General features: G+C 65.3%; 46 protein-coding genes, 4 tRNA genes and 2 pseudogenes (1 of these 52 cut by a window edge). 27 read left to right on the forward strand and 25 right to left on the reverse strand.

Annotated features, from left to right (window positions below; all coding sequences use genetic code 11):
* The 3 genes and pseudogenes from IB236_RS18990 to gudD all read left to right on the forward strand — a co-directional run.
* Window positions 1-272 (forward strand): annotated as a pseudogene (locus IB236_RS18990) (5-dehydro-4-deoxyglucarate dehydratase); the annotation flags it as partial.
* 85 nt (window positions 273-357) lie between these two features.
* Window positions 358-1344: a tripartite tricarboxylate transporter substrate binding protein gene (locus tag IB236_RS18995; protein ID WP_192421818.1), complete on the forward strand. Its 987-nt coding sequence runs from the start codon at window positions 358-360 to the stop codon at window positions 1342-1344.
* A 175-nt stretch (window positions 1345-1519) separates the two neighbouring features.
* Window positions 1520-2881, forward strand: coding sequence for a glucarate dehydratase (gene gudD, locus IB236_RS19000; protein ID WP_192421819.1), 1362 nt, complete (start codon window positions 1520-1522; stop codon window positions 2879-2881).
* 61 nt (window positions 2882-2942) lie between these two features.
* On the opposite strand, the gene IB236_RS19005 is transcribed toward gudD, so the two are convergent.
* Together IB236_RS19005 and ompR are read right to left on the reverse strand one after the other, a co-directional pair.
* Window positions 2943-4472 carry a sensor histidine kinase gene (locus IB236_RS19005; RefSeq protein ID WP_056064216.1) on the reverse strand — a complete coding sequence of 510 codons (1530 nt, stop codon included), beginning with the start codon at window positions 4470-4472 and terminating at the stop codon, window positions 2943-2945.
* 6 nt (window positions 4473-4478) lie between these two features.
* Window positions 4479-5210: a two-component system response regulator OmpR gene (gene ompR, locus IB236_RS19010; protein WP_015014739.1), complete on the reverse strand. Its 732-nt coding sequence runs from the start codon at window positions 5208-5210 to the stop codon at window positions 4479-4481.
* Between the two features lie 217 nt (window positions 5211-5427).
* On the opposite strand from ompR, the gene IB236_RS19015 reads away from it, so the two are divergent.
* The gene (locus IB236_RS19015; RefSeq protein ID WP_121944006.1) at window positions 5428-6141 is read left to right on the forward strand and encodes an SIMPL domain-containing protein; all 714 of its coding nucleotides are present in this window, start codon (window positions 5428-5430) and stop codon (window positions 6139-6141) included.
* Window positions 6142-6257: 116 nt separating this feature from the next.
* Here the strand turns inward: IB236_RS19015 and IB236_RS19020 are convergent, their stop codons facing one another.
* On the reverse strand, window positions 6258-7040 hold the full coding sequence (locus IB236_RS19020) for a 3-hydroxybutyrate dehydrogenase (RefSeq protein ID WP_056064213.1): 783 nt from the start codon (window positions 7038-7040) through the stop codon (window positions 6258-6260).
* Window positions 7041-7156: 116 nt separating this feature from the next.
* On the opposite strand from IB236_RS19020, the gene IB236_RS19025 reads away from it, so the two are divergent.
* The 5 genes from IB236_RS19025 (at window position 7157) to rimO (ending at window position 12943) form a co-directional block, all read left to right on the forward strand.
* The gene (locus tag IB236_RS19025; RefSeq protein ID WP_192421820.1) at window positions 7157-8125 is read left to right on the forward strand and encodes an alpha/beta fold hydrolase; all 969 of its coding nucleotides are present in this window, start codon (window positions 7157-7159) and stop codon (window positions 8123-8125) included.
* A complete protein-coding gene (locus tag IB236_RS19030) occupies window positions 8122-10335 on the forward strand; it encodes a bifunctional (p)ppGpp synthetase/guanosine-3',5'-bis(diphosphate) 3'-pyrophosphohydrolase (protein WP_056064207.1) in 2214 nt (737 codons plus the stop codon). Before IB236_RS19025 ends, IB236_RS19030 begins: the two co-directional genes overlap by 4 nt.
* Window positions 10336-10451: 116 nt before the next feature.
* A tRNA-Val gene (locus IB236_RS19035) sits at window positions 10452-10528 on the forward strand.
* 283 nt (window positions 10529-10811) lie between these two features.
* On the forward strand, window positions 10812-11372 hold the full coding sequence (gene phaR, locus IB236_RS19040) for a polyhydroxyalkanoate synthesis repressor PhaR (protein WP_056746647.1): 561 nt from the start codon (window positions 10812-10814) through the stop codon (window positions 11370-11372).
* Between the two features lie 179 nt (window positions 11373-11551).
* Window positions 11552-12943 (forward strand): 30S ribosomal protein S12 methylthiotransferase RimO, encoded by a 1392-nt coding sequence (gene rimO, locus IB236_RS19045; RefSeq protein ID WP_192421821.1) that lies wholly within the window; start codon window positions 11552-11554, stop codon window positions 12941-12943.
* Window positions 12944-13081: 138 nt separating this feature from the next.
* On the opposite strand, the gene efp is transcribed toward rimO, so the two are convergent.
* The 3 genes from efp to IB236_RS19060 form a co-directional block, all read right to left on the reverse strand.
* A complete protein-coding gene (gene efp, locus IB236_RS19050) occupies window positions 13082-13636 on the reverse strand; it encodes an elongation factor P (protein ID WP_008906801.1) in 555 nt (184 codons plus the stop codon).
* Between the two features lie 140 nt (window positions 13637-13776).
* A complete protein-coding gene (gene earP, locus IB236_RS19055; RefSeq protein ID WP_192421822.1) occupies window positions 13777-14919 on the reverse strand; it encodes an elongation factor P maturation arginine rhamnosyltransferase EarP in 1143 nt (380 codons plus the stop codon).
* Window positions 14916-15812 carry a LysR family transcriptional regulator gene (locus IB236_RS19060; protein ID WP_056064190.1) on the reverse strand — a complete coding sequence of 299 codons (897 nt, stop codon included), beginning with the start codon at window positions 15810-15812 and terminating at the stop codon, window positions 14916-14918. Before IB236_RS19060 ends, earP begins: the two co-directional genes overlap by 4 nt.
* 148 nt (window positions 15813-15960) lie before the next feature.
* Here IB236_RS19060 and IB236_RS19065 point away from each other — a divergent pair, with 148 nt between their 5' ends.
* The 12 genes from IB236_RS19065 (at window position 15961) to IB236_RS19120 (ending at window position 27293) form a co-directional block, all read left to right on the forward strand.
* The gene (locus tag IB236_RS19065) at window positions 15961-17166 is read left to right on the forward strand and encodes a CaiB/BaiF CoA-transferase family protein (RefSeq protein ID WP_192421823.1); all 1206 of its coding nucleotides are present in this window, start codon (window positions 15961-15963) and stop codon (window positions 17164-17166) included.
* Complete coding sequence (locus IB236_RS19070; RefSeq protein ID WP_192421824.1) at window positions 17163-18143, forward strand: hydroxymethylglutaryl-CoA lyase; 981 nt, start codon at window positions 17163-17165, stop codon at window positions 18141-18143. Before IB236_RS19065 ends, IB236_RS19070 begins: the two co-directional genes overlap by 4 nt.
* 46 nt (window positions 18144-18189) lie before the next feature.
* Entirely contained in the window at window positions 18190-19170 is a 981-nt protein-coding gene (locus tag IB236_RS19075; RefSeq protein WP_192421825.1) for a tripartite tricarboxylate transporter substrate binding protein, read from the forward strand.
* 79 nt (window positions 19171-19249) lie between these two features.
* On the forward strand, window positions 19250-20230 hold the full coding sequence (locus IB236_RS19080; protein WP_192421826.1) for a tripartite tricarboxylate transporter substrate binding protein: 981 nt from the start codon (window positions 19250-19252) through the stop codon (window positions 20228-20230).
* 108 nt (window positions 20231-20338) lie between these two features.
* Window positions 20339-22342, forward strand: a complete 2004-nt coding sequence (uvrC, locus tag IB236_RS19085) for an excinuclease ABC subunit UvrC (RefSeq protein WP_192421827.1) — start codon at window positions 20339-20341, stop codon at window positions 22340-22342.
* A gap of 45 nt (window positions 22343-22387) precedes the next feature.
* Entirely contained in the window at window positions 22388-22954 is a 567-nt protein-coding gene (pgsA, locus tag IB236_RS19090; RefSeq protein ID WP_026436902.1) for a CDP-diacylglycerol--glycerol-3-phosphate 3-phosphatidyltransferase, read from the forward strand.
* Between the two features lie 70 nt (window positions 22955-23024).
* A complete protein-coding gene (locus tag IB236_RS19095; RefSeq protein ID WP_192421828.1) occupies window positions 23025-24119 on the forward strand; it encodes a tartrate dehydrogenase in 1095 nt (364 codons plus the stop codon).
* Between the two features lie 301 nt (window positions 24120-24420).
* The gene (locus IB236_RS19100) at window positions 24421-24693 is read left to right on the forward strand and encodes an HU family DNA-binding protein (RefSeq protein ID WP_008906675.1); all 273 of its coding nucleotides are present in this window, start codon (window positions 24421-24423) and stop codon (window positions 24691-24693) included.
* Window positions 24694-24708: 15 nt separating this feature from the next.
* Window positions 24709-24784: transfer RNA gene (locus IB236_RS19105), tRNA-Val, on the forward strand.
* Between the two features lie 60 nt (window positions 24785-24844).
* Window positions 24845-26773 (forward strand): SurA N-terminal domain-containing protein, encoded by a 1929-nt coding sequence (locus tag IB236_RS19110; RefSeq protein ID WP_192421829.1) that lies wholly within the window; start codon window positions 24845-24847, stop codon window positions 26771-26773.
* A 49-nt stretch (window positions 26774-26822) separates the two neighbouring features.
* Window positions 26823-26898, forward strand: a tRNA-His gene (locus IB236_RS19115).
* A gap of 191 nt (window positions 26899-27089) precedes the next feature.
* Window positions 27090-27293: a hypothetical protein gene (locus tag IB236_RS19120; protein WP_056064167.1), complete on the forward strand. Its 204-nt coding sequence runs from the start codon at window positions 27090-27092 to the stop codon at window positions 27291-27293.
* Between the two features lie 137 nt (window positions 27294-27430).
* Here IB236_RS19120 and IB236_RS19125 read toward each other — a convergent pair.
* Window positions 27431-27507: transfer RNA gene (locus IB236_RS19125), tRNA-Arg, on the reverse strand.
* Window positions 27508-27699: 192 nt separating this feature from the next.
* Between IB236_RS19125 and ybaL the strand changes: the two genes are divergently transcribed.
* Window positions 27700-29439 (forward strand): YbaL family putative K(+) efflux transporter, encoded by a 1740-nt coding sequence (ybaL, locus tag IB236_RS19130; protein WP_192421830.1) that lies wholly within the window; start codon window positions 27700-27702, stop codon window positions 29437-29439.
* A 191-nt stretch (window positions 29440-29630) separates the two neighbouring features.
* Here ybaL and IB236_RS19135 read toward each other — a convergent pair whose 3' ends face one another.
* The 4 genes from IB236_RS19135 to IB236_RS19150 form a co-directional block, all read right to left on the reverse strand.
* Window positions 29631-31505, reverse strand: a complete 1875-nt coding sequence (locus IB236_RS19135; RefSeq protein ID WP_192421831.1) for a M14 family metallopeptidase — start codon at window positions 31503-31505, stop codon at window positions 29631-29633.
* Between the two features lie 138 nt (window positions 31506-31643).
* The gene (locus IB236_RS19140) at window positions 31644-32732 is read right to left on the reverse strand and encodes an endonuclease/exonuclease/phosphatase family protein (protein WP_192421832.1); all 1089 of its coding nucleotides are present in this window, start codon (window positions 32730-32732) and stop codon (window positions 31644-31646) included.
* A gap of 45 nt (window positions 32733-32777) precedes the next feature.
* Window positions 32778-33338, reverse strand: a complete 561-nt coding sequence (locus IB236_RS19145) for a nucleoside-diphosphate sugar epimerase (protein WP_370539932.1) — start codon at window positions 33336-33338, stop codon at window positions 32778-32780.
* 55 nt (window positions 33339-33393) lie between these two features.
* Window positions 33394-35184, reverse strand: a complete 1791-nt coding sequence (locus tag IB236_RS19150) for a DEAD/DEAH box helicase (RefSeq protein ID WP_192421834.1) — start codon at window positions 35182-35184, stop codon at window positions 33394-33396.
* A gap of 298 nt (window positions 35185-35482) precedes the next feature.
* Here IB236_RS19150 and ettA point away from each other — a divergent pair, with 298 nt between their 5' ends.
* Window positions 35483-37144 carry an energy-dependent translational throttle protein EttA gene (gene ettA / locus IB236_RS19155; protein ID WP_056064117.1) on the forward strand — a complete coding sequence of 554 codons (1662 nt, stop codon included), beginning with the start codon at window positions 35483-35485 and terminating at the stop codon, window positions 37142-37144.
* Window positions 37145-37203: 59 nt separating this feature from the next.
* Complete coding sequence (locus tag IB236_RS19160; protein WP_192421835.1) at window positions 37204-39732, forward strand: DUF1631 family protein; 2529 nt, start codon at window positions 37204-37206, stop codon at window positions 39730-39732.
* A gap of 67 nt (window positions 39733-39799) precedes the next feature.
* Here IB236_RS19160 and IB236_RS19165 read toward each other — a convergent pair whose 3' ends face one another.
* The 3 genes from IB236_RS19165 to IB236_RS19175 all read right to left on the reverse strand — a co-directional run bounded on the left by IB236_RS19165 (window position 39800) and on the right by IB236_RS19175 (window position 42742).
* Window positions 39800-41221, reverse strand: a complete 1422-nt coding sequence (locus tag IB236_RS19165; RefSeq protein ID WP_192421836.1) for a TAXI family TRAP transporter solute-binding subunit — start codon at window positions 41219-41221, stop codon at window positions 39800-39802.
* Between the two features lie 216 nt (window positions 41222-41437).
* Window positions 41438-41935, reverse strand: coding sequence for an EF-hand domain-containing protein (locus tag IB236_RS19170; protein ID WP_192421837.1), 498 nt, complete (start codon window positions 41933-41935; stop codon window positions 41438-41440).
* 9 nt (window positions 41936-41944) lie between these two features.
* Window positions 41945-42742, reverse strand: a complete 798-nt coding sequence (locus IB236_RS19175) for a lectin (RefSeq protein ID WP_192421838.1) — start codon at window positions 42740-42742, stop codon at window positions 41945-41947.
* 237 nt (window positions 42743-42979) lie between these two features.
* Here IB236_RS19175 and IB236_RS19180 point away from each other — a divergent pair, with 237 nt between their 5' ends.
* Entirely contained in the window at window positions 42980-44563 is a 1584-nt protein-coding gene (locus tag IB236_RS19180) for an EAL domain-containing protein (RefSeq protein ID WP_192421839.1), read from the forward strand.
* A 71-nt stretch (window positions 44564-44634) separates the two neighbouring features.
* Here the strand turns inward: IB236_RS19180 and IB236_RS19185 are convergent.
* The 3 genes and pseudogenes from IB236_RS19185 to IB236_RS19190 form a co-directional block, all read right to left on the reverse strand.
* Window positions 44635-45502: pseudogene (locus tag IB236_RS19185) on the reverse strand (methyl-accepting chemotaxis protein); the annotation flags it as partial.
* 115 nt (window positions 45503-45617) lie between these two features.
* Window positions 45618-46193, reverse strand: coding sequence for a hypothetical protein (locus IB236_RS24390; protein ID WP_225581264.1), 576 nt, complete (start codon window positions 46191-46193; stop codon window positions 45618-45620).
* A gap of 302 nt (window positions 46194-46495) precedes the next feature.
* Window positions 46496-47353 carry a LysR family transcriptional regulator gene (locus IB236_RS19190; RefSeq protein WP_192421926.1) on the reverse strand — a complete coding sequence of 286 codons (858 nt, stop codon included), beginning with the start codon at window positions 47351-47353 and terminating at the stop codon, window positions 46496-46498.
* An 84-nt stretch (window positions 47354-47437) separates the two neighbouring features.
* On the opposite strand from IB236_RS19190, the gene IB236_RS19195 reads away from it, so the two are divergent.
* Complete coding sequence (locus tag IB236_RS19195; protein ID WP_108499328.1) at window positions 47438-47818, forward strand: tautomerase family protein; 381 nt, start codon at window positions 47438-47440, stop codon at window positions 47816-47818.
* Between the two features lie 138 nt (window positions 47819-47956).
* Here IB236_RS19195 and IB236_RS19200 read toward each other — a convergent pair whose 3' ends face one another.
* From IB236_RS19200 to IB236_RS19235, 8 genes are all read right to left on the reverse strand, one after another.
* A complete protein-coding gene (locus tag IB236_RS19200; RefSeq protein ID WP_192421841.1) occupies window positions 47957-48964 on the reverse strand; it encodes a P1 family peptidase in 1008 nt (335 codons plus the stop codon).
* 77 nt (window positions 48965-49041) lie between these two features.
* Entirely contained in the window at window positions 49042-49413 is a 372-nt protein-coding gene (locus IB236_RS19205; RefSeq protein WP_192421842.1) for a copper-binding protein, read from the reverse strand.
* Window positions 49410-49958: a DUF411 domain-containing protein gene (locus IB236_RS19210; protein WP_225581266.1), complete on the reverse strand. Its 549-nt coding sequence runs from the start codon at window positions 49956-49958 to the stop codon at window positions 49410-49412. Before IB236_RS19210 ends, IB236_RS19205 begins: the two co-directional genes overlap by 4 nt.
* A gap of 16 nt (window positions 49959-49974) precedes the next feature.
* Window positions 49975-50400, reverse strand: a complete 426-nt coding sequence (locus IB236_RS19215) for a plastocyanin/azurin family copper-binding protein (RefSeq protein ID WP_370539933.1) — start codon at window positions 50398-50400, stop codon at window positions 49975-49977.
* Window positions 50401-50495: 95 nt separating this feature from the next.
* Entirely contained in the window at window positions 50496-51878 is a 1383-nt protein-coding gene (locus IB236_RS19220; protein ID WP_192421844.1) for a multicopper oxidase family protein, read from the reverse strand.
* Between the two features lies 1 nt (window position 51879).
* Window positions 51880-53307, reverse strand: coding sequence for a TolC family protein (locus IB236_RS19225; protein WP_192421845.1), 1428 nt, complete (start codon window positions 53305-53307; stop codon window positions 51880-51882).
* Complete coding sequence (locus tag IB236_RS19230; protein WP_192421846.1) at window positions 53304-53774, reverse strand: hypothetical protein; 471 nt, start codon at window positions 53772-53774, stop codon at window positions 53304-53306. Before IB236_RS19230 ends, IB236_RS19225 begins: the two co-directional genes overlap by 4 nt.
* A 104-nt stretch (window positions 53775-53878) precedes the next feature.
* Window positions 53879-54382, reverse strand: a complete 504-nt coding sequence (locus IB236_RS19235; protein WP_192421847.1) for a hypothetical protein — start codon at window positions 54380-54382, stop codon at window positions 53879-53881.
* Between the two features lie 195 nt (window positions 54383-54577).
* Between IB236_RS19235 and IB236_RS19240 the strand changes: the two genes are divergently transcribed.
* On the forward strand, window positions 54578-57166 hold the 5' portion of the coding sequence (locus IB236_RS19240; RefSeq protein ID WP_225581267.1) for an EAL domain-containing protein. It continues 969 nt past the right edge of the window; 2589 of the gene's 3558 nt are visible here — the first part of the coding sequence; the start codon lies at window positions 54578-54580; its stop codon lies beyond the right edge, outside the window.

The following is a 57166-nucleotide window of genomic DNA, read 5'->3' on the forward strand; positions in this document are numbered from 1 at the left end:
CGGTGTTCAACTTCATCCCCAAGACGGCGATGGAGTTCTACAAGGCGGTGGCCAGCGATGACACGGCCACGCAGCACCGGCTGCTCAAGTCGTTCTTCATGCCGTACCTGGCCATCCGCAACCGGGTCGAGGGCTATGGCGTGTCGATCATCAAGGCGGGGGCGCGCATCGTGGGCCATGACGGCGGGCCGGTGCGGGCGCCGCTGACGGACCTCAAGCCCCATGAGATGGAAGAGCTCAAGGCGCTGATTGACAAGCTCGGGCCGCAGTAAACGCGGCCTGCGGATTCATTCCTTTCCTCATCCACCCCCGAGGCCCCGCAGAGGGCCTGCCATCACTACTTTCGGAGACACCCTCATGTACGTTGCCAAGAAACTGCTGCTTGTTGCTGCCGCCTGTGGCCTTGCCTTTGCCGCATCTGCGCAGACCGCCGCGCCTGCTGCCACCTGGCCCGATAAACCCGTGACCATCGTCGTGCCGTTCCCGGCCGGCGGTTCCACCGACATGGTGGCCCGCGCCATGGCCCTGCACATGGGCGACAAGTTGGGCCAGAACTTCGTGGTGGACAACCGCCCGGGTGCCACGGGCACACTGGGCGCGGGCATGGTCAAGCGCGCGCCAGCCGATGGCTACACGCTGCTGGTGTCGTCGCTGGGTGCCTTTGTCGTGGCGCCGCATTTGCTCAAGAGCGTGCCGTACGACGCCCTCAAGGACTTTGACTACATCACCGTGCCGGTACAGGCGCCCAACGTGCTGGTCGCAGCCCCCGGACAGAAGGCGCGCACCGTGAAGGAGGTGATCGCCCAGCTCAAGGCCAACCCGGGCAAGGTGAGTTTTGCCAGCTCGGGCAACGGCTCGTCAGACCACCTTTCTGCCGAAGTGTTCTGGCAGCAGAGTGGCACCGAAGGCCTGCACATTCCCTACAAGGGTGGCGCACCGGCCATCAACGACCTGCTGGGCGGGCAGGTGGAGTTCTCGTTCCAGAACGTGAACGCCGTGTTGCAGCACATCCGTGCGGGCAAACTGCACGCCATCGCTGTGACGGGCGACAAGCGCAGCCCTGTGCTGCCGGATGTACCCACGCTGGCCGAAGCGGGCGTGACCGGTGCTGAGGTGTACTCCTGGCAGGGCATGGCCGCACCCAAGGGCCTGCCGCCTGCACTCAAGAAGAAGCTCGCGGACGCCGCCATCGCAGCCATCAACGACCCTGCCGTGAAAAAGCGCATGCTGGACCAGGGCCTGGAGATTGTCGGCAGCACGCCCGAAGCCTTCACCGCCTACCAAGCGCGCGAATTTGCCCGTTGGAAGACCGTGATCGAGACCCGAAAAATCACCGCTGATTAATTCGTTACAACCCCCTGAGTCGCTTCGCGCCTTCCCCCTTCTCTCGAACTACTGCGTAGTTCGGGAAGGGGGACACCGCCAGCGCGGCGGGGCGGCCCTTGCGCGGCGGTTCTGGCATCGGCCGCGCGCTTTCGACCGGATCGCCTGACTCCCGCCTTCGCAATCCAATACCACCATGAACACACCTTCCATTCCCTCCAAGGCCTTTGCCACCAGCACACCCGTTATCACCGAGCTGCGCGTGGTGCCTGTGGCTGGCCACGACAGCATGCTCATGAACCTGAGCGGCGCGCACGGTCCGTTCTTCACGCGCAACCTGCTTATCCTGCGTGACAGCGCGGGCAACACAGGCGTGGGCGAAGTACCCGGCGGCGAGAAGATCCGCCAGACCATCGAAGATGCGCGACCGCTCATCGTGGGCCAGCCCGTGGGTCACCACAACGCCGTGCTCAATGCCATGCGCGCCCAGTTTGCTGACCGCGATGCGGGCGGGCGCGGCCTGCAGACCTTTGACCTTCGCATCACCATCCATGCCGTGACGGCGGTGGAGTCGGCCTTTCTCGATCTGCTGGGCCAGCACCTGGGCGTACCCGTGGCTGCGCTGCTGGGCGACGGCGTGCAGCGCACATCGGTGCAAATGCTGGGCTACCTGTTCTATGTGGGCGACCGGGCAAAGACCGATCTGGCCTACCGCACCGAGCCCGGCGCTGACAACGACTGGTTCCGCCTGCGCAACGAAAAGGCGATGACGGCTGAGGGCATCGTGCACCTGGCCGAGGCCGCTTACGAGCGCTATGGCTTTGCTGACTTCAAGCTCAAGGGCGGTGTGCTGCGTGGCGAGGAAGAGGTCGAGGCCATCCGCGCGCTGCACGAGCGCTTCCCCGAAGCGCGCGTGACGCTGGACCCCAATGGCGGCTGGCTGTTGAAAGACGCCATCCGCCTCACGCGCGACCTGCACGGTGTGATGGCTTATGCCGAAGACCCCTGCGGCGCAGAAGGCGTGTTCTCGGGCCGCGAGGTGATGGCCGAGTTCCGCCGCGCCACCGGCCTGCCCACCGCTACCAACATGGTGGCCACCGACTGGCGCGAAATGGCGCACAGCCTGGCGCTGCAGTCGGTGGATATTCCGCTGGCAGACCCGCATTTCTGGACCATGGCCGGATCAGTGCGTGTGGCGCAGATGTGCCAGGCCTTCGGCCTGACCTGGGGCTCGCACTCCAACAACCATTTCGATGTTTCGCTGGCCATGTTCACCCACGTGGGCGCCGCTGCCCCGGGCCGCGTGACCGCGATCGACACGCACTGGATCTGGCAGGACGGCGAGCGCCTGACGAAGCAGCCGTTCCAGATCAGGAATGGTTTCATTGACCTGCCCGAGAAGCCCGGTCTGGGGGTGGAGCTGGACATGGACGAGGTTGAGCGCGCCCACCGCCTGTACCTGCAGCACGGCCTGGGGGCCCGCGACGATGCGATTGCGATGCAGTACCTGATCCCCGGCTGGAAGTTCAACAACAAGTCACCTTGCATGGTGCGCTGAGGCGGTTCCAAAACACAAAGCCCTCCAGTGGAGGGCTTTGTGTTGGTGGCAGGGCAGGGGATCAGGCCATCCGGTCTTCCGCCCGTCGCCGGGGCAGCTGGCGCTTGACGGATGGGCGCTGCAGGCGCTGCTTGGGGTCCACGCCCTCGGGCAGGCTGGTGGCGCGCTGCAGTTGCAGGTGGGCCACCAGGCCGCCGGTGCTGGAGTTGGCCAGCGCAAAAATGCCGCCCATGCGCTGCACCGTCTTGTCCACAATCGACAGCCCCAGGCCTGCACCTGCCGCCGCCGTGCGTGCCGAGTCGCCCCGGAAGAACGGCTTGGTGAGGTTGGACAGCTGCTCAGGCGGCACGCCAGCGCCGTGGTCGCGCAACTTGATCAGCACCCAGTTTTCGCGGCTCTTGGCAGCGATGTCCACGTTGGTGATGCCCGTGTCCTCGTTCTTGCCGTAGCGCCGGGCGTTTTCCAGCAGGTTGGAGATCACACGGGCCAATTCCACCTCGTCTGCCAGCACGTTCAGGTCCTCAGGCACTGCCATGGTGATCTGCAGCTCGCGGTGGTCCTGCACTGCGTACACACATGACGACACCACCGCATGCAGGTTCACCGGCGTGAGCGTCACGTGGTCGGGCCGTGCGTAGTCCAGAAACTTGTCGATGGTGGCGTCTAGCTGCACGATGTCGGCCACCATGTGCTCGCGGGCCACTTCGTCGGTCACGCTCATTTCCGTTTCCAGCCGCAGGCGCGCCAGCGGCGTGCGCAGGTCGTGTGAAATGCCCGCCAGCATCACGGCGCGGTCCTGTTCCAGCTTGGCCAGCTTTTGGGCCATGCGGTTGAAGCCGATGTTCACCTCGCGGATTTCGCTGGTCACCACTTCTTCGTCGAGGTGGCTGGCGGCAAAGTCACCGTCTTTGACGCGGTTGGCCGCATAGGACAGCTGCTTGAGCGGGCGGTTGATCAGCCGTGCAATGGCTGCGGCGCCGGCCAGCGACAGCGCGGCGGCCGTGATCAGCCAGATCAGCCAGGTGCGTCCCCCTGCCGGGCTGAAGCGCGAGCGGTCCATCAGCAGCCAGTTGGGGTCGCCGTTGATGTTGAAGCCGACCCACAGGCCGTTTTCTCCGTTCACGCTTTGCGCCACGATGGTGTCCGGGCCCAGGCGCATGGTCAACTCGTCGGTCAGGCGGTTGCCCAGGGCCGTCGGATCGAGCAGTGCGTACTTGTCCTTGGGCTCGCGCGGCAGGATGCGCACACCCTCCTGGTCGGCCATGGTCTTGATGAGCGACACGCGCGCGATGGCGTCGGAGTGCACCAGCGCGGCGCGGCTCAGGTTGACCAGCGATGCAATCTGCTGTGCGGTCTGCAGCGTGCGCGGTTCAAACTCCAGCGCGCGCAGGGTCTGCAGCCACGCCAGGATGCTGCCCACCAGCAGCAGGGCCAGCAGAAAAAACGTGCGCCAGAAAAGGTTCAGACCGACGCGCGCACGCTGTTCCCGCGCCCGCCGAATGGCCTCCAGCGGGGCAGGGCTGGTGGCGTCGGAGGGGGCGGTGACAGACTTGCGGGACGAAGATCTCGGCTTGCCCTCAGTGTTGGCCATGAACTATCAGCTCGTTCCGTCCGGCACAAACACGTAGCCCACGCCCCAGACGGTCTGGATGTAGCGGGGCGCTGCGGCGTCCACTTCCACCAGCTTGCGCAGGCGAGAGACCTGCACGTCCAGGCTGCGGTCGAAGGGCTCGAACTCGCGGCCGCGGGCCAGCAGAGCCAGCTTTTCGCGCGACAGAGGCTGGCGCGGGTGGCGCACCAGGGCCTTGAGCATGGCGAATTCGCCGGTGGTCAACGGCAGTTCTTCGCCATTGCGCTGCAGTGCGCGCGTGCCCAGATCGAAGGTGAAGGGGCCAAAGGTGACGACTTCGTTGTCCCCCGATGGGGCGCCCGGGGCTTCCTGGGCGGGGCGGCGGCGCAGCACGGCGTGGATGCGGGCGAGCAGCTCGCGCGGGTTGAAGGGCTTGCCCAGGTAATCGTCGGCGCCCACTTCCAGGCCCACGATGCGGTCCACGTCCTCGCCCTTGGCAGTGAGCATGATGATGGGAGTGCGGTCGTTGGCGGCGCGCAGGCGGCGGCAGATCGACAAACCGTCTTCGCCAGGCATCATCAGGTCCAGCACGATGATGTCCACCGTCTCGCGCAGCAGCAGGCGGTTGAGGGCCTTGCCGTCTTCGGCAACCATGACTTCAAAACCCTCTTGGGTGAGGTAGCGGCGCAGCAGGTCGCGGATGCGGGCGTCGTCGTCCACTACCAGAACTTTGTCGGTGCGATTGGGTGTTGTGGCCATGTTGATCTCAAGTCCAATTTGTAACAGAGCCAATTCTGACCAGTTGGAACGCCGAAGTTCGGGTTTGGAGGCCGGGTTTGACCAACTGTTACAAGTTTTGCCCAGCTTCGCACCTCGTGCGACATGGCTTTGTCAAGGGCGTAGCGCACTGCGGTTAAGGTGGTGCCCCGCACCCCTGGCAACCGGGGCGTGCACCAATGACAAGGACCGAGTGATGATGAAAAACACTACCAAATTGATAGCTGCCAGTGCATTGATCGCCTGCGCAAGCGCCGCTTTTGCCCAAAATACACCGGCCCCTGAGCTGCGCAATGTGGTGCAGCTGTCGGCCACGGGCACGGTGGAGGTGCAGCAAGACCTGCTGGTGCTCAACCTTGCCACCAGCAAAGAGGCCGCCGACGCCGCTACCGTGCAAACCCAACTCAAGCAGGCGCTGGATGCTGCACTGACCGAGGCCAAGCGCAATGCGCAGCCAGGCCAGCTGGACGTGCGCACCGGTCCGTTCGGGCTGTACCCCCGCTATGGCAAGGACGGCAAGATCAACGGCTGGCAGGGCCGGGCAGAGTTGGTGCTGGAGGGCCGTGACTTTGCACGCATCACGGCCACCGCCGGCAAGATTCAGACCTTGGCGATCAGCCAGGTGGCGTTTGGTCTGTCGCGCGAGGCCCGCGCCAAGGTGGAGTCCGAGGCCCAGACCCAGGCCATCGAGCAATTCAAGGCCCGTGCGGCCGAACTGGCCAAGGGCTTTGGATTTGCGAACTACAGCTTGCGCGAAGTGGCGGTGAACAGCAATGAAATGTCGCCCGGCCCCCGGCCCCGCATGATGGCCGCCGAGGCCAAGGCGGCGTCGTTCTCGGACTCAGCCGTGCCGGTGGAAGCGGGCAAGGCCCAGGTCACGGTGAACGTGTCGGGCTCGGTGCAGATGCGCTGAGGCCTCTGAGCCCCCTGAGTCGCTGGGTGTGCCCTGTTTGAAATAAAAACGGCTGCAAGCGCTAGTGCAATAAGCGCTGGCAGCTATCAAAAGCAGAGCGATTGCTCAGCACCGGCTTACTGAGCAGCCCAGCCGCCGTCCATGTTCCACGCCACGCCACGCACGTTGTTGGCGGCGGGGGAGCAGAAGAACACGGCCAGTTCGCCCAACTCCTCGGGCGTAGTGAACTGCATCGAAGGCTCCTTCTCGCCCAGCAGCAGCTTCTTGGCTTCTTCATTGGATATGCCGTGTTCGGCGGCCTTGGCGTCCACCTGCTTTTGCACCAGTGGCGTCAGCACCCAGCCTGGGCAGATGGCGTTGCAGGTCACGCCGGTGGTGGCGTTTTCCAGCGCGGTGACCTTGGTCAGGCCCACGATGCCGTGCTTGGCGGCTACATAGGCGGACTTCTGAGCCGATCCCACCAGGCCGTGCACCGACGCCACGTTGATGATGCGGCCCCAGTTGGCGCTCTTCATCGCGGGCAGGGCCAGGCGCGAGGTGTGGAAGGCACTGGTCAGGTTGATGGCGATGATGGAGTCCCAGCGTTCGACGGGAAAGTTCTCCACATTGGCCACATGCTGGATGCCTGCGTTGTTGATCAGAATGTCCACGCGGCCAAACTGGCTGGCGCTGTACTTCATCATGTCTTCGATGTCGGCCACACGGCTCATATCGGCGCCGTGGTAAGCCACCTGGGCGCCCGCAGCCTCGCCAGCTGCCAGCACCTCGGCGCGGGGGCCATCCACATCGCCAAAGCCGTTGAGCACGATGTTGGCGCCCTGGCGCGCCAGGGCCTTGGCGATGCCAAGACCAATGCCGCTGGTGGAGCCGGTGACGAGGGCAGTTTTGCCTTTCAGCATGGGAGTCTCTCCGAATGAATTACGATGCGACGACAAGAAAAAGTCGGCACTCAGGGGCAAGCGATGGGTGCCAACGACCACAGCATTATCGAGCGCTGCCCCCGGATTTCGCACCCATGATTGAACCTACGCTGAACTACGTACTGTGCCCAGGCCCCGCGGCCTCGCCGGAGACTCCAGACCGCGCACCCGCTCCCGCACAGCAGCACCGCATGGCGTATTGGGAGTGGAACGCCACCGGCAACCCGGCGCACCCGCACGTCATCGTCTGCGTGCATGGCCTGTCGCGCCAGGGGCGGGATTTTGATACCTTGGCCCGCGTGCTGAGCCAGCATGCACGGGTGATCTGCCCCGACGTGGTGGGCCGGGGGCGCAGCGACTGGCTGGCCGACCCCATGGGCTACCAGATTCCCCAATACGCGGCGGACATGCTGGCATTGCTGGCGCAGTTGCACCAGCAAGCCCCTATCACCACGCTGGACTGGGTGGGCACGAGCATGGGCGGACTCATCGGCATGGGCATCACCGGCCAGCCGGGCCTGCCCTTGCCGGTGCCTGTGCGCCGGCTGGTGCTGAACGATGTGGGGCCTGTCATCCAGTGGCAGGCGCTGCAGCGCATCGGGCAGTATCTGGGGCAGCCCGCACGTTTTGGTTCGCTGCAGCAGGCGGCCGATGCAATGTGGGCCATCTCCACCAGCTTTGGCCCCCACACGCCCGCCCAGTGGCTGGACTTGTCGCGCGCCATGGTGCGCGAGCTGCCGCAGTCCACCGGAGGCGGCCTCGCGCTGCACTATGACCCGGCGATTGCGGTGCCGTTCAAGACGTTGACGCAGGAGGCTGCGGCGGCGGGCGAGGCGGCGCTGTGGCAGCTGTATGACCACATCACGGCCCAGACGTTGCTGTTGCGCGGTGCGCAGTCGGACCTGCTCTCGCGCGATACGGCGCAGGCCATGGCGCAGCGCGGGCCCCGGGCCCGCGTGGCGGAGTTTGAGGGCGTAGGTCACGCGCCCACACTGGTGGCGGAAGACCAGGTCGCCGCAGTCGCGGATTTCCTGCTGGCGGCAGAAGGTGCTGTGGCCGGATGAAAACCAACCCTCCTGCACCAGCGTCTCTCACCCCCCAGGCCGACGCTGTCCCCCAGCTCATCGCCGCCACGGCGCACACCCTGCCGGAGCAGGTGAACGCACTGGCCCGCGCGCGTGCTTTTGCCGAACCCCTGATGGCGGGTGAGACGCTCGACTCCGGCGAGAACACGCTGGCCCATGCCGATGCCGTGGCCGCCATCCTCAAGGGTATTGGCGGTTCCGAAGCCATGCAGGCGGCCAGCTATCTGGTACACGCCTGCATCCATCTGAACAAACCCGAGGAGGTGATCGCCAAGGCCTTTGGCGCCAACTTCGCGGCGCTGGCGGTGGAGACCACCAAGCTGATGCGCGTGCAGCAGCAGGCCCGCGCGGCTGCACCGCTGGACGACCCGGCTGTGCAGACGGAGAACGTGCGCAAGATGCTGCTGGCGTTCTCGCGCGACCTGCGTGTGGTGATGCTGCGGCTGGCCTCGCGCTTGCAGACGCTCCGTTTTCATGCGGCCAGCAAGCGCCCCGTGTCGCCCAGCCTGGCGCGCGAGTCGCTGCAGGTGTTTGCGCCGCTGGCGAACCGCCTGGGTATCTGGCAGGTGAAGTGGGAGTTGGAGGACCTGTCCTTCCGCTTCCTGGAGCCCGACACCTACAAGGAAGTGGCCCGCCTGCTCGACGAAAAGCGCGGCGAGCGCGAGGTCTACATGGAGCAGCTGCGCGCGCGGCTCGAATCCGACCTGCGTGCGCGCAGCATCAGCGCCACCGTGGCGGGACGCCCCAAGCACATCTACAGCATCGTCAAGAAGATGCGTGGCAAGTCGCTCAACTTCGACCAGGTGTTCGACATCCGCGCGCTGCGTGTGGTGGTGCCCACGGTGAAGGACTGCTACGCCGCCCTGAGCTGGGTGCACGAGCAGTTCAAGCCCATCGTGGAGGAGTTTGACGACTACATCGCCAAGCCCAAACCCAACGGCTACCAGTCGCTCCACACCATCGTGCGGGACGACAACGGCAAGCCCATCGAGATCCAGATCCGCACCCAGGCCATGCACGAACACGCCGAGCATGGCGTGGCCGCGCACTGGGCCTATAAGGAGGCCGGGGCGAAAGGTTATGCGGGTGTGTCTGCAACGGGCGAGTACGACGCCAAGATTGCCGTGCTGCGCCAGCTGCTGGCGTGGGAGCGGGACCTGGCGGGCGCGTTGCCCAACCGGGGCTTGTTCGAGGACCGCATCTACGTGCTGACCCCCGATGCCGCCGTGGTGGAGCTGCCCCAGGGCGCCACCCCGGTGGACTTTGCCTACTCGGTCCACACCAGCCTGGGCCACCGCTGCCGGGGCGCCAAGGTCGATGGTGTGATGGTGCCGCTCAATACCCCGTTGCAAAACGGGCAGACTGTTGAAATCTCCACGGTCAAGGAAGGGCGCCCCTCGCGCGACTGGCTCAATGCCGAGCTGGGCTATCTCACCAGCAACCGCGCCAAGGCCAAGGTGCGTGCCTGGTTCAACGCACAGGCCACGCACGAGACAGTGGCCCGGGGCCGCGAGGCGGTCGAAAAGCTGCTGCAGCGCGAAGGCAAGACCGCCATCAAGCTCGACGATCTGGCGGTGCAACTGGGCTTCAAGTCGGCCGACGCGCTGTTTGAGGTGGTGGGCAAGGATGAGTTTTCGCTGCGCAACATTGAAACCGTGCTACGCCCGCCCGAGCCCGTGCTGCAGCCCGACGACTATCTGCTGCTCAAGAAAACACGCACCAACGATGCGGCCCCCAAGGGCGGTGTGCTGGTGGTGGGCATCGACTCGCTGATGACGCAGCTGGCCAAGTGCTGCAAGCCCGCACCCCCGGACACCATCCGTGGCTTTGTCACGCGCGGCAAAGGGGTGAGCGTGCACCGTGCCGACTGCAGCAACTTCCGCGAGATGGCGGCACGCAACGCCGAGCGTGTGATCGAGGTGGAGTGGGGCGTGCCCAAGCCATCGGCATCCACGGCGGTGTACCCGGTGGACGTCGCGGTGGAGGCCGCCGACCGCCAGGGCCTGCTGCGCGACATCTCGGAAGTGTTCGCCCGCGAAAAAACCAATGTGATCGGTGTGCAGACCCAGTCCGTCAAAGGCACGGCGTGGATGACGTTCACGGTAGAAGTGTCCGACTCAGGCCGCCTGAACAAGGTGCTCGGCATCGTGGCTGGGGTGCAGGGCGTCCGTTCTGCCCGCCGCCGTTGAGGCGAGACGCGCGCGGGCCTTGCCTGTGAGCCCGCTTCGCGCGCGTTGTGCTATTTGTAGCCTGCCGAGCTCGAGGGGGCGATTTTTATGGCTATAATCGTGGTCTTGATAACGACAGGCGCGTAGCTCAGCTGGTTAGAGCACCACCTTGACATGGTGGGGGTCGTTGGTTCGAGTCCAATCGCGCCTACCAAGTTTTTCTGAAAGAAACCAGCTTTCAGTTCAAGAAAACTTGGCAACAACACCGCAGGCGGTGTTCATGCAGCAAGCCACCGTAAGGTGGCTTTTTTGTTTTTGCTTCATTCTTTCGCTTCACGCGCTGTTGCCGGGCTGTGGTGTGTGGTGCAGGAAGCTCCACGACACACAGCGCCGGACCTATCAGTCACACGTGCGACACTCGGTTGTCCTGCGTCCTCAGGGTATTCCTTTGCCGCAGCGGCGCAGCAGTCTCCCTAGAATGTGCTGCACTGCAATACATGGGTTTTGAGCCCGAGGAGTTCGTTGTGTCCGAACCGAAAACCGCTGCGTCCAAATCGACCCAGCGCGTCATCAAGAAGTACCCCAACCGCCGTCTGTACGACACAGACACCTCCACCTACATCACCCTGGCCGAGGTGCGCCAGCTGGTGATGGACCACCAGAACGTGGTGGTGCGCGACGCCAAGACGGGCGAAGACCTCACACGCAGCATCCTGCTGCAGATCATTTTGGAAGAGGAGGCGGGCGGCGCCCCGATGTTCACCGAGGCGGTGCTGGCCAACATCATCCGGTTCTACGGCCATGCCATGCAGGGGTTCATGGGCGCGTACCTGGAGAAGAACGTCCAGGCCTTCACCGACGTGCAGACCAAGCTGGCCGAGCAGTCCCAAAGCGTGACGCCCGAGATGTGGGCGCAGTTCATGAGCCTGCAGTCGCCCATGCTCAAGGGCATGATGGGCAACTATGTCGAGCAGTCGCAGACCATGCTGGCCCAGATGCAGGAGCAGATGCAAAAGCAGACGGAGCAGATGCTGGGCGCATTTGGACTGAAAAGATAGCCCCCGAGGCGCCTGCGGCGCCTTGCCCCCGGGCGGCGCCGCTATAGCGGCGGTGCTGCCTTTAAATCGCGGCTGCGGGCTGGTGCAGCACCGGTTGCGCAGGTTGCGGCAGGTGGCAAACCTTGCGATGAATCGGCAATCCTGACCGCTCAACGCCGGAACTGGGACAATACGGGGATATGAGCGAAGCAATTGCCCCCACCAAAACACCCAAAGTCGGATTCGTCAGCCTGGGATGCCCCAAGGCGCTGACCGATTCCGAGCTGATCCTCACGCAGCTGAGCGCCGAGGGTTACGAAACCTCCAAGACCTTCCAGGGTGCCGACCTGGTCATCGTCAACACCTGCGGCTTCATCGACGATGCCGTGAAAGAAAGCCTGGACACCATTGGCGAAGCCCTGGCCGAGAACGGCAAGGTCATCGTCACCGGCTGCCTGGGCGCCCGCACGGGTGACGATGGCGGCAACATGGTGCGCCAGATGCACCCCAGCGTGCTGGCCGTGACCGGGCCCCATGCCACGCAAGAGGTGATGGATGCGGTCCACCTGAACCTGCCCAAGCCCCACGACCCGTTCGTGGACCTGGTGCCCGGCAGCTTTGGCATCGCGGGCATCAAGCTCACGCCCAAGCACTACGCTTACCTCAAGATCAGCGAAGGCTGCAACCACCGTTGTACCTTCTGCATCATCCCGTCCATGCGCGGCGATCTGGTGTCGCGCCCCATTGGCGACGTGCTGAGCGAGGCCAAGGCCTTGTTTCAAGGTGGTGTGAAAGAGTTGCTGGTGATCAGCCAGGACACCTCGGCCTATGGCGTGGACGTGAAGTACCGCACGGGCTTCTGGGACGGAAAGCCCGTCAAGACCCGCATGCTGGAGCTGGTGCAGACGCTGGGCGAGATTGCCGAGCCCTATGGCGCCTGGGTGCGCCTGCACTATGTGTACCCGTACCCCAGCGTGGACGAAGTGATCCCACTCATGGCCACGGGCAAGGTGCTGCCGTACCTGGACGTGCCTTTCCAGCACAGCCACCCTGACGTATTGAAGCGCATGAAGCGCCCCGCCAGCGGCGAGCGCAACCTGGAGCGCATCCTGCGCTGGCGCGAAGCCTGCCCCGAGCTGGTCATCCGCAGCACCTTCATTGCGGGCTTTCCGGGCGAGACGGAGGAAGAGTTCCAGCACCTGCTCGACTTCGTGCGCGAGGCGCAGATTGACCGTGCGGGCTGCTTTGCCTACAGCGATGTGAATGGCGCTGCGGCCAACGAGCTGCCCGGCATGCTGCCGATGGAAGTGCGCGAAGAGCGCCGTGCCCGCTTCATGGCGGTGGCGGAAGAGGTCTCGATCGCCAGGCTGCAGCGCCGGGTGGGTGCCACCATGCAGGTGCTGGTGGACCATGCACCTGCCCTGGGCCGCAAAGGGGGTGTGGGCCGCACTTATGCGGATGCGCCCGAGATCGACGGCACCGTGCAGCTGCTGCCGCCCGAGAAGATCAGCAAGCAGCTCAAGGTGGGGGAGTTCACCAAGGCACGTATCGTGGGCGTGCAGGGGCACGACCTGGTGGCGCAACCTATCTGATTGCTATTTAATTCATAGCGTTGGATCCATGCAGCACTAGCGCATTGGCTCTGAATCATAAAAAAGGCTTCCCGAGGGAAGCCTTTTTCTTTGGGGGATCTCCTGTGAGGGAGAGAGGGCTGCGAGCCCTTGCCGCCCTTAGACGCGCTTGCGGTATTCGCCAGTGCGGGTGTCGATTTCGATCTTGTCGCCTTGGCTGACGAACAGGGGCACGGGCACTTCGAAGCCGGTGGCGATCTTGGCAGGCTTCATGACCTTGCCGGAGGTGTCGCCCTTGACGGCGGGTTCCGTCCAGGTGATTTCGCGCTCGACGCTGGTGGGCAGTTCGACCGAGATGGCCTTGCCGTCATAGAACACCACTTCCACGGTCATGCCGTCTTCCAGGTAGTTCAGCGAGTCGCCCATGTTTTCGGCTTCCACTTCGTACTGGTTGTACTCGGTGTCCATGCACACGTACATGGGGTCGGCAAAGTAGGAGTAGGTGCACTCTTTCTTGTCCAGGATCACGTTGTCGATCTTGTCGTCGGCCTTGAACACGACTTCGGTGCCGAAGTTGCCGATCAGGCTCTTGAGCTTCATGCGCACGGTGGCTGCACCGCGGCCGCCGCGGGCGTATTCGGTCTTCAGGACCACCATGGGGTCCTTGCCGTGCATGATGACGTTGCCGGCGCGGATTTCTTGAGCGATTTTCATAGCAAGTTGCTTGGGTTGGGGCCGCTCAACGCGCGGGCTGGCAAACCATCTGGTTTGCGCGCCGGTGCATGTTCTGCGGCGAAAGTGCGCGGGGAGCAGGCACTGACATGCCGCACCTGATTTGCGCAAAGCCTCGGATTTTACCGTTTTTCGGCGACAAAGCCCAAAAGTTGTGCGACGAGGTTGTCCTGCGTCAGCAGGCGCGCACGGGCAGCCTGGGTGCAGGCGGTCCACTCTGCCAGCGTGTTGTCGTCCGGCCATTGCAGCGGCGCGGCGTCCAGCCCGTTCCAGGTCGCGTGGAACTGCCGCAGTGACGCAGGGGCCTGCAGCCAGTCCAGAAAGGCCCAGAGCTTGTCGTGGTGGGCGTTGTCGTGCTGTGGGTAGATCTGCCAGACAAAGGCCTGACCCGCCCACAGCGCACGCACCAGCGAGTCCTCGCCCCGCACCGCATTGAAGTCGCAGGCCCACAGCATCTCATCAAACGCTGGCTGGGGGCGGTGGGGAAGGTAGGACAAGGACAGCAGTCCCCGCTGGTCATGCACTTGCGGACCTCCTTCGTTCCCGGAGGGCTCGGCCAGTGTCGCCCGCACAGCAGCAGCCGGGCGGCCAGGCGTGACCAGCAGCTCGGTGGGTTGCAGCGCACACTGTTGCAGCAGGTGGGCCAGCGCCGGGGGCTCGTAGCAGAACAGCGACACCCAGCGGCTACCCGGTATTTCTTCGCCCCTGCCAAACATGGCCCGGTGCTCCGTGCGCCAGGCGCTGCGGTCAAAAGCCTCGCGCCGCGCCATCAGATGGGGCTCGCGCAGGAGGCCGCCGGTGCCGGTGGTGAAGCCGGGGTAGAAAAACCAGCGCGTCCACCCCGATGCCGGGCCGGACAGGATGGGGGACGGCAGGCGGTGGGTGCGTGCGACGTAGGCCTCTGCAGACAGGTATTCCAGGTTGATCCAGACAGGTTTGGAGCGATTTTGGCCAGAAGCGCTAGTGGAATATGCGCTATACGCTATGAATTCAGGAGTAATATCGCAGCCGAAGGCCTCCACCATCACATCGGGTGGCGGCTCGTTGGGGCCCGGCGGCGGCGCGCCCCAGGGCCGCACCTCCACCCCGGGGCAGCCCCCAGGGGCCATCCATTGCAGCGCCGAGGCGTCGTCCACCCACAGGCGCACGCGGTGGCCCAGCGCGGCCAGCTGCGCGACCAGACGCCAGCACACGCCAATGTCGCCAAAGTTGTCGATCACGCGGCAGAACACATCCCACTGCAGGGGCTGGCGGTCGGGGGTCATGGTGTGGCAGGCTGGGTGCGCAAGTGGTCCACCAGCAGCCGGGCCACGGTGGAGAGGGATTCTTCCGACCGCACGCACAGCGACAGGCGGCGGTGGGCCCAGGGCTCGTTCAGGGTGACGGTGCGGATCTGCAGCGCGCCCTGGTACAGCCGCGCACTGCCGCGCGGCATCACGCCCACACCCAGGCCGGCGTTGACCATGAGGCACAGCGCGTCGTAGCTGGTGACCTGCATGCGCAGCCGAAGCGGCAGGCCAGCCTCGGCGGATGCGCGGGTGAGCTGGTTGTTGATGGCGCTGTTGGGGTGCGCGCCCACAAAGTCATAGGGCAGGGCGTCTGCCAGCCGCACGGACTTGCGCCGCGCCAGCGCATGGCCGGTGGGTACCACCAGCACCAGCTCGTCGGTGCGGTAGGGCAGCAGCGTCACCCGCTCGCCGTAGTGGCCTTCGTTCAGGATGCCCACGTCGGCCGCGTTCTCGGCCACGGAATGCGCAATCGCGCTGCTGATCTGCTCCTGCAGCCGCACATCCACCTGCGGGTGTTGTGCCAGAAAGCTCTGCAGTTCCCCCGGCAAAAACTGCGTGATGGCCGATATGTTGGCCACCACGCGCACGTGGCCGCGCACTCCGGTGCCATATTCGCGCATCTGGGTGGCGATGCCGTCCAGGTCATTGAGCACGCCGCGCGCCAGGTTCAGCAGGGCAAATGCGGCGGCCGTGGGCTCGGTGCCCTTGTTGCTGCGGGTGAACAGGGCCACATGCAACGCGTCTTCCAGGTCGGCCAAGCGGCGGCTCACGGCCGAGGCGGCCAAGTGCTCGCGCGCGGCGGCGGCAGCGATGGTGCTTTCTTCCATCACGGCCACAAACAGGCGCAGGGAGACGGGGTCGAGTTTCATGGGGGCCGATGGTAGCAAGCGCCGCAGCTGCCATGCCGGTTTGCGATGGCATCTTGTTGCTTGAGCGATTTACGGCCCCGCACACCCTGCGCATCATTCGCCCCGAGCCGCCCCGGCGTGGGGCTGGCCGCAGGAGATAACCCCACCCATGGATTCCATTGCTTCCCCCGCCGCGTTGCAAGGCGTGCGCGTCATCGAAATGGGCCAGCTCATTGCCGGGCCTTTCTGCGGCAAGACGCTGGGCGAGTTTGGCGCCGATGTGATCAAGATCGAGGCGCCCGAGACCGGCGACCCGCTGCGCAACTGGCGCCTGATCAAGGAAGGCACCTCCGTCTGGTGGCAGGTGCAGTCGCGCAACAAGCGCTCGGTGGCGCTGGATCTGCGGCAAAAGGAGGGGCAGGACATCGCTCGCCAGCTGATTGCAGAAGCCGATGTGCTGGTCGAAAACTTCCGCCCCGGCACGCTGGAAGGCTGGGGCATGTCGCCCGAGGAGCTGCACCATCTCAACCCCGGCCTCGTGATGCTGCGCATCTCTGGCTACGGCCAGACGGGGCCGTACCGCGACCTGCCAGGCTTTGGCGCCATCGGCGAAGCCATGGGCGGTCTGCGCCACCTGACGGGCGAGCCCGGCCGCGTGCCGGTGCGCGTCGGTGTCTCGATTGGCGACACGCTGGCGGCGCTGCACGGCACCATCGGCGTGCTCACGGCGCTGTACCACCGCAAGGTCAAAGGCGGCCAGGGCCAGGTGATTGACGTGGCGCTGCACGAGGCGGTGTTCAACGTGATGGAAAGCCTGATCCCCGAATACAGCGCCTTCGGGGCCGTGCGCGAGGCCGCAGGCAGTGCGCTGCCGGGCATTGCACCGAGCAACGCCTACCCCTGCACGGATGGCTGGGTGCTGGTGGCGGGCAATGGCGACAGCATCTTCAAGCGGTTGATGGACGCCATCGGCCGGCCCGACCTGGGCACTGCGCCGGACCTCGCCAACAACACCGGCCGCGTGGCGCGTGTGGAAGAGATCGACGCTGCGATTGGCGCCTGGAGCGCGCAGCGCACCGTGCAGCAGGTGCTGGATGCATTGGGCGCCGCCCGCGTGCCTGCGGGCAAGGTCTACACCGCCAAGGACATTGCCGAAGACCCGCACTACCGCGCCCGCGACATGCTGCTGACGCAGCAGACGCGCGACGGCTACAGCGTGGAGGTGCCCGGCATCGTGCCCAAGCTCTCGGCCACGCCGGGCAGCATCCGCAGCAGCGCGCCGCACCTGGGCGACGACACCGATGCGGTGCTGGCCGAGGCCGGGCTCACGGCCGAACAGATCGCGCTGCTGCGCAGCAAGGGGGTGATTCAATGAGTGCATCCAACACCGTGTGGCAGGGCGCAGGCCGCCGCATCCATATGCAGGAAGTCGGCCTGCGCGACGGCCTGCAGATGGAAAAGGCATTTGTGCCCACGGCCGACAAGATCGCGCTGTGCAACGCACTGTCGGCGGCGGGCCTGGCCAAGATCGAGGTGACTTCGTTCACCTCGCCCACGGCCATCCCTGCGCTCAAGGATGCCGAGATCGTGATGCGCGAGATCACGCGCCGCCCTGGCACGGTCTACACCGCGCTGGTGCCCAACCTGCGCGGTGCCGAGCGCGCCATCGAGTCGCGCACGGACGAGCTGAACCTGGTGATGTCGGTCAGCGCCACCCACAACCTGGCCAATCTGCGCATGACGCAGGAACAGTCGTTTGCGGCGTTGGCGCAGGTAGTGGCCCTGGCGCAGGGCGCCAACGTGGCGGTGAATGTGTCGCTGTCGTGTGTTTTTGGCTGCCCCATGGAAGGCGATGTGGCCGAGGCGGATGTGTTCGGCTGGGTGCAGCGTTTTGTGGATCGGGGCGTGCGTGGCATCACGCTGTGCGACACCACGGGCATGGCCTACGCCACGCAGGTGCACCAGCTCACCGCGGCAGCCCGCGCGCGCTGGCCGGGGGTGGAGTTCACCCTGCATTTCCACAACACGCGCGGCATGGGGCTGGCCAATGTGCTGGCGGCCATTGACGCAGGCGCAGACCGGTTCGATGCCTCGCTGGGCGGCCTGGGCGGCTGCCCCTATGCGCCGGGCGCCAGCGGCAATGTGTGCAGCGAGGAGATCGTGCATGCGCTGGTGCTGATGGGCTATGACACGGGGGTGGATCTGGCACAACTGTTGGCCGCTGCGCAGCAACTGCCTGCGTTGATTGGCCACGACATTCCCAGCCAGATCGCCAAGGCGGGCCCGCGCCTGGCGCTGCACCCGGTGCCTGCCGATTTCGAGGCGATCCGCGAAAGAGCGCTGGCCCGCTGAGCGCGGGTGAGCCTGCATTCACCCATAACACCAGGAGACAAAAGCCATGACATTTCAAACGACGCTGTCCCGCCGCATCTTTACCGCCGCCGTGCTGTGCTCCGCTGCACTGGCTGCGGGCGCGCAGGACAAATACCCCTCCAAGCCCATCACCGTGGTGGTGCCCCAGGCTGCGGGTGGCGCCAACGATGCCATTGCGCGCGTGGTGGCGCAAAAACTCAGCGAACAACTGGGCCAGAGCGTGATCGTGGACAACCGCCCTGGCGCGGGCGGCACGCTGGCCACCGGCACCACAGCCCGTGCACGCAACGATGGCTACACGCTGCTGCTCACGGCTGACAGCGCCCATGTGATCGGCCCTGCGCTGTACAAGAACCCGGGCTTTGACCCGGTGAAGGACTTTGCACCCGTGGCGCCCGTGGCCACGGCGGGCTATGTGCTGGTGGCGCATCCATCCTTCCCGGCCAACACCGTGGCCGAAATGGTGGCTTTGGCCAAGGCCAGCCCCGGAAAATATTCGATTGCCTCGGCGGGCAACGGAACGCTGAACCACCTGATTGGCGAGATGCTGCAAAAGGCGGCGGGCATCCAGCTGCAGCACATTCCGTACAAGGGTTCCGCCGCAGCCGCCACCGATGTGGTGGGCGGGCAAGTGCCGCTGTCGGTGCAAAGCCTGCCGTCGGCCATTGCGTTCATCAAGGCAGGCAAGCTCAAGGTGCTGGGTGTGGTCAATGAAAAGCGTGTGGCCGCGCTGCCCGATGCGCCCACCATTGGTGAGACGATCAAGGGCTTTGGCCAGGCGCCCTGGTATGCGCTGTTTGCCCCGGCTGGCACGCCCGCGCCCATCGTGGCGCAGTTGCAGGCCGAGGTGGCCCGTGCGCTGGAGCACAAGGACGTGGTGGACAAGCTGGCCACCGTGGGCTGCGAGCCCTTCAAGGGCACGGCAGCGCAGCTGGCGGCGCTGGTGCAGTCCGACCTGCCCAAGTGGAGCCGCGTGGTCAAGGACACGGGTGCCACGGTAGATTGAGCGGTGCACGACTGTCGAACCCTGCTGCCTTTTTGATATTCAGACCTTTCACAACAACGACAACGGAGACATCGCTTCCATGAAAACCACCCGCAAGCAGTTCACCACCCTCGCACTGGCCGCACTGGCCACTGGCTTTATTGGCCACGCAGCGGCACAGGGCGTTTACCCGTCCAAAAACGTGACCCTGGTGGTGCCCACCGCCGCAGGCGGCACCACCGACCTGTCGGCCCGCATGCTGGCGCAGGCGCTTGCGCCGGTGCTGGGCCAGTCGGTCATCGTGGACAACAAGGGCGGGGGCAACGGCAACATTGCTGCCAGCGCCGTCAAGCGGGCCGAGGCCGATGGCTACACGCTGCTGATGCAGTACTCGGGCTACCACGTCATCTCGCCCCACATCACCAAACAAAAGCAGTGGGAGCAGAGCGACTTCCAGCCTGTGGCCAATGTCATCTCGGCTCCGCAGATCATCGTGGTGCGCAACGACCTGCCGGTGAAGACGCTGGCTGAACTCATCGCTTATGCCAAGGCCAATCCCGGCAAGCTCAACTACGCCTCGTCGGGCAATGGATCGTTGCAGCATGTCACGGGTGCCATGCTGGAGCAGCAAGGCGCCATCAAGATGGTCCACGTGCCCTACAAAGGCACGGGCCCCGCGCTGCAGGACCTGCTGGGCGGCCAGGTGGACCTGACCTTTGGCACCGCGCCGCCGTTCATGCCCCACATCGCCAGCGGCAAATTACGCGTGCTGGCCGTGACGGGCAAACAGCGCCTGCCCAGCCTGCCCGATGTGCCCACCACAGTCGAGGCGGGCTACCCCAAGGTCGATGCCACCTCGTGGTTTGCGGTGTTTGCCCCCGCCGCCGTGCCCAAGACCGTGGTGGACAAGCTCACGGCCGACATCCGCACCGTGGTGCAGAACCCGGCCTTCCAGCAAAAGGCGCAAGAGCAGGGCGCCACGGCGGACTACCAGACCCCTGCGCAGCTGGGTGACAAGGTGAAGGCCGATCTGGCCAACTGGGCGCAGGTGGTGAAGACCTCGAAGATCGAGGCGGAGTGATTCGGGTGTTTTGATGAAAATGGCCGCTGGCGCTTGATGGATAAGCGCTAGCAGCTATTTATTTGATAGTGAATGGGGCGGGCTGCGCACGGGGCCACAATACGCGCCATGTCTGATGTGCATTCCGAAGAACTCCTGGCGCAGGTGGCTGCGCTGCCAGCGCTGCCGGGCGTGTACCGCTATTTCGACGCGCAGGATGCCCTGCTGTACGTGGGCAAGGCGCTCAACCTCAAGCGCCGGGTGTCCAGCTACTTCCAGAAGAACCATGGCGGCACACGCATCGGCCACATGGTCAGCAAGATCGTGCGCATGGAGACCACGGTGGTGCGCTCCGAAGCCGAGGCGCTGCTGCTGGAAAACAACCTCATCAAGACGTTGAACCCCAAGTTCAACATCCTGTTCCGAGACGATAAGAGCTACCCCTATCTCAAGATCACCGGCACGCCGGGCGCCCACACGCGGGGTGATGCGCCGGGCCAGGTGTTTCCGCGCATGGCGTACTACCGGGGCTCGGTCGATAAAAAACACCGGTACTTTGGCCCGTACCCCAGCGCCTGGGCGGTGAAGGAAACCATCCAGCTGCTGCAAAAGGTGTTCCGGCTGCGCACATGCGAAGACACTGTGTTTGCCAACCGCACACGGCCCTGCCTGCTGTACCAGATCAAGCGCTGCACCGGGCCCTGTGTGGACCTGATTTCGCCCGAGGCCTATGCGGCTGACGTGCAGCACGCCGAGGCGTTGCTGCGCGGCGAGACGCAGGAGGTGTTGCAAGCCATGGAGGCGCGGATGATGGCGCACTCGGACAAGCTGGAGTTTGAGCAGGCCGCCGAGGTGCGCAACCAGATCCAGGCGCTGTCGCGCGTGCTGCACCAGCAGTCCATAGAGACGGTGGATGACAAGGATGTGGACATCCTGGCGGTGCGCGTGCAAGGTGGCCGCGCCTGCGTGAACCTGGCCATGGTGCGCGGTGGCCGCCACCTGGGCGACCGGCCGTACTTTCCGGTGCATGTCGAGGACGCTGCGGCGGTGTTCGAAGAAGAGGGCGGGGACGGTGCGGATGAAACGGTGGCCACCCCGTCTCGTCCGGTTCGCCCCGTGGAGGCCCTGGTGCTGGAGGCCTTCATTGCCCAGCACTACATCGGTGTGCCTGTGCCACCGCTGCTGGTGACCAGTGTGCCGGTGGACAAGGCCTTGCTGGACGCGCTGACCGAACAAAGTGGCTTGCGCGTGAACGCTATCCACCAGCCGCGCGAACAGCGCCGCGCGTGGCTGGACATGGCGCAGAAAAACGCCGACCTGCAACTGGCCCGCCTGCTGGCCGAGGAGGGCTCGCAGCAGGCCCGCACGCGGGCGCTGGCCGAGGCGCTGGATCTGCCGCCCGAAGACCTGGACCAGCTCACCATCGAGTGCTTTGACATCTCGCACACGGCGGGTGAATCCACCCAGGCGTCGTGTGTGGTGTTTCACCACCACAAGATGCAGAGCAGCGAATACCGCCGCTACAAGATCGAAGGCATCACCGGCGGCGACGACTATGCCGCCATGCGCCAGGTGCTCACGCGCCGCTACAGCAAGGTGGTGGAGGCGCAGCGCGAGGAGGGCGGCATCGACTATGCGCAATCGCCCGAGGCGCAAGCCGCAGCCCGGCCCAAGGGCCAGGCGCGTTTGCCCGACCTGGTGCTCATCGACGGCGGCAAGGGGCAGGTGGGCGTGGCGCGTGAGGTGTTCACGGCACTGGGGCTGGACCTGACCCGCATCGTGGGGGTCGAGAAGGGCGAGGGCCGCAAGGTGGGCCTGGAAGAGCTGGTGTTTGCCGACGGGCGCGAAAAGGTCTACCTGGGCAAGGATTCGGCCGCGCTGATGCTGGTGGCGCAGATCCGCGATGAGGCGCACCGCTTTGCCATCACCGGCATGCGCGCGGCACGGGCCAAGGTGCGCGTGGGGGGCGGGCAACTGGAAGAAATTGCGGGGGTGGGGCCCAAGAAGCGAGCGCGCCTGTTGCAACGTTTTGGCGGGGTGCGTGGGGTGGCATCCGCGAGCGTGGAGGACCTGGCCACCGTGGATGGCATCTCGCATGAATTGGCAGAAGAAATTTACAAGGCATTGAGATAAGCCCCATGTGCCGTTCCACGGCCGCGCCGTGACACAATCGCCGCCATGTTCTGGACTATCCCCACCTTGATGACCTGGACGCGCATCGTCGCGATACCTTTGATCGTGGGGGTGTTCTACGCACCGCTGGACCCGGCCACGCGCAATCTCATCGCCACCGTGATGTTCGTGGTGTTCGCGGCCACCGACTGGCTGGACGGCTACCTGGCCCGCAAGCTCAACCAGACCTCGTCCTTCGGGGCTTTCCTGGACCCGGTGGCCGACAAGTTTCTGGTGTGTGCGTCGCTCCTGGTGCTGGTGCACCTGCAACGTGCCGACGTGTTTGTGGCCCTCATCATCATCGGCCGCGAGATCGCGATCTCGGCCCTGCGCGAGTGGATGGCGCAGATCGGCGCCAGCAAGAGCGTGGCCGTGCACATGATCGGCAAGGTCAAGACCACGGTGCAGATGCTGGCCATCCCCTTTCTGCTGTACGACGGGCGCCTGTTTGGCGTGATCGATACCGGCGTGTGGGGCACCTGGCTCATCTGGGCCTCGGCGGTGCTCACTGTCTGGTCGATGGTGTACTACCTGCAGAAGGCGTTGCCCGAGATCCGGGCGCGCGTCAAATAGTTTTCAAGTCTTTGATGCCTGGATCGCTTGATATATAAGCGCAGGCAGCTATATTTTCAGGAGCATCTGAATGGCGAAGCATCGCATTGCAGTCATTGCCGGTGACGGCATTGGCAAAGAGGTCATGCCCGAGGGCCTCCGCGTTCTGGACGAGGCCGCCCGCAAGTTTGGCATTGACCTGCATTTCGACCACTTCGACTTTTCGAGCTGGGACTACTACGAAAAGCACGGCAAGATGCTGCCCGACAACTGGAAGGACCAGATCGGCGGCCATGAGGCCATTTACTTCGGCGCGGTGGGCTGGCCCGACAAGATCGCCGACCATATCTCGCTCTGGGGCTCGCTGCTGCTGTTCCGCCGCGAGTTTGATCAGTACATCAACCTTCGGCCCGCGCGCCTCATGCCGGGCGTGATCGCCCCTGTGGTGCGCCGTGATGGCAGCCCGCGCCTGCCCGGCGAGATCGACATGCTGATCGTGCGCGAGAACACCGAAGGCGAATACTCCAGCATCGGTGGTCGCATGTACGAAGGCACTCCGCGCGAGATCGTGATGCAGGAGACAGTGATGTCGCGCCACGGCGTGGACCGCGTGCTGAAGTTTGCGTTTGAACTGGCCCAGTCGCGCCCCAAGAAGCACCTGACCAGCGCCACCAAGTCCAACGGCATCGCCATCACCATGCCCTACTGGGACGAGCGCGTGGCCGAGATGGCCAAGGCCTACCCCGATGTGGCGGTGGACAAGTTCCACATCGACATCCTCACCGCCCACTTCGTGCAGCGGCCCGACTTCTTTGATGTGGTGGTTGCCAGCAACCTGTTCGGCGACATCCTCTCGGACCTGGGACCTGCGTGCACCGGTACCATCGGCATCGCGCCCAGCGCCAACCTCAACCCCACGCGCACCATGCCGTCGCTGTTTGAGCCGGTGCATGGCTCGGCGCCCGACATCGCGGGCAAGGGCATCGCCAACCCCATCGGGCAGATCTGGTGCGGCGCAATGATGCTGGACTTCCTGGGTTATCGCGCCGCGCACGACGCCGTTCTGGCCGCTATCGAAGCCGTGTTGCAACCTGGCAGTGGTGCTCCGCGCACCCCGGACCTGGGCGGCACGGGCAGCACGCAGGATGTGGGCAAAGCCATCGCTCAGGCACTCGCTGCTCGTTGAGTACGGCTGGCTGCGGGGTGTCAATACGGAGTGCTGCCGATACGGCGTGTTTGAGACAAAAACCCCCGCCAAGCCCTGTCGCAGCGTGAAATACGACTAGAATTCAAAACAACGCTGACGCAAAACAGCGTGTTGTATTGACACTCTGAAACTCGATGGCTTTAATCTGATGCAGCAGCCACTGCTGTGTATGCCAGTCATTCCCCCGCCTGTTCTCCACCAGCCCACGGCTGTGCTTTCAGGCGTGTGAAGACCAGATATCCTCGAGACATTCCATTAACTCTTTTCCGAGAGGCTTCTTGTGAACAAAACCGAATTGATTGAGCACATCGCTACCAACGCCGACATCTCCAAGGCCGCTGCTGCGCGTGCCCTGGAATCCACGATCGAGGCTGTCAAGAAGACTCTCAAGAAGGGCGGCACCGTGTCGCTCGTCGGTTTCGGTACCTTCGCTGTGGGCAAGCGTGCTGCCCGTACCGGTCGCAATCCCCGTACCGGCGCTACGATTAAAATCAAAGCTGCTAAAGTTCCGAAGTTCCGTCCTGGCAAGGCATTGAAAGATGCCTTGAACTGAGGATCAGTTTAGGTGGGGTCCTTAGCTCAGTTGGTAGAGCGGCTCCTTTACACGGAGTAGGTCGGCGGTTCGAGACCGTCAGGACCCACCATCACCGAACAAAGGCGAACGCAAGTTCGCCTTTTGTTTTTTGCCTTCTGAAAGATCGACCATGTTTGAATCCATCCGCAAGCACTCCAAGATCGTGATGATCTTCTTGTTCTTGCTGATCATTCCTTCGTTTGTGCTGGTAGGCATCGACCGCAACTATTTCTCTGAAAAGAGCCCTGTGGTAGCCCGTGTCGATGGCAACAACATCAACCAGACGGACTGGGACAATGCCCATCGCATGGAGACAGACCGCATTCGCGCCCAGTCTCCCTCGGTCGATCCCAAGTTGCTGGACTCTCCCAGCGCCCGGTATGCCACGCTGGAGCGCCTGGTGCGTGACCGTGTGCTGGCGGCCGCCGCTCAAAAGATGCACCTCGTGACCAGCGATGCGCGCCTGGCCCGCAGCCTGCAGGAGATTCCCGCCATTGCGGGACTCAAGCGCCCGGACGGTACGCTGGACGCCGATGCCTATCGCGCACTGGTCGCTGCTCAAGGCCTGACACCCGAAGGTTTCGAAGCCAATGTGCGCCGTGACATCTCGGTGAACCAAGTGATGGGTGGCGTGATGAGCTCCGCGTTTGGCTCTGATGCGCAGGTCAAACTTGCGCTCGACGCTTTGTACGAGCGCCGCGAGATCCAGGTGGCCCGATTCAACGCTGCCGACTTCGCCAGCAAAGTCACCCCGGCAGATGCAGACCTGGAGGCCTACTACAAGGCCCATCCCGCCCTGTTCCAGCAACTGGAACAGGCAGCCATCGAATACGTGGTGCTGGATCTCGACAGCGTGCGGGCGTCCATCACCCTGGGTGAAGACGACCTGCGTACTTACTACAAAGAGAATGTGGCTCGCATGACGGCGAAGGAAGAGCGCCGCGCCAGCCACATCCTGGTAAACGCTCCCAAGGATGCATCCGCTGCGGACCGCGAGAAGGCCAAGGCCCGTGCCACTGAACTGCTGGCCCAGGTGCGCAAGGCTCCCGGCAGCTTTGCTGATGTGGCCAAGAAATCCTCTGACGACAAGGGCTCGGCCGTTGCGGGCGGAGACCTGAACTTCTTTGCCCGGGGTGCGATGGTCAAGCCCTTTGAAGAAGCTGCGTTTGCGCTGAAAAAGGGCGAAATCAGTGATCTGGTGGAAACCGAGTTTGGTTATCACATCATCCAGCTCACCGACATCAAGACACCCCGCCAGCCCAGCTTTGAAGAGCTGCGCCCCACCATGGAAGCAGAGCTCAAGCAGCAGCAGGCGCAGCGCAAGTTTGCCGAGGTGGCAGAGTCCTTCACCAACGGTGTGTATGAGCAGGCAGACAGCCTCCAGCCCGTGGCCGACAAGCTCAAGCTGAAGATCCAGACTGCCAAGGGCGTAACCCGGACACCTGCCGCAGGTGCCAAGAGCCCTCTGGCCAACGCCAAGTTCCTCGAAGCACTTTTTGCTACCGACTCGCTGCAAAACAAGCGCAACACCGAGGCGGTGGAAGTGGGCCCCAGCCAGATGGCCGCTGGTCGTGTGACCACCTACACCCCTGCATTGACACTGCCCTATGACGAAGTGAAGGCCCGTGTTCGCACCTTGTATGTGGCTGAGAAATCTGCCGAACTCGCACGCAAGGAAGGCGAGGCCAAGCTCAATGCATGGAAGGCTGCCCCGTCTTCTGCCACAGGCTTGGCCGCAGCGACCGAAGTCTCCCGCGAACAGACCCAGAACCTGCCGCGTGCCCTGATCGACGCCGCGCTGCGGGCCCCCTCCGAAGCGCTGCCAGGCTGGACGGGGGTGGATTTGGGCGCTGCGGGTTATGCCGTGGTCAAGGTCAACCGCGTCGTGCCGCGCCAGGCACCGGACGCGCAGCGTGCGCAGCAGGAGCGCCAACAATACGTGCAGTGGTTGGCCACGGCCGAAGGGCTGGCGTACTATGAACTGCTCAAGCAGCGCTTCAAGGTGCAGATCAAGGCACCGCGTCCTGAGGCGGCGGCAACAGTGACTGCAGAAAATTAAGCGATTTGATGTCCGGGACCAAAATCCCGGGCTATAATGCAAAGCTACGGTGGCTGTAGCTCAGTTGGTAGAGTCCAGGATTGTGATTCCTGTTGTCGTGGGTTCGAGCCCCATCAGCCACCCCAAAATAGCAAAGCGCTGCAGCAGAAATGTTGCAGTGCTTTTTGCTTTGGGGCTGTATGGAATCTCGCCTTGCGCATGCCCCCCTGTGCAGCGTTGCGCGTCAAGGGGGTCTTCTCACCATCAAAGCCCCGCCTTTCGCTCACCACGGCCCCACACGGCGCATACTGCATGCTCCACTTTTTGGGAGTTTCTGATGAGCCTTGTGATTCGCGACGCGTCGCCCAGTGAAAAGCGCGGCAACGCCATGTCTGCGGCCTTGGCCAAAGAGCAACTTCAATACGCGGTCCAGATCGTGCGCGACGTGTTGCCGCAGAGCGCTGGCGATGCGGCATTGATCGGCGCCGTGGTGCAGGCCATTGCCATGAATTACGCCGCTGTGCCGCAGCCCAATCGTTAGGGTTGGGGCTGTACGCAACGAGGTGCTTGATCCACATCCGTCATCCAGCCCGCGCGCGCATTGCTTGGCTGTTCCACACTCGTCAGAATGGATCGATTGGTATGAGTGGGGAGATTGAAAGCTGCCAGCTGGGCGGCTGGCCTGCCCGGAGGGACTCGAACCCCCGACCTATAGCTTAGAAGGCTATTGCTCTATCCAGTTGAGCTACGGGCAGATGGATGTTGGCCGGCTGTGTGGCCGGACGGGCTTGCGGAGTGTCCGCATCTGCGTAACGCAGGACGCCAATCATACCCGCCCTGGCCCCGGCTCTTGGCGCTGCCGCAGGGGCGATTTTGCTGCTGGGATGGTGATGCGGTTATAACCGGGCCATCCCCCTTGACTGCCTGCCTCACTGGAGCTTTTGTCCATGCCACACAGCGTCACGCTGATCCACACCATTGCTGCCGCTTTGGGCCTGGCGTTGGTGCTGGGCTTTCTGGCCGCCCGTCTGCGGCTGCCAGCATTGGTGGGGTACTTGCTGGCAGGGGTGGCCATCGGCCCGTTCACTCCCGGTTTTGTCGCAGATGCGGCCCTGGCCAGCCAGCTGGCGGAGATCGGTGTGATGCTGCTGATGTTTGGCGTGGGCCTGCATTTTTCGTGGGGCGACCTGCTGGCCGTGCGCAAGATTGCCGTGCCGGGTGCTGTGGTGCAGATGATCGTGGCGACCTCGCTGGGTATGGCGTTGGCCCTTTGGTGGGGCTGGGGCATGGGTGGTGCCCTGGTTTTTGGTCTGGCACTGTCGGTGGCCAGCACGGTAGTGCTGTTGCGTGCGCTGGAGACCCTGGGGATTCTGGACAGCTACACCGGACGCATCGCAGTGGGCTGGCTGGTGGTGGAGGATCTCGCCATGGTGCTGGTATTAGTGCTGCTACCCCCGCTGGGGGGATGGCTGGGAGGCGGCACCGGGGCCGACCTGGATGCTGCGCAGCTCTTGCGCACGCTGGGCTGGACCCTGCTGCAGGTCGGCGCGTTTGTGGTGCTGATGCTGCTGGTCGGGCGCCGGCTGTTTCCCTGGTTGTTATGGCAGGTGGCTCGCACAGGCTCGCGTGAGTTGTTCACGCTGTGCGTGGTGGCCGCAGCGGTGGGCATTGCGTTCGGGTCGGCTGCGTTGTTTGGCGTGTCGTTTGCGCTCGGGGCCTTCTTTGCCGGCATGGTGATGCGCGAGTCCGAGTTCAGCCACCGCGCTGCGCATGAGTCGCTGCCTTTGCGCGATGCCTTTGCCGTACTCTTTTTCGTGTCGGTCGGCATGCTCTTCAACCCCGCCGTCTTGTGGGAGCGCCCACTGCAAGTGTTGGCAGTGGTCGCCATCATCATGCTGGGCAAGACGGTGGCCGCTGCGGGCCTGGTGCTGGCGTTCCGTTACCCGCTCAACACAGCGCTCACCGTATCGGCCAGCCTCGCGCAGATAGGTGAGTTCTCGTTCATTCTGGTCGCACTGGGTTCTTCGTTGGGACTGCTGCCGCCCGAGGGGGCCAGCTTGGTATTGGCGGGGGCCCTGTTCTCCATGGCGCTCAACCCGTTGTTGTTCCATGCCATTGCGCCGTTGCAGGGCTGGCTGCGTGCCCGATCGGCGCTTGCGCGGCGACTCGAGCAGCGGGATGACCCTTTGGCCGAACTGCCCACCAGCACCGATTCGCGTTACCTCGCGCGGCAGGTGGTTCTGGTGGGGTACGGCCGGGTAGGGCGGCGTGTGGCGGCAACGCTGGCGGCCAACGATATTCCGTTTGTGGTGGCGGAGCAGAACCGGGAGCTGGTGGAAGCCTTGCGGGCCGATGGCGTGGCCGCCGTGTTTGGTGATGCGGTGGAGCCTGCCGTGCTGATCCAGGCCCACATTGCGCGTGCCGCCATGCTGGTGGTGGCCACCCCGGACGCGCTGCAGGTGCGCCAGATGATCGAGACGGCGCAGACCCTGAACCCTGGCATCGACATCGTGGTGCGCAGCCACAACGAGGACGAGGCCCAGCGGCTGGTGCAGGAATACAGCCATGCCCAGGTGTTCCTGGCAGAAGATGCCTTGGCACAGGCCATGGCACGCCGTGTGCTGGAGCGTGCCCGGGACCGCCAGACCCGCGCCACGCGGCCTGCGCCACTGCATGGACCGGCATGATTTGAAAGAAATCTGCCTGTAGCGCTAGAAGAATATGCCTAAATAGCTATTGAATTGATAGCGAAATTGCGACCGCGGCCACAGTCACAGCGCAGCATCCGGGCGGCGTCCTCACGGAGCGTCCCATCTGACCCCGCCAAGAACGCAGACCTCAGCCTCGCGCCATGCAGCGACCTGCCGCAAGGCACGGATCAATCTGTTTCTTCAAACACCAGAGATGGCACGGCCATCACGCGGGCGCTTTGGCCCAGGTCCTGGATCAGGTGGTTGGCAAAGTAGCTGTTCTGCGTGTCGGGCTCCAGCGCTGCCACGGCCAGATTGGCACGCGGCTGGTTCAGGGGCACATAGAAGCTGCCAGCAGGTGCATCAATGGCGCTGCGTACGGCAGACACTTGCACGCGCACGATGTCGCCACCACCGGCAATGGTGCCGATCACGTCCTGGCGGTTGCCGGTTTCGCGCGCCGTTTCGCGGTAGCTCTCGGCCAGGACAGAACCGGGCTCTGCCACCCGCATGACCTGGATGCCCAGCTGGCGCAGGCGTTCCACTGCACCGCTGGCGTCTGCCGACAGCCAATAGCCACAGGGCCGCGCACGCACCTTGGTGTTGCGCAGCGTCAGCGATGAGTTCCAGTCCACGCGAATGCTGCGATCGGCGCCGGTCTCGGGGTCCAGAAAATCCAGGTCGCGCTGGGTGGGCGTGGCCTCCGCTTCAATAACCACCTGGTCGCGGCAGGCCAGGGCGCTGACGTCGCGGGCCACGAACGAGCGTACCTGCTCCAGGTTGGCCGCCCGCTCGGCGGTGGTCCGCAGCGCGCTGGTGATGGCGGTGACCTGGGCATGCACGCGGCGCTGGATGTGCATTCGGCCAATGCCCACCCCACGGGTCTCGATCAGCAGGCTGACCGTGTTCTTGAGGCCATGGACGTTGCGCCCCGTGTCGGGCTGAGTGCCCCCCATGGAGATGCGCTTGTCCTGCAGGTTGGTCGAGGTGGTGTAGTACCAGTCACTCGTCAGGCCCTGGGCCTTGAGGGCCGCCACCATGGGCTGGTGAAACCATTCCTGCGATGCCTTGGTGAGGAACTCCGGATAGTTGGCAGTGGTGGTGTATTGCAGCAGTGCGTCGTAGCGCTGGATGGCGTTGAACTTCTGCAGGTAGCGGCCCACCACGGTGTATTCATGGGCGTCCACGACCAGGATGGGGCGGTAGTCGTTGATGACCTGCGCAATGGCGCGGGCCTCGGGCGTGTTGAGCAACAGGTGGTCGCGGTTCAGGTCCACGCCATTGGCGGTGACGCGGGTGCCCACCTCGGCGCCATCGGGGTTGGCGCGGGGCACCACCACCACGTTGATGCGGTCCAGCAGCGGCTCGAGCAGGCCCTGGGCAAGCTCACGGCTGATGACCAGCAGTGCCTCACTGCCTGCGGGTTCGTCGCCATGCTGCTGGCCGATCAGCACAACGGTGGGGCGGCCGCTCTTGTCCAGGCTGGCAGGGTCTGTGCCTGGGGCACGGGTAAGCAGCAGGCCCTGGATGGGCTCGCCGCGTTGCGAGGTGCCAATCTGCAGCAACTGCGCGCGTGTGCCGCCACGGGGCACGCCGTCGCTCAGCCCGCGCAGCCATTGGCCCAGCTCGGCATTGGTGGTGAAGGCCCTGCGGTCGGCACCCAGGCCGGGTGTGCTGTAGACCACAGAAGGGTTGGGGAACCGCGCGGCCACCGCATCGCCATAGGGCGGCGCCATGGGCGCTTCGTCGCGCACCAAGAGCGGCGCGGACGGGGGCAGGGGGCTGGCCACCACGGCAGCCCGTTGTGGCGGCAGCTGCGAGGGCGTCTGCTGTCCCAGCGGTGCGGGTACCACCGTACCTTGTTGTACGCGCGGCAGTGGCGCGGGGGCGCTGCGCTGCTGGGCCGTGGGGGTGGATGGCCAAGGGGGCAGCGGGGTGCTGCCGCAGGCTGTCAGCAGCAGTGCTGCCAGCGTGGCCGGGGCGGCCCAGCGCGCAATCCGTGGTTCAGGACGGGAAAGCGGGGCGGTATCGGCGCTGCGGCGCAGGAAATTGTGCTGGGTCATGGTGTGGGCTGCCAGAGAGAGCCCCTGTTGTGGGGCGAGTGGGGCGCTTTGTACGTGGATGTTACCTGCGCGCACCCGCCTCTCCTTGTCAGCGTACATCCCGTTGCAAACCCGTGGCGCCGTGGGCTGCCGCAGTGATCAGCGAGGGGCGTCGCTGGGCGCGGTGGCGTCGGTGGGCGGCGGCGAGATGCTCTGGGCCAGAGGAGAACTGGGTAGTTTCAGGCGCAGCAAGGCGCGCACAAAGCCGTGGTCCGAGCGCGTGCGGTCGCGTCCCTCATGCAGGTGGTCGTTGAAATAATCCACCCGGCGCACATCGCCCACGCTGTTGCGCCCATTGGGCAGGAACTCCTCGCTGACCAGGATCTGGTCCAGCACATAGGGCGCGCCCTGGTGGATGTGGGAGTAGGCCACGTCCTTTTTCAAGGCGAAATCGCCTTGCAGGTCGTACGCATTGAACAGGGCCACATCACGGGCGGACCGGTCGTAGGCAATGTCGGTGGTGGCGCAGATCAATTGCGTGGTCACGCTGTCGGGGGTGTCGTTGAAGTCGCCCAGCACCACCAGGGGCACGCTGGTGCGGTGCAGCAGGTCGATCACCAGGCACCGCAGCGCCATGGCCTCGGCGCCGCGCATGATCAGCGAGCGCAGCGATGCCAGTGCGACCACCTTGCGGTCGTCCCTGTCCTCCGTAGGCTGGCCCAATGCGTCCTGCAGAAATTTGGGGCGCTTGGATTTGAGGTGCGCGGTAAGGACGTTGAGGGTTTGGCCATGCTTCATCCGCAACGTGGCCACGAGGGGTGGGCGCTCGAAGCGCGTGTGTTGGCCAATGCCAGGTACATCCACCTGAAAGCCCGGTGGGAAGTCGGCAAAGGACTGCAATGCCTCGACCTTGAGCCGCGTGGCCAGGCCCACACGGGGCGTTCCCTGCGCGCCCTGTTGGGTGTCGTTGTTCTCGGCCCCTGGCACGGCGACAAAGTCGTAGCGCAAGCCACCCCGACCCAGTGCCCCTTTGAAGGCCGCGTCGTCCCAGACCTCCTGCACCGCCAGTACATCGGCGTTCAGTGCCCGAAAGCGCTCGCCCAGCCAGGTGATCTTGCGTTCAAACTCGGTCTGGCTGTAGGGGTCCTGGTTCTCGTAGAACAGGCGTCCCGGATTGGCCAGGTTGAGCACATTGCAAGTGGCCACCATGAGGGTGTCCAGCGGTTGGGGGAGTTCGTTGGGGCGCATGAAGGGCGTACAGCGTAGGCGCGGTCACGACGGCTGCACCCTGTATCAACTGGCCTGCAGCGCGCGGCCGGACAGCACTTGCAGCCCGGGTCGGCCCAACTGTACGGCACGGACGAGCGCACGGGCCACCTCCGCCCCGGGGCGGGCACGGTAGTTGGCGGGCAGGACCGGGTTCAGCCGCTGAAACAGTTTGAGCGACAGGGACTCTGCGGGCCGGTGGGCTTGTTGCAGCGCCCGGCGTTCGCCCATCAGCAGGGATGGGCGTGCAATGACCAGCGTCTCAAAACCCAGCTGCTGAAGGTCGCGCTCGACCTCGCCTTTGACGCGGTTGTAAAAGATGCGCGATTGCGCATTGGCCCCCATGGCGGTGACCACGCCACAGCGGGTGGCGCCCGCCGCGCGCGCTGCGCGGGCCGTGGCCATCACGGCGTCATAGTCCACCGCACGGAACGCGCTCTGGCTGCCGGCTGCAGCCATGGTGGTGCCCAGGGTGATGTAAACATCATCGACGTGCGGCAAGGCGGGCATCGCCGCAAAGTCCACCGCGTGCAGTTGCAGGCGGGGATGGTTCAGCGCTGGCGCACGCCGCCCTTTGGCGTGCAGCACATGGATGCTGGCGCCCGCTGCGTCTGTGGTGTTGGCAGGGGGCGCTTTGCGCGTCTCAGCGGTTAAAAGAGCCGCGAGGACCGCCTGGCCCACGAGGCCCGTTGCCCCGGCCACCACCGCCACCCGTGCCTGATCCGCCACCATAGCCGCCACCTCCAGAGTTGCGATACCCGCCACCGCCGCCGCCCCGGCGGCCGCGTTCAGCCATGCTGTCCACGCTGGTGCGCATGGGATCGGGCTGACCGCCCGCACCATGGCCCGAGCTGCGATGGCCTGGGTTGCTGTGACCCAGGTGTGTGCCCAGGTGCGCATTGGCGCGGGGGGGTTGTGCGTCATCGTAGCGATGACCACCGCCGCCTTCGGGGCGTGGGCCTCGGCTGCGCGCAGGTGCCTGGGCGGCGCCGTCACGGGCACCACCCCGGCCACCACCCTGGCCTCCGCGGCCGCCGCCGGCTGGACCCTGGGCGTTGCGTGGAGCTCCGCCGCCGGAACGGCCACCACCGCCACCACCGTTGCCTGCACGGGGGCCACGCTCCCCACCTTGGCCGCCACCCTGGCCTGCCTTGTTGGTGCGGATGCGTTCCATCATTTCGCTGCGCGCGGCCTTGGCGGCTGCCTGCATCACATCACGGCTCGGGGGCTTGCCTGCACCGCCCCAGATCGTCTGGCGGCCCATGGCGATGGGTTCCGCCTTCTCGCCGGGTTCTGGGCCAAAACCCTCGATCACCTGGACAGGAATCTGCTGCTTGGTAAAGCGCTCGATGTCCATCATGAAACCTTCTTCGTCCATGCAGACCAGGCTCACGGCTTCGCCCGTAGCGCCTGCACGGCCCGTGCGGCCGATGCGGTGCACATAGTCTTCCGAGACGTTGGGGATTTCGTAGTTGACGACGTGCGGCAGGTCATCGATGTCGATGCCACGTGCGGCAATGTCGGTGGCCACCAGGGCACGGATCTCGCCACTCTTGAAGCCCGCCAAGGCCTGCGTACGGGCACTCTGGCTCTTGTTGCCGTGCAAGGCCATGGCCTGCACACCGTTCTTGGTCAGGAACTCAGCCACGTTGTTGGCGCCGAACTTGGTGCGCGTGAACACCAGCACCTGGCTCCAGTTGTGTTGCTGGATGATGTGCAGCAGCACCTGCTTTTTCTTGCCGCGGCCCACAGGATGGATCACTTGCGAAATACGCTGCACCGTGGTGTTGCGCGGGGTGACCTGGATGCTTTGCGGGTTCTTGAGCAGGGTGTTGGCCAGCTCGCGGATCTCGTCGCTGAAGGTGGCCGAGAACAGCAGGCTTTGCTTGTCCTTGGGCACCAGGGCCAGCACCTTCTTCACGTCGTGGATGAAGCCCATGTCGAGCATGCGGTCGGCTTCGTCAAGCACCAGCACCTGCACGGTGGACAGGTCCAGGAAGCCCTGTTGCTGCAGGTCCAGCAGACGGCCAGGGGTGGCCACCAGGATGTCCACGCCGCGCTTGATGCGGTCGATCTGCGGGTTCATGCCCACACCACCGAAGACCACGGTGGAGTTGATGTCCAGGTACTTTCCGTATTCGCGCACCGATTCTTCGACCTGGGCCGCGAGCTCACGGGTAGGGGTCAGCACCAGGGCGCGGATGCCCTTGCCGCCAAACTTGTTCTTGGGTGCCGTGCCTTGCGAGAGGCGGTGCAGCATGGGCAGGGTGAACGCAGCGGTCTTGCCGGTGCCAGTCTGCGCGCCGGCCAGAAGGTCGTGGCCTTCCAGAACGGCGGGAATGGCCTGGGCCTGAATGGGCGTGGGGGTTTCATAGCCCGTTTCGTGCACGGCCTTCAGGATGGCGGGAGCCAGGTTCAGTTCGTCAAATGTCATGTCGTTGGATGCGCCCGTCCGGGGCGCTGGGTATCCGCCTGTCGTGCAACCGGGAGGTTGCTGAGCCAGTCTCAGGCTGATGAGGTTCAGGATTGGGAGCCCGGAAGCGTGGCTTCCTTCGTCCCCAGCAGTGTGCTGATGTGGCGGGCAACTGGAGCCCACAACGGGGGTATTGTCGCATGGACCGATAATCTAGGGTTTGAGAGCGCGTTCGGCGTCTTTTTGGAATGCTCCAAATGGCCCTCTGAACCTGCTCGGATGCAGACTTTCTGCCCACTTTCGCAAGCTAGAACCCTCCATGGCCCAATACGTTTATTCGATGAATCGCGTCTCCAAGACCGTGCCGCCCAAGCGGCAGATCTTGAAGGACATCTCCCTGAGCTTTTTCCCGGGCGCCAAGATTGGTGTGCTGGGTCTGAACGGCTCGGGCAAATCCACGCTGCTCAAGATCATGGCCGGCGTGGACAAGGAAATCGAAGGCGAAGCCATTCCGATGCCGGGCATCAAGATCGGCTATCTGCCCCAGGAGCCTCAGCTCAACTCGGAGCACACAGTCCGCGAAAGCGTGGAAGAGGCCATGGGCGAGGTGTTTGCCGCCAAGGCCAAGCTGGAAGAGGTGTACGCCGCCTACGCCGAGGCCGATGCAGACTTTGACGCACTGGCCGCTGAACAGGCTCGCCTGGAAGCCATCATTGCGACGGCGGGGACTGACTCCGAGCACCAGCTCGAAATCGCTGCTGATGCCCTGCGCCTGCCTCCTTGGGACGCCAAGGTCGGGCTGCTGTCTGGTGGCGAAAAGCGCCGCATTGCGCTGTGCCGCCTGCTGTTGTCCAAGCCCGACATGCTGCTGCTCGACGAACCCACCAACCACTTGGACGCTGAATCGGTGGACTGGCTGGAGCAGTTCCTGCACCGCTTTCCGGGCACCGTGGTGGCCATCACCCACGATCGCTACTTCCTCGATAACGCCGCGGAGTGGATTTTGGAACTGGACCGCGGCTACGGTCACCCCTACAAGGGCAACTACAGCACCTGGCTGGACCAGAAGCAGGCCCGTCTGGAATCTGAAAACAAGGGTGAGGAGGCACGCGCCAAGGCCCTGAAGAAGGAACTGGAATGGGTGCGCCAGAACGCCAAGGGCCGTCAGGCCAAGAGCAAGGCGCGTATCGCCCGTTTCGAGGAACTGAGCGACTACGAATACCAAAAGCGCAACGAAACCCAGGAAATCTTCATTCCTGTGGCCGAGCGCCTGGGCACCCAGGTCATTGAGTTCCACAACGTCACCAAGTCTTTCGGCGACCGTGTGCTCATCGACAACCTGTCCATGACCATCCCTGCGGGTGCCATCGTGGGCATCATCGGTCCGAACGGTGCCGGTAAATCGACCCTGTTCAAGCTCATCGCGGGCCGCGAGCAGCCGGACAGCGGTGAGGTGGTGATCGGCTCGACTGTGAAGATGGCCTTTGTGGACCAGCACCGCGATGCCCTGTCGGACGACAAGACCGTGTGGGAAGACATCTCCGGCGGCCTGGACATGATCAACATCGGCAAGTTCACCATGGCCAGCCGTGCTTACGCCGGGCGCTTCAACTTCAACGGTGGCGACCAGCAAAAGAAGGTGGGCATGCTGTCGGGCGGTGAGCGTGGCCGTCTGCACTTGGCCAAGACACTGATTGCTGGCGGCAACGTGCTGCTGCTGGACGAGCCTTCGAACGACCTGGACGTGGAAACCCTGCGCGCGCTGGAAGACGCTTTGCTCGAATACGCGGGCACAGTGTTGGTTATCAGCCACGATCGCTGGTTCCTGGACCGGATCGCCACGCACATTCTGGCCGCCGAAGGTGACAGCCAGTGGACGTTCTTTGACGGCAATTACCAGGAGTACGAGGCCGACAAGAAGAAGCGGCTGGGTGAGGAGGGTGCAAAGCCCAAGCGGATGCGTTTCAAGGCCCTCAAATAAAGGCCGAGGTCAAGTAGGATTGCATCTGGAAACCTCTTGTCCGATTCCTCCCTCCCACCATGTCCCTGCCCGCATCGCGTCTGAGAGCCGTTTTCCGCGCCTGCGTTGTCAACGCCGTTCGCGGTGGCGAGGCCTTGATGGGGCAGCTCGTCAAGGTCACCCAAAGTGCCTTGACCAGCGAGGAGTCGGCCAGCCGCAACATCCAGCAGCGCAATTTGTTCAGCGATGCACTGCGGCTGCTCAACGAGCACGAGGCTGCGCTGGTCAAGGGCTATCCCATGGCCTTGCTGGAGATATTTGCCGAAGGCCCGGCGGTCGCCAAGGGGCGCAGTTCGGCCGACGACACCGGCATGGACTTTGGCGAGCTTTCGCTCATGGACGAAAGCGAGATGCAGGCCCAGGTGGAACTGTCCAAGGCCCAGCAGTCTGCGCTGCATGCCACCGACGCCGTACTGGCCGAACTCAACACCCTGGTGAGCGCTGCGCAAGGTTTGCGCAGCGTGCAACCCGAGCGCAACCCTCTGCGGCCCGAGAGCTATATCCGTGCGTTGCAGCAGGTGGTGGGTGAGACCGGCGTCTCGGCCGAGGTACGGCAGCTGTGGATGCAGCACATGCGCGACCTGCTCGGGAAGCTGCTGGCCGAAGAATACAAAAAAACCGCCCAGAGCTTGCGTGAGCATGGTGTCCAGCCGGTGGGCTACGCAGTGCTGGGCACGCCTGCGGGCGGCGGTCGCGGCCAAGGCACCGGTTACGGTGGGTCTGGCTATGGCGGGTCCGGTACGGGTTACGGGGGCGGTTATTCCGGGTACGGCCCCTCGATGAACGCGCCCATGGGCGACTATGGCAACACAGGTTATGGGCGTGGTATGGGCCCCAGCACAGGCTGGAGTGGCGACTCCCAGCAGGGTGCCATGGTGCCCGTGCCCGTGGACGCTGCCGAAGAGGCATTGCTCACCGTCGGCATCCTGCGCCAGATGTTGGCGGGCGGTGATCCATTTGCCCCTTCTCCGGTCTACGGCGCCGTGCCCGCACAGGCGGTGGTCATGCCCAGCGGCGCGGGTCAGCCGGGCTGGGTGGACCCCCGCGCGGGAGCCGCCAGCGCTCAGTCATCGTTGGCTGGGGGCTACTACCCGTCGGGTGCGGCCGCTGAAGCGATTGAAGACATGGCGCAGCTGGAGCGCCTGGTGGGCCGTCTTGCCGGTGGGGGCACTGTCAGCCAGGCGGGCTCGTTGCCCGTGCCTCTCGCAGGCTGGCGTGGGCCTGGCGTTGCGCCGGTGGTCTATGCAGCCATGCCCATGGAGGCTGCTACCCAGTCCACCGCCATGGCGGTGGAGGTGGTGGGGCGCATGATGGCCAACATCTCCCAGGACGCCCGTTTGCTGCCCCCTGTGCAGCAGGCCGTCAAGAGCCTGGAGCCTGCGCTCAAGCAACTGGTGCACCACGACGGCCGGTTTTTTACCGACAGCAGCCACCCTGCGCGCCGCCTGCTTGACGAGCTTACGCAGCGCAGCTTGGCATTCACCGCCGAGACAGAGCCTGGCTTCAGCCGCTTCATGCGACTGGTGACCGAGGCTGTGGGCCACCTGTCTGCCCATGAGGTCAAGGACGCGGGGCCGTTCGACACCGTGCTCAAGGCGCTGCAGTCTGCCTGGGACACCCAGGAGCAAAAGATCAAGGCCCAGCAGGAGGCCGAGCAGAAAGCCAAATTGCAGGCGGAGCAGCGCGAACTGCTGGCCGAGAAGATCGCAGCCGATATCCGCAAGCTGCCGGATGTGGACAAGGTGCCGTCGGACGTGCTGGATTTTGCGGCGGGCCCCTGGGCTGACGTGGTGGCGCTGGCGCAGGTGATGCGCAGTGACGATAGCCAGGAAGATGACCCCAGCGGTTACCTGGCGCTGGTTCCTGTGTTGCTGTGGACTGCGCAGCCTGACCTCACGCGCCAGGAGACGGACCGGCTCAACGACGCCATCCCCGGCCTGCTGGCCAAGCTGCGCAAGGGCCTCAAGACCATCAACTACCCGGCGGTGCAGACCAGCGCATTCTTGCAGCGGCTCGTGGCGTTGCACCAGGCCGCTTTTGAAAAACCGGCTCCTGCCCCAGTGTCCGCCCCTGCGGGAGAGCCCGAAGTGGCCCCGGGGGCGACAGAGCTGTCCGAATCGGCAGAGGCGTCCGCTCCTGCACCGCAGGACAGTGCCCAGGCGCCGCTGGACACCCCGGACCCTTACGCTGATTTTGTCATCGGGGCTTGGGTGGAACTGGTGACCAATGGCCGGGTGGTGCGCACCCAGCTGACCTGGGCCAGCCCGCATGGCACCCTGTTTTTGTTCACTGCGCCCGATGCCAGCACCCAGTCCATGACCCGCCGCATGCGCGACAAGCTGGCGGCTGAAGGCTCGCTGCGCGTGGTACCGGCCCAGCCGCCCAAGCCCGCCAAGCCTGCGGCCCGCGCTTCGGGCGTTGCGGAGGCGGGTGGGGCAGACCGCAAGTCGTCCGAGGTCCGTACGGGCTTCGGCTCCAAAATGGCGCCGCTGTCCAAATCCGCCCCCCTGGCCCCGGCTTCGGGTGCCAAGTCACCCAAGAATCGCTGATCGCACAGACACGCGCTGCGGGTGCCACCTTGAGGCCGCGAGCAGCCTTGTGCAGCTGTAGAGCTGGTCAACGCCCAGTTTCTGCTGCACTCCCTGTTTCCGTCACGCTGTTGTTCGTCATCCCTTCGCCCGGCGTGCTGTGGTCAGCAGATCCTCCAGCCCCTTCCGACGCACGCAGCAGTTTTTTGCGCACCAGGTGGATGTGGTTGCGCAGGGCATACAGCTCGTCCGCATACGACAGAGGCACGCTCACCTTTTCGGCCTGGGCTTCCAGTCCGTCGAGGGTGCGCAGCAGGGTTGAGGGGTCGCTTTTGCCCATTTCCAGGTCGTTTTCGATCTCGCGCAGGCGGCCATACCAGCGGAACACCCGTGACCGCACACGGAACTGGTAGAGCGGCGGCACGATGCGCGACAGCGGCAGCATGATGGCCAGCAAGATGCCCAGCACCAGCCACATGCGCTCGATCAGGTTGGCCATCCAGAACGGCAGGTAGCGTTGCAGCATGGGCACCGGCTCGTTCATCGCGCGGTCGCCCTCCTTGGCAATCGGCAGCTCGCTGCCGCGCGTGTTGGGAAACTCACGCGCCCGGTTGAACCAGCCTGCGCCGCTGTGCAGCTTTTGTGCGTTCTGGGCAAACAGGGTCAGCAGGGCGGGGTGCGTGCCGTCGCGCGCCAGCAGGGACGTGGTGGTGGCCACGAGCCGAACATCGCGCTGGGGCACGTTGGCCGCGAGGTCCACCACCCCGCGTGGCAAGGTCACGGGGGTGAGAAACGGAAACCGCCGTGCGTAGGCCTCGTGCTGCGCAAAATCCAGCAGCTGCACGCCAGGCGTTTGCAGCAGCATCTGCACCATCAGGGATTCAGGCGCCGAGGCAAATACCAAGGCGTCGAGCCTCCCCGCCAAAAACTCCACCGTCGCGGGCGTCTGTTCCAGGCGCGATAGCTTGACCGCGCTGGGCTCCACCTTATTGGCCTGCAGCAGCCGCTCGATCAGCGTGGGCACGCCGCTGCCCTCCGACCCCACATTGACCCGCCAGCCGCGTAGCTGCCGCATGCCATCGAGCCGGGGTGCGTTGTGCATGCGCTCTGCTGCATCGGTGCGGTAGAACAGCCACAGCGGCTCTACAAACAGGCTGCCCAGCGATACCAGGTTGTCCGGATCATCGGGTTGCAGTTCGGCTGTGCCGCCCTGTACAAAAGCGACATCGGCCTGGCCGTCGCGCAGAAGCTGCAGGTTGTGCGATGAGCCCTCGCTGGGCAGCAGAACCACATCAATGCCGTCCGCCGCCAGCGCCTTCTGGTAGCGCTTGCCAAACTCCTCATAGGCACTTTGGGCAGGGCCTGTGGCCAGGGTCACCGTCTTGGGGGGATTGGGGTTGAGCCACCAATAGGCCAGCACCAGCAGCCCGACCGCCAAGAAGGCGAGGGGGCCTGCTGACACAATCAGATCGCGCAGAGTGAGGAAAGTGTTGCGAAAGGCCTGGGGCATGGGGGATGAACAAACAGAGCGAAACGGGGCGGCGGTATGCCTGGATGGGGTGACGCGGCCCCTGGGTGGACCCGGAGCCATACCTCGCTATCAGCGAGCCGGTGGATTATCCAGGCATGCGTGGCGGCGACGCGCACCAGCTCCGGGCATCCCGCACCGGGAGTCGCCCAGGTCTCAGATAGCTGGAGGACTGAAACCGCCGGCCAGCGAGGGCTCCTACTGCGGCAGGCGCCTGCGTTGGCGCTCATAGGCCATGCATTCCTGCTGCGAGAGCATGTCGTTCTGGTCCACATCCGCTGCCTCAAAGTAGGCCATGCGTGCCTGCACCACCTCCTTGAACGACAGCTTTCCGTCCCCGTCCTTGTCGGCTGCCGCCAGCCGCCTCAGTTGGCCTTTGCCGATGCGGGGCAATTGGCCCAGCTGGGAGAGATGGACGTAGCCCTCTGCATCGGGCCCCAGGCTGTGCCAGCTCTGCACGATGTCCTGGTGGAACTCGTCCAGCGACACGTTGCCGTCATGATTGAGATCGGCTGCCGAGCAGATGGCCTGCAGCCGGTGGGTGAGGGTTGGCGCCACCGGTTTGTGCGCCTTGGCAGGGCGTGGTGGCGTGGTGGGCGACGATATGGAGGTGTCGGCCGCATTGGCCGCGTGCGTCGTTGTTGCCAGCACCAGGGCGCAGGCGCCTGCACAGATCCAGTGAAGAGTTGTTTGCATGGGACCTCCTTACCACCACCAGCGTTGGCTGGGGCTGCGGTTGCAGGGCCAGACCATGGTGTGTGCCCCAGGGCGGACCTGGCCTGCGTCTACATCCAGGCATTTGCCGGTGAGCTGGCTCACGATCTGCCCACCCAGGGTAGACCAGCTCTGGCTGCGCGAGCCCGAGCAGGACCACAGCACCACCCGCGCGCCGTCCCGTGGGTCGCCACGGTCCACGTCCACGCACAGGTCGCGCACCCGGATCTCGCCGCCCCGCCCCACCGCAAAACGCTGGGACGCCGTCCCGTTGCATTCGTACACCTGCAGGGTGGTGCCGGGCTGGAATTTGCCACCCCTCACGTCGAGGCATAGACGGCCGTCCACCCGGATCTCGCGCCCCCAGTCCCCGCCCTGGCCGGGGTAGTCCGGGTACTCGGGGCGACGGTCGTTGTCGTGCCGGTTGTGGTTGGCCAGCAACGCAATGCCGGCAATGGCCGCCACGGCCGCCACTGCTGCTCCGGCATTGGAGCCGCTGTTGCTACCGGATGCATAGGTGCGTGTGATCTTGAAACGTCCCCCGCAACCACCGTTGGTCCACAGCTCGCGATTGGTCAGGTCGTAGCCCCAGGTGCGGTTGAAGCGGCAGGCCCCCTGGGTTTGTTCCACCAGATCCACCTGGGTCACGTCGTCCGCGAGGCGGTGGGAGGTGTAGCCGCCGCTGGACTGCAAATCCACCAACTGGTCCTGCGCCTGTGCCGCCGGGGTGCTCACGAGCAATGGCAGGCACAGCAGCCATGCATGTTTCCGAAAGGCCTGGTCTCTCATGGGTTCACTCTCCTTGTTCCGATCAGGGGCCATGGGGATGGGTGTGGTGCCGTGGGCCCCGGCCCAGGGCACCAACCGTCACCGGCATCATAGGACGGTCTGATGCTTGTGTGCCCGGCGACAGGGGCGCCATCGGCTGAAATCTCGCTGGAGCAGCGGGGGCTGTTCGTGCATGATGGCGTCGCGCTGGGGCAGCCCATTGTCTGCCTGTGTACTACCCACCCACTGCCGTGTCCGATGAAACGCTTCTATGTCGTTGCCTCCATCCCACTGCTGCTGGCGGCGCTCATCCCCATTGCTGCATCCCTGTGGGTGGCCCACCGCCAGGCCAAGGAAGACCAGGTCGCCTATCTGACCTCGTTGGCAGACGAGGTGCTGCGACGCGGCGTGGCCTCGCGCCAGCAGCTGGTGGCGGCGCTCAACGATCTGGACGGAGATCCGCACCCCGCTTGCAGCCAGGCCAGCCTCACACGCATGCAGCAGCTGGTGGGCACCTCGTTCTATCTGCAGGGCATGGGGGCGGTCAGGGACGGAGCGCTGGTCTGCAGTACCCTCACCGCGGGCAATGAGGTGGTACCGCTCACCGGCAACCACATGGTCACCTCGACGGGTATCTCCACCTGGATTGGCGCCCGCCTGCCCTTTGCCCCGGAGCAGCCTTTCAACATCTACGCCCGCAACGGCCATGCGGTGATCATTCACCCGGGCATCGTGATTGACATGCCTGTGCTTCATGCGGATGTCGCGCTGGGGCTTCTGATCAGCACGCCCCGCGCGCTGATCCGGTCCAAAGGTCCGGTGGATACCCGGTGGCTGAACCTCTACACGCCCCATGTGAACAACGTGGCTGAAAGCGAGACTCACTACATCGTCTTTCGGGTGTCGAAGGAAAACAATGTGGCGGCGGTCGCGGCGGCTCCCAAGGCGCTGGCCCACGAAGGGCTCAAGGCCCAGGCGCTGATCCTGGCACCCCTGGGGCTGGTGGCCAGTGCCCTGTTTGCGCTGGGCGTGGCGATGCTCACCCGGTGGCAGTTGTCGCCACGCGTCAGACTGCGGGCGGCCCTGCGCCGGCACGAGTTCTTCGTGCTCTATCAGCCCATCGTGGATCTGGAAACCGGCCAGTGGGTGGGGGCGGAGGCTCTGCTGCGCTGGCGTCGCCGCAACGGCACCCTGGTGCCCCCGGATGAATTCATTGCAGAAGCGGAGAAGGCCGGTGTGATCGCACACATCACGCGGTACGTGATGGATGTGGTGCTGGCCGACTTGCCCGAGATGCTCAAGGCACGCCCGGGTTTTCATGTGAGTTTGAACCTCTCCCCCCAGGATCTGGTGGCCGACGGACCCGTGCAGTACCTGCAGCGGCGCTTCAGCGCCATGGAGATGCCGCCGGGCGCGCTCATGCTGGAGGTCACCGAGCGCGGGCTGGTGGACATCGAGGCTGCACGGCCCGCGCTGCAGGCTGCGCGGCAGATCGGTGCATCGATTGCGCTGGATGACTTCGGTACGGGTTACTCCAGCCTGTCCATGCTGGAGTCCATCGACATCGACACCCTCAAGATTGATCGCATCTTCATCGCCAGCATCGGCGCGCAAGCCGCCATCAGCCCGGTGACTACCCACATCATCGAAATGGCCCACATGCTCAAGCTGGCACTGATTGCCGAGGGCGTCGAGACTCAGGACCAGGTGGACTTCCTGATTGCCCGGGGTGTGCGCCAGGCCCAGGGTTGGAAGTTTGCCCGTGCCATGCCGCTGAATGATCTGCTGGCCGGCATGCGCCCGCAGCCAGCCGTTTCACCACGTGGCTCGGCGCAAGATTGATCCCGCCCTGCTGGATGGCGCGGCAGGGGATGGGGGACGCTACTTGATCAGCAGCGCCGATCCGCTGCCGTGAATACGAAACACCGCCACAGCACTCACAAGGTCATCGGCCTGGCCACGCAGGCTGGATGCAGCAGCAGCCATCTCCTCCACCAGGGCCGCATTCTGCTGCGTGGCCTGGTCCATCAGCGTGACGGCCTCGCCCACCTGCGTGACTCCCGAGCTTTGCTCAGAGCTGGCAGCACTGATCTCCCCCATGAGGAGGGTGACGTTGCGTATGCTGGCAACCACCTCTGTCATGGTGTGGCCGGCCTTGTCCACGAGAGCCGTGCCGTGTTCCACGCGGCCGACACTTTCCGTGATCAACTGCTTGATCTCCTTGGCCGCAGCCGCGCTGCGCTGGGCCAGGTTGCGCACCTCGCTGGCCACCACGGCAAAGCCCCGCCCCTGGTCACCGGCACGGGCAGCCTCCACGGCTGCGTTCAGCGCCAGGATGTTGGTCTGGAATGCAATGCCGTCGATCACGCTGATGATGTCATTGATCTTGCGGCTGGAGTCGTTGATGTCCTTCATGGTGGCCACCACCATGGCCACCACGTCACCGCCTTGTTGCGCGACGGTCGACGCTGAATGCGCCAGGCGGTTGGCATGGATCGCGTTGTCTGCGTTCTGCTTCACTGTGGAGCCCAGTTGCTCCATGGAGGCAGCGGTTTGCTGCAGCGCGCTGGCCTGTTGTTCCGTGCGCATCGACAGGTTGTGGTTGCCTTGCGCGATCTCGGCGCTGGCGGTCGATACGCTTTCTGATCCCTGGCGCACCCCTGCCACCAGGTTGGAAAGGCTCAGCCGCATGGCTTCCATCGAAGTGACTACCGAAGCGATTTCGTTTTTGCCCTGCGCTACCAGCGGGGTGGCCAGGTTGCCCTGCGCAAACTCCCGCGTCGCCTGGCTTGCCTCGTTCAGGGGCTGGACGATGGAGCGGGTGGTGGCCACACCCAGCACGCAGGCAAACACCACCATGGCCACGCTGAGCAGGATCAGCTGCAGCCGCAGCGATTCAAACTGGCGCATCGATTCCTGGCTGGCACGTTTGCTGATGGCGTCGCTCTCTGCCAGGAAGGCTTCGATGTCGGCCACCAGCTTGGTCAGCAGGGGGCGGCATTGCTCGTTGATTTTCTTGATCGCTGCATCTTTTTCCCCCCTGGCTCCCCAGTCGGGTGATCTCCAGGGCCACGGGGCCATAGGCCGCTTCGGTGTTCTTGATCTGGGCCAGCAGCTTGTTGAGGGGTGCGGTTTCAGGAGGGCCCGCCTTGAGGGCCTCTTCCACTCCCTGGAGTGCCTTGCCCATGCCTTCATGTGCGACTCCAATGCGACGTGTTTCCGCGTCGGCATCTTCCTTGGAGCCCGCGATCACCAGGTTGCGGGCAGACACGGCCCTCGCATTGGCTGTATCCAGCACCCGGTTGCCCAGGCTTTTGATCACGTTCAGGTGATTGACCTGGTTGTCCAGGCTCTCCTGTGTCATGGACTCGCCACGGATACCCATGATGGCGACCAGGATCAGTGCACAGGTCAGGACAACATATCCAATACCAAGACGCGTCTTGATGCTCAGGTTCTGCAGGACATTCATGCGATGGACCCTCCAGCTGGTGATACGGGATGATGCGCTTTTTCGGAGCACGCAGGAGCGACTGGAAACCAGCGTTTACCTTTTTGCAACGTGGGGCGCAACACGTTGCCACCGCCACCCTGCGGCGTTCTGGCGATATCGATGCTGCCGTGTGCAGCCGCCGCCTTGGGCGCACGATGGTGCACAGGCCCTGATCTTCTGGGGGTTCCGGCGCGCGTCAAGAAGTTTTTGACCGAAAGGTGCGAATGGCGCGCTGGGCGCCCTGCGTGTGCAGGGGTAAGCGAGGGCGGGCGTGACCCGCCCTAACCGCGCACCGCACTTCTGAATGCGGCAGACAGTGCTGCAATGGCATCGCTGGGTCGGCCATCCGGGGCCCGGCTGTGAAGCACCACTGGCAGGCTTGGCAGTGCAGGAAGCCCAAGCCGGGCACCTACGTCCACCGCGCCCCAGGGCAACATGCGGGGTGCCAGTGCGGCTACGCCCAGCCCTGCAACAACAGCTGCGGACACTGCCGCCACGCCGCCGCCCACAAACACCTCGCGCCAGGGGATGGCGGCTGCATCCAGCAGTTTTCCAGCCATCGCACGCACGCCGCAGGGCTCTGCCAGGGTGGCCAGCGGCAGGGGGGCACCAGTGCGGTGCTGCCAGTGCGGCGCGGCAAACCAGCCAAATCGCTCTTCGGCGAGCACTTCGCCATCGCTGCGCCCGGCATGCATGCGGACCATGGCAGCGTCGAGTTCGCGCCGGTCAAAGCTTTGCAGCAGGTCGCCCGACGAGCCTATCCGGATGTCGATCAACAGCTGAGGGTCTTGTGCGTTCATGCGAGCAATCAGTGCGGGCAGTTCAGGCCCGGCGACGTGGTCACTGATGCCGATGGCCAAACGCTGCGGTGCTTCACCCAGTGCAGCCAGGGCACGCTCATGTGCAGCAAGCAGTGCGCGGCCATGGTCCAGGAAGGCGGCTCCCTGGGCTGACAGTTCCACATACCGGGGGGTGCGCTCCAGCAGCCGGCAGCCCAGCCGGTCCTCCAGCCGCTTGAGCTTGAGGCTCACAGCGGCCTGGCTGGTCTGCATGGCCTCGGCTGCTCGGGTAAAGCTCTCCAGCTCGGCAACACGGACAAAAGCCTCGACGGCATCCAGATCCAGAGGGCGCTGCATGATATGTTTTTGTTATTGTTGATATAAGTATCAATAGCATATCAATATGGATAGCATGGCACCAGCTTTTTCACAAAAGGACCCTCCATGCCGCTCATCCACATTGCCATGCGTGCCGGCAAGCCCGCTGCCTACCGGCAAGCGATTTTCGACACGCTGTACCGCGCCATGCGCGAGACCTTCAATGTGCCCGAGGACGATCAGTTCATGACCCTGACCGAGCACGATGCCGCGAATTTCCGCTACAGCCCGTCGTACCTGGGTGTGGCACGCAGCGACGATGTGGTGTTCATCCAGATCACGGCCAACAACACACGCACGCTGGAGCAGAAGAAGGCGCTGTTTCAGCGCATCGCCCAGCTTCTGGGCGAAAGCCCTGGCCTCAGGCCGGAAGATGTGTTCGTGAACATTGTTGAGGTGGCCAAGGAGAACTGGTCCTTCGGCCACGGGCTGGCGCAATACGCCTGAGGGCTGGCGCGGGGGGCAGAAATCGCCAGCTCCAGGGCATGGGACGAAGCCGGCAACAGACGCCAGTCAATGCCAGCCGGTGCCAACGGGAAGGAGACGCCACGCACTGTCTGCGTGGCGCATGCCGATTTTTGCGCTTCAGCCCAGATCGGCGGCCGAGGGCAGGTACAACCCCTCGGCGGTAGTGATGGCGCGCGCAGCCCGTGCTGCCCGCGCCGTGGCGATGGCCGTGGCCTCGGCCGCCATGGTGGCCAGCACCATCATGCCCGGGCTCTTGCCGCTGCGGCCCGTGCCCAGGCTGAAGAGGGTGTCGCCGTCCGACATGGTGTGCACGGGGTTGATGCTGCGGGCCAGCCCGTCGTGCGCGGCCACGGCCAGGCGGTGGGCCTGCACCTTGGTGATGACCGCGTCAGTGGCGACCACACCGATGGTGGTGTTGGTGCCCGCCAGCAGGGGCTGGGGCGGGTCGCCGCGCAGCAGGGCGCGGCGCGTGTCGCGCAAACGCAGGCCGTCGTCGGTGCGGGCCCCGGCAATCACTTGCGCGGTGTCGGGGTCGATCACGTCGCCCAGCGCATTGCAGGCGATGAGGGCACCCACCGTGACGCCGTCCACGGTGACGGAGGCGGTGCCGATGCCACCCTTCATCGCACGCTGGATGCCGAAGATCTTGCCAAGCGCCGCACCGGTGCCCGCGCCCACGTTACCTTCGGCCGGGTCTGCGGTGGAGGCGGCCTCGCACGCCGCGTAGCCCGCTGCTGCATCGGGGCGCACGCGCATGTCGCCCACCAGCAGGTCGAACAGCACGGCGGCGGGCACGATGGGCAGGCGGCCCACTGCCACGTCGAAACCCACGCCGCGCTCTTCCAGCCAGCGCACGGCGCCGGTGGCGGCATCCAGCCCCCAGGCGCTGCCGCCCGCGAGCATGATGGCGTGCACCTTGTCCACCAGGTTGGAGGGGTGGAGCAAATCCGTCTCGCGCGTACCGGGTGCGGCACCGCGCACATCCACCCCGGCCACAGCGCCCTCGCGGGTGATGATGACGGTGCATCCAGTGGGGCGGCGGGTTTCGGTGAAGTGGCCGACCTCGATGCCGGCCACGCGGGTGATGCTGCCAGCGTCGCCAGCCATTGCGTGTGGAGAACTCATGGCTGGTGATTATGGTGCCCTGGGGCCGGGCGACAGTTGCGCAGCATCAGGGCCCTGGCGCTGCACGTGGAGTCGCGTCAGGGCGCTTTCTCGATCCGCTGGACGTGGTAGGCGCCGCTGACCTGCTCGGCCCTAAAACGCACCTTGTCACCGGGTTTCAGGTCACCCACCACGCTGGCGTCGGACACGCGGAACACCATGGTCATGGGCGGCATCTCCAGGTTCTTGATCTCGCCGTGCTTGAGGGTGAGCCGCAGGGTGCGCGGGTCCCAGCGGGTGATTTCGCCTTCGCTCAGCTCCGCCTGTGGTGCGGACGGTGCGGTGGCGGCGGGGTGGTGGCTGCTGTGGCTGTCTGCGGCAGCTCCTGCAGGCGCCTGCGCCAGGGCGGGCCCTGCAACCAGGACGAGCAGGGCGGCAGCCAGCGGGATGGAGTAGCGGTGCTGGGTCATGTGGATGCCTTTTTGTGGTAGCTGTTGAAGATGCGCGTGCTGCCGTCGTGCGCTACCAGCAGCACGTCGTACGGGTCGCGTCGGTCGCCATACGCGGCACCATCCATGCCTGGCGAGCCCACGGGCATGCCGGGCACGGCCAGGCCCAGGGCCTTGGGCCTTTGCTGCAGCAGCTTGCGCACATCGCTGGCGGGCACGTGGCCTTCCACCAGGTAGCCGCCCACCAGCGCGGTGTGGCACGAACCCAGCTTTGGCGGCAGGCCCAGGCGGGCGCGCACGGCGTTGTTGCCGGTGGCATGCACCTTCACGGCAAAGCCGTTGGCTTGCATGTGGTCCACCCAGTCCTGGCAGCAGCCGCAGTTGGGGTCTTTCCACACTTCCAGCGGTGTGGGCGTGTTGGTGGCGGCGCGGGACCCAACCGGCAGCAAAGCGACGGCCAACCCCGCGCCCAGCAGAGGCAGAGTGGTGGCCAGCCATTGGCGGCGGGCAGGGCTGGGGAGCGCGGTCATGGATGCGGATGCAGCCCGAGGGCGTTGGAGGGGCATGGTGTTTCTCCTGGCGTTATGGATGGCGGGGCAGCACGGTGATGGTGCCGGTCATGCCGGCCTGGTAATGGCCGGGGATGAGGCAGGCAAAGTCAAAGCTGCCTGCGCGGTTGAAGTGCCACACGATGTCGCCGGCCTTGCCCGCCGCCACATGGGCCATGTAAGGCTCGTCGTGTTCCATGCCCGGGTGCTTTTTCATCATCTCGGCGTGCTGGTCCAGCTCCGTCTTGGTGCCGATCACGATCTCGTGCAGCACCTGGCCTTTGTTCTGTGCGCGCAGCCGCACGGTGTCGCCCTCGCGCACTTCGATGTGGCGGGGGCTGAACCGCATGTCGTCGCCCATGCGCACGGTGATCGTGCGGCGCACCTGCCGGGCATCGCCTGCAATGCCCCAGTCTTTTTGCTCTTTGACCACGGGGGCTGTGGAGGTGCGGTGGGGCATGTTTTCATGCCCATAGGCAGAAAAAGTGCCGAATGCGCAAGTGCATATTGCCCAGGCAGCTATGAATTTAATAGTGTTCATGGTGATTGTTGGCATCAATGTTGGTGGCCGCTGGCAGCCGGCTTGCGTGCATTGGCCGCGCCTGGGGCGGTGCCTGGGGTGTCGGTGCGTGCAGGGCGTGGTGTGGCGGCCGGGGCGCCTTGCCATTCAAAGGCCTGGGTGCCGCGTGGCTGCCTGAAGTCGCCGGGGTCGGCATAGCCGCCTGCGGGTTGGTCGGCGCGCACCTTCAGGGTGGTGAACATGCCGCCCATCTCCAGCGGGCCGAAGGGGCCGGTGCCCGTCATCATCGGGAAGGTGTTGTCGGGCAGCGGCATCTCCATGGAGCCCATGTCGGCCATGCCGCGCTCGCCCATCACCATGTAGTCGGGCACGATCTTCTGGATCTTGCCGACCAGGCCCCGGTGGTCCACGCCGATCATGGTGGGCACGGCGTGCCCCATGGCGCCCATGGTGTGGTGGCTCTTGTGGCAGTGCAGGGCCCAGTCGCCGGGTTCGTCGGCGATGAACTCCACCTGCCGCATCTGGCCCACAGCCACGTCGGTGGTCACCTCCGGCCAGCGCGCGCTTTTGGGCACGGGGCCGCCGTCGGTGCCGGTCACTTCAAACTCGTGCCCATGCAGATGGATGGGGTGGTTGGTCATGGTGAGGTTGCCCACGCGGATGCGCACGCGCTCGCCCTGGCGCGCCACCAGCGGGCTGATGGCGGGGAACACGCGGCTGTTCCAGCACCAGATGTTGTGGTCCAGCATGGTGTTGACCTTAGGGGTCATGCTGCCTGGCTCCACGTCAAAGGCGTTGAGCAGAAACGCGTAGTCGCGCTGCACCTTGGCGATCTGCGGGTGGCTGCCCTTCGGGTGGGTGATCCACAGGCCCATCATGCCCATGGCCATCTGCACCATCTCGTCGGCATGCGGGTGGTACATGAAGGTGCCGGGGCGGCGCGCCACAAACTCGTACACGAAGGTCTTGCCGGGCTGGATGGCGGGCTGGGTGAGGCCGCCGACGCCGTCCATGCCGTTGGGCAGGCGCTGGCCGTGCCAGTGGATGGTGGTGTGCTCTGGCAGGCGGTTGGTGACAAAGATACGCACGCGGTCGCCCTCGACCACCTCGATGGTGGGGCCGGGGCTCTGGCCGTTGTAGCCCCACATGTTGACCAGGAAGCCAGGCGCCACTTCGCGCACCACGGGCTCGGCCACCAGGTGGAACTCCTTGACGCCCGCGTTCATGCACCAGGGGGCGGTCCAGCCGTTCAGGGTGACCACGGGGTTGTAGGGGCGGCCGGTGGGCGGGTGCAGCGGCGGCGCGGTGTCGGCGCTGGACTGCGTGGCGGGCTCGGGCAGTGCGGCCAGGGCCACGCGGCTGACGGAGGCTGCGGCCACGGCCGTGGCGGCGCCAGAAAAGAAATTGCGGCGGTTCATGTCAGTGGCCTTGTGGGGTGGTGGAGGCTGCGGCGCCGGAGGTGAGGCCCTGCAGTGCGCCGGGCGAGGTGCCGGTCAGCGCCAGTTGCAGGTCGGTCTCGGCCAGCCAGAAGTCGCGCTGCGCTTCGATGGCGTTGGCCACGGCCTGTGTGCTGTTGCGCGCTTCGGCCAGCATGTCCCACACGCTGGCCAGCATGCCGTTGTAGCGCAGCGTGGTCTCGTCGGCGATGAGCTGGCGCAGGGGCACCACTTCAGCCTGCTGCTGGCGCGCCAGGTCGAGGGCCGTGCGGTAGGTGAGCCAGGCGGCGCGCACCTCGCTGCGGGCGCGCACGGCAGTGTCTTGCAGCTGGGCGGCGCTTTGCTCCACCTCGGCCTGGGCGCGGGTGCGTGCTGCACCACCCCAGTCGAACAGGGGCAGGGGCAGCTCGATCTCCCAGCCGCGCTTGATGTCGCTGCGGCCGGTGTCGCGTTCGGTCGCGGTGTTGCGGCTGTATGCCAGCCCAATGTCACCAAACACGGCGCCCGCACGGCTCCAGCCCTGGCGCGTGGCCTGGGTGTCCAGCTGGCGGCGGGCGGCTTGCACGTCCAGCCGCTCGCGCAGCGCCGTGGCTTCGATGCCATCGGCGGGTATGGCGGTGGCGGGCAGGGGCGGCAGCTGCTGGGCCAGCTGGTATTGGGTTTGCTGCCCCCACAGGCCCATGCGGCGGTTGAGCTGCTCACGCTCGGTGGCGGCGGCCAGGCGGGCGCGGGCACGCTGGCGGGTGGCCTCGTGCAGCACGGCCTGTTCGCGGGCTTGTTGCAGGCGGCTCCAGTTGCCCACCTGCGCCATGCGGCGCGCCAGCTCGGCCCCGGTCTCGGCGGCTTCCACCATGCGGTCGTGCGTGGCGGCCACCTGCTCGGCCGCCACCGCCCGCAGCCAGGCGCGGCGGGTGTCTGCGGCCAGTTGCACCACGTCCTGCGCGGCCTGCAGCGTGGCAATCTGCAGGCGCTCGGCCTCGCGCTGGGTGCGCCAGGGCAGGGTGATGAGGTCCATCAGGCCAAAGGCCAGGGTGCGTTCGATCTCGCGTTCCTGGCTGTTGGTGAAGCGCCCCAGGGTCAGGTGCGGGTTGGGCAGCGTGATGGCCTGCACCCGCTCGGCATCGGCCACGCCCAGCGCGGCCAGCCGGGCTTGCAAGCCGGGGTTGTTGAGCAGGGCAATGCGCACGGCGGCGTCTTGTGTCAGGGGTTGCGCGAGCCAGCCGTCAATGGACTGCTGGGCCTTTGCGCGAGCGCTCGGGTCCGTGGCGGGCAAGGCCGCCTGGGGCACACCGGCGGTACGGCCCGCAGTGAGGGCCGCGACATCACTGCGCAGGCCATCGGGCGACACGCTGGCGCAGCCCGCCAGCAGAGTGGCGGCAGCCAGCACAGAGAGGCGATGGGCGCTGATCATGGCTTGCCCTTCTGTTCGGGGTGGTGGGCGGGGTGGGCACTCCCTGGGCTTCCGTGATGCATTTCATGGCGTGTGCCGTGCTGCTTCCCAGGCGGCATGCCGTGCTGCATGCCCTGGGGATGGTGTGGCATGGAGGTAGCCGTGGAGGCTGCGGGCGTGGGAGAAGGTGCCGAGCCTTTTTGCGCCTCCCAGGCCACGATGTCCGCATGGCCGCGCGGGAACGCGCCCACGGCCTCGTGCGCCTGGCGCCAGGCCTGGGGTGTGGGCAAGGCGTCCACCAGCGGGGGTTGCGGCGGCATGGCCGTATACGGCAGGGGGGCCGTGGGCGCATCGGCGCGGGTAGCGTCGGGTGAAGCTGGGCCCTGGGCTTGCGCCAGCAAGGGCGACAACAGGGCAAGACAAGCCAGTCGCATCGGCCACGATGGCCCGGGCGACGGCAATGAGAGAAAAATGGCAGGGGCGCGCATGGCGATCTCCAGACAACGAACGAAAAAACAGTGCACTGCCGCCCGACGAACCCCGTTGTTCAGGGGCCATCAGGCTATGGCAGACGCACTTCGGGCGTCGGAGATCAGGCGATGGGTGGTTTGATGGCCAGCGCCGCAGGGGCGCTGTCAAACTGCGCAGAGGCCAGGGGCAGCAGGGCTCCGGCGGGCAGGGGGGCGGGGGTCAGCGATGCGGGCAGGCCCAGCATGGCCGAGTGGCAGATTTCGCAGGCCGAGCAGCTGGCGCTGTGGTGGTCGTGGTCGTCGCCCGATTTGCAGCCCGCATCGGGGTTCTGGCAGGCCGCAGAGTGGCTGGCAGTGTGGTCGACGCCGGGCTCGGCGGCCGGGGCGCCATGGTGGGCATGGGCGTCCGCGGGTGCCAAGCCCTCGGCCTGCGCCAGGGTTGCGGAATGATCGTGGGGATGGCCCTGGTCGTGGACCATGCCTTCCGCCGTAGGCTGATGGGCCTCGGTGTGCTGCGCGGCGCCTGCAGGAAGCAGCGGAGCCACAATGCCCGCCGCCATGGCCGTGCCCGTCAGGCCCCGAAGGACCAGCACCACCATCAGCAGGAAGAAAAAGCCGCGACGCATCCTTCAATGATACGGCGGAGCCGCTCAAGGTTCCGCAGGTAACCACTTTCTGGCGCTGCGGGCAACCCTGCGCAAATCGTGAATGCCTTTTCCGACCATGGGCAGTAACATGTGACGAAACATGTCTGCCCGTTTGTCAGCGGCTGTCGGCAGATATGTGCTCAAGCGTTCTTTCTCTTGCACAGAAAGGTCGGTATGCCCTCATGGGTCGCTGGAATGTGGAGCACCTTGTCCGCGCGGATTCGCTGGCTGGTGCTGTGGGCCACGCTGCCAGCGGTGCTGCTGGTGGTGTACCAGGCACGGGCCCACCGCACAGACGCGATTGCTGCGGCAGAAGAACGCGCGCTGCAGACCCTGCAGTCGGTGGCTGGCACCCAGCAGCGGCTGATCCAGAACACCCGCCAGTTTCTGCAGCAGCTGGCCGCCATGCCGCAGGTGCACGACCCTTCAGCGTCCCAGTGTGGGCGTTACCTGGCCGAAGTGCTGTCGCTCAATGCCACCTACGTCAACATTGGCGTGCCACGGGCGGACGGCGAGCTGCTGTGCAATGCGCGTCCGCTCAAGGCGCCTGTCAACGTCGCCAACCGCCCATATTTTCAGCAGACGATTTCGGGGCGGGACTTTGCGGTGGGCAGCTTCCAGGTGGACCGTGCCGCCCAGGTGGCCAGTGTCAACTTTGCCTACCCGGTGATACCGCCCGGCACGCAGGAGGTGGTGGCGGCCGCCGTGGCGGTGGTGTCGCTGGAGTGGTGGAGCCGGCGGCTCACCGACCTGGGGCTGCCGGACGGCGCGGTGGCCCGGGTGTCCGACCCTGAGGGGCGCGTGCTGGCGCGTTATCCCCCCGACGCCAGCGAGCTGGGGGCACCGTTTGCCGATGCCGAGTTCCGCGCCCTGGTGCTGCAAACGCCCCAGGGGCAGCGCCAGCGGTACCGCCCTGATGGTGCGCCCGAGCTGGTGGTGTTCCAGCCGCTGATCGAGGCAGGCGGCAAACCGGTGGCCACCATGAGCCTGGCCGTGCCGCTGGACAACCTGTACGCCGCGGCCAACAGCCGCATGTGGACCGAGATGGCGTTCTTGCTGTGCGGCCTGGTGCTGTCATTTGCCGTGGCGCAGGTGGGCGTGCGGCGCGGCGTAATGCGGCCCCTGAGGCGCCTGATGCACGCCACGGACGAGCTGGCCGAGGGGCGCTATGTATCGCGCGTTCCCGCCACGGGCCTGCAGGAGCTGACCGAGCTGGGCCGCCGGTTTGACCGCATGGCCCTGACGCGACAGAAAGCCGAGGCCGAACTGCGCCAGAGCGAAGAAAACCTGGCCATCACGCTGCTTTCCATCGGCGATGGCGTGATCGCCACCGATGCGCAGGGCCGCATCACCCGCATGAACGTGGTGGCCGAGCGCCTGACAGGCTGGCCGTTGGCACAGGCCATGGGCCAGCCGCTGCCCGAGGTGTTCCGCATCATCAACACCGGTACCCGCGAGCCGCAGGTGGACCCGGTGCAGCTGGTGATGGACCGGGGCCAGGTGGTGGCATTGAGCAACCACACCACCCTGCAGGCCCGGCATGGCGCCGAGTACCACATTGCCGATAGCGCCGCTCCCATTCGCAACTCCCAGGGGCAGATCGTGGGGGTGGTGCTGGTGTTCAGCGACGTGAGCGAGTCCTACCGCGTGCGCCGCAAGCTGGAGGACAACGAGGCGCGTTTTCGCACCCTCACCGCGTTGTCGTCCGACTGGTACTGGGAGCAGGACGCGCAGTTTCGCCTCACGCATGTGGAAGGCCGGGCCGATGACCGGCTGGTGCAGGAGGCCGCGCTGCACATGGGCAAGACGCGCTGGGAGCTGGCTGCACCGGGCATGAGCGACGCGCTGTGGGAAGAGCACCGCGCGCTGCTGGAGCGCCACCAGGAGTTCCGCGACTTCGAGTTCGAGCGCCGCGACCAGCAGGGCTGCTCGTACTGGGTGTCCATCAGCGGCACGCCCGTGTTTGATGACGACGGTGTGTTTTGTGGCTATCGGGGCGTGGGCAAGGACATCTCCGCCCGCAAGCGCGACGAGAACGAACTGCGCATTGCGGCCATTGCGTTCGAGTCGCAAGAGGGCATGATCGTCACCGACGCGGACACGCTCATCCTGCGCACCAACCGCGCGTTCAGCCGCATCACCGGCTACAGCGCCGACGAGGTGGTGGGCCGCCGCACCAGCCTGCTGGCCTCGGGCCACCATGACAAGGCGTTTTTTGATGCCATGTGGGCCAGCCTGGCCAGCACCGGCGAGTGGAAGGGCGAGCTGTGGAACCGCTGCAAGAGCGGCGAGGTGAACCTGCACTTCATGGCCATCACCGCCGTGACGGACCAGCACGGGGTGCTGACGCACTACGTGGCCACCCTCAGCGACATCACCCAGCGCGCGGCGGCGGCGCGGGAGATCGAGCACCTGGCGTTCTACGACCCGCTCACCCACCTGCCCAACCGCCGCCTGATGATGGACCGCCTGCAACAGGCGTTTGCCACCAGTGCGCGCGCGGGCCTGCAAGGGGCGCTGCTGTGCCTGGACCTGGACCACTTCAAGACCCTGAACGACACCCTGGGCCACGACATGGGCGATGTGCTGCTGCAGCAGGTGGCCCAGCGGTTGACGGCCTGTGTGCGTGAAGGTGACACCGTCGCGCGGCTGGGTGGTGACGAGTTTCTGGTGCTGCTGGAAGACCTGGGCGCCCTCGCCACCGACGCTGCCGAGCAGGCGCAGATGGTGGGCGAAAAGATTCTGGCCGCGCTCAACCAGCCC

The organism is Acidovorax sp. ACV02 (genome assembly GCF_014851475.1).
GTDB classification, from domain to species: Bacteria; Pseudomonadota; Gammaproteobacteria; order Burkholderiales; family Burkholderiaceae_C; genus Acidovorax; species Acidovorax delafieldii.

What these genes read in the sequence shown, in the direction of transcription:
- IB236_RS18995 (WP_192421818.1), top strand. Translation starts at nt 358, where the DNA reads ATGTACGTTGCCAAGAAACTGCTGCTTGTTGCTGCCGCCTGTGGCCTT.
- gudD (WP_192421819.1), top strand. Translation starts at nt 1,520, where the DNA reads ATGAACACACCTTCCATTCCCTCCAAGGCCTTTGCCACCAGCACACCC.
- IB236_RS19005 (WP_056064216.1), bottom strand. Translation starts at nt 4,472, where the DNA reads ATGGCCAACACTGAGGGCAAGCCGAGATCTTCGTCCCGCAAGTCTGTC.
- ompR (WP_015014739.1), bottom strand. Translation starts at nt 5,210, where the DNA reads ATGGCCACAACACCCAATCGCACCGACAAAGTTCTGGTAGTGGACGAC.
- IB236_RS19015 (WP_121944006.1), top strand. Translation starts at nt 5,428, where the DNA reads ATGAAAAACACTACCAAATTGATAGCTGCCAGTGCATTGATCGCCTGC.
- IB236_RS19020 (WP_056064213.1), bottom strand. Translation starts at nt 7,040, where the DNA reads ATGCTGAAAGGCAAAACTGCCCTCGTCACCGGCTCCACCAGCGGCATT.
- IB236_RS19025 (WP_192421820.1), top strand. Translation starts at nt 7,157, where the DNA reads ATGATTGAACCTACGCTGAACTACGTACTGTGCCCAGGCCCCGCGGCC.
- IB236_RS19030 (WP_056064207.1), top strand. Translation starts at nt 8,122, where the DNA reads ATGAAAACCAACCCTCCTGCACCAGCGTCTCTCACCCCCCAGGCCGAC.
- phaR (WP_056746647.1), top strand. Translation starts at nt 10,812, where the DNA reads ATGGGTTTTGAGCCCGAGGAGTTCGTTGTGTCCGAACCGAAAACCGCT.
- rimO (WP_192421821.1), top strand. Translation starts at nt 11,552, where the DNA reads ATGAGCGAAGCAATTGCCCCCACCAAAACACCCAAAGTCGGATTCGTC.
- efp (WP_008906801.1), bottom strand. Translation starts at nt 13,636, where the DNA reads ATGAAAATCGCTCAAGAAATCCGCGCCGGCAACGTCATCATGCACGGC.
- earP (WP_192421822.1), bottom strand. Translation starts at nt 14,919, where the DNA reads ATGACCCCCGACCGCCAGCCCCTGCAGTGGGATGTGTTCTGCCGCGTG.
- IB236_RS19060 (WP_056064190.1), bottom strand. Translation starts at nt 15,812, where the DNA reads ATGAAACTCGACCCCGTCTCCCTGCGCCTGTTTGTGGCCGTGATGGAA.
- IB236_RS19065 (WP_192421823.1), top strand. Translation starts at nt 15,961, where the DNA reads ATGGATTCCATTGCTTCCCCCGCCGCGTTGCAAGGCGTGCGCGTCATC.
- IB236_RS19070 (WP_192421824.1), top strand. Translation starts at nt 17,163, where the DNA reads ATGAGTGCATCCAACACCGTGTGGCAGGGCGCAGGCCGCCGCATCCAT.
- IB236_RS19075 (WP_192421825.1), top strand. Translation starts at nt 18,190, where the DNA reads ATGACATTTCAAACGACGCTGTCCCGCCGCATCTTTACCGCCGCCGTG.
- IB236_RS19080 (WP_192421826.1), top strand. Translation starts at nt 19,250, where the DNA reads ATGAAAACCACCCGCAAGCAGTTCACCACCCTCGCACTGGCCGCACTG.
- uvrC (WP_192421827.1), top strand. Translation starts at nt 20,339, where the DNA reads ATGTCTGATGTGCATTCCGAAGAACTCCTGGCGCAGGTGGCTGCGCTG.
- pgsA (WP_026436902.1), top strand. Translation starts at nt 22,388, where the DNA reads ATGTTCTGGACTATCCCCACCTTGATGACCTGGACGCGCATCGTCGCG.
- IB236_RS19095 (WP_192421828.1), top strand. Translation starts at nt 23,025, where the DNA reads ATGGCGAAGCATCGCATTGCAGTCATTGCCGGTGACGGCATTGGCAAA.
- IB236_RS19110 (WP_192421829.1), top strand. Translation starts at nt 24,845, where the DNA reads ATGTTTGAATCCATCCGCAAGCACTCCAAGATCGTGATGATCTTCTTG.
- IB236_RS19120 (WP_056064167.1), top strand. Translation starts at nt 27,090, where the DNA reads ATGAGCCTTGTGATTCGCGACGCGTCGCCCAGTGAAAAGCGCGGCAAC.
- ybaL (WP_192421830.1), top strand. Translation starts at nt 27,700, where the DNA reads ATGCCACACAGCGTCACGCTGATCCACACCATTGCTGCCGCTTTGGGC.
- IB236_RS19135 (WP_192421831.1), bottom strand. Translation starts at nt 31,505, where the DNA reads ATGACCCAGCACAATTTCCTGCGCCGCAGCGCCGATACCGCCCCGCTT.
- IB236_RS19140 (WP_192421832.1), bottom strand. Translation starts at nt 32,732, where the DNA reads ATGCGCCCCAACGAACTCCCCCAACCGCTGGACACCCTCATGGTGGCC.
- IB236_RS19150 (WP_192421834.1), bottom strand. Translation starts at nt 35,184, where the DNA reads ATGACATTTGACGAACTGAACCTGGCTCCCGCCATCCTGAAGGCCGTG.
- ettA (WP_056064117.1), top strand. Translation starts at nt 35,483, where the DNA reads ATGGCCCAATACGTTTATTCGATGAATCGCGTCTCCAAGACCGTGCCG.
- IB236_RS19160 (WP_192421835.1), top strand. Translation starts at nt 37,204, where the DNA reads ATGTCCCTGCCCGCATCGCGTCTGAGAGCCGTTTTCCGCGCCTGCGTT.
- IB236_RS19165 (WP_192421836.1), bottom strand. Translation starts at nt 41,221, where the DNA reads ATGCCCCAGGCCTTTCGCAACACTTTCCTCACTCTGCGCGATCTGATT.
- IB236_RS19170 (WP_192421837.1), bottom strand. Translation starts at nt 41,935, where the DNA reads ATGCAAACAACTCTTCACTGGATCTGTGCAGGCGCCTGCGCCCTGGTG.
- IB236_RS19175 (WP_192421838.1), bottom strand. Translation starts at nt 42,742, where the DNA reads ATGAGAGACCAGGCCTTTCGGAAACATGCATGGCTGCTGTGCCTGCCA.
- IB236_RS19180 (WP_192421839.1), top strand. Translation starts at nt 42,980, where the DNA reads ATGAAACGCTTCTATGTCGTTGCCTCCATCCCACTGCTGCTGGCGGCG.
- IB236_RS24390 (WP_225581264.1), bottom strand. Translation starts at nt 46,193, where the DNA reads ATGAATGTCCTGCAGAACCTGAGCATCAAGACGCGTCTTGGTATTGGA.
- IB236_RS19195 (WP_108499328.1), top strand. Translation starts at nt 47,438, where the DNA reads ATGCCGCTCATCCACATTGCCATGCGTGCCGGCAAGCCCGCTGCCTAC.
- IB236_RS19200 (WP_192421841.1), bottom strand. Translation starts at nt 48,964, where the DNA reads ATGAGTTCTCCACACGCAATGGCTGGCGACGCTGGCAGCATCACCCGC.
- IB236_RS19205 (WP_192421842.1), bottom strand. Translation starts at nt 49,413, where the DNA reads ATGACCCAGCACCGCTACTCCATCCCGCTGGCTGCCGCCCTGCTCGTC.
- IB236_RS19210 (WP_225581266.1), bottom strand. Translation starts at nt 49,958, where the DNA reads ATGCCCCTCCAACGCCCTCGGGCTGCATCCGCATCCATGACCGCGCTC.
- IB236_RS19215 (WP_370539933.1), bottom strand. Translation starts at nt 50,400, where the DNA reads ATGCCCCACCGCACCTCCACAGCCCCCGTGGTCAAAGAGCAAAAAGAC.
- IB236_RS19220 (WP_192421844.1), bottom strand. Translation starts at nt 51,878, where the DNA reads ATGAACCGCCGCAATTTCTTTTCTGGCGCCGCCACGGCCGTGGCCGCA.
- IB236_RS19225 (WP_192421845.1), bottom strand. Translation starts at nt 53,307, where the DNA reads ATGATCAGCGCCCATCGCCTCTCTGTGCTGGCTGCCGCCACTCTGCTG.
- IB236_RS19230 (WP_192421846.1), bottom strand. Translation starts at nt 53,774, where the DNA reads ATGCGCGCCCCTGCCATTTTTCTCTCATTGCCGTCGCCCGGGCCATCG.
- IB236_RS19235 (WP_192421847.1), bottom strand. Translation starts at nt 54,382, where the DNA reads ATGCGTCGCGGCTTTTTCTTCCTGCTGATGGTGGTGCTGGTCCTTCGG.